Source organism: Yersinia pekkanenii (assembly GCF_001152565.1).
Taxonomy (GTDB): Bacteria; Pseudomonadota; Gammaproteobacteria; order Enterobacterales; family Enterobacteriaceae; genus Yersinia; species Yersinia pekkanenii.
On the sequence record NZ_CQAZ01000015.1, the window covers coordinates 1 to 57,671 of the forward strand.

Below are 57,671 nucleotides of genomic sequence, written 5' to 3' on the forward strand. Positions count from 1 at the left end.
ACTCGAAAGGGTTTACCGCTTCAATTGAGAGTGGCTATACCTTTAAAGTGGGTGAAAGTGCTAATAATGGCTACTTTATTCAGCCAAAAGCTCAGATGGTATGGATGGGCGTCAAAGCTGATTCTCATACAGAAACCAATGGTACGGTTGTCTCTGGTGAAGGCGATAACAATATTCAAACTCGTCTGGGAGCGAAAGCCTTTATCAGCCCAATCCAAACAGCCGATAAAGCTCAAGGGCCAGTATTTAAACCTTATATTGAAACCAACTGGATCCATAACACCAAAGATTTCGGCACCACATTAGATGGCATCACGGTAAAACAAGCGGGTGCAGCCAATGTGGCGGAAGTGAAGTTGGGTGTTGACGGCCAGATAAACAACAAACTGAACCTGTGGGGGAATGTGGGTCAGCAAGTGGGTAATAATGGCTACAGTGACAGCAGTATCACACTGGGTGTTAAATATAATTTCTAACTATGCCTGCCTTCCTACAACTCGAATTATTTAGGGTGTAAAGTAAGGCATTATAAGTCATTAACGGTACATATCATTGGGTATGTACCGTTTTTCATGGTTAATCCAGCGGCTCTTCCTGCACTTCGAGCACATGGTATGCCGTTGAGCAGAACAGTGAATTTAAGCGTTTCATATCACCTAATAGCCCCATATGCAGGCTGCTGGTCTCAATACTCTGGACGTTATGCTGATGTAGACGTTCAACGTGTGAGTGAGAATAACGACGGTTCAGTAAGCGAAAACGGTGTTTGGCACGACGTAGCCGCTTGGCGTTATTGATATCACGGGATAAAAATACCGACATCCCTAAATCCAGATTAGCCACTAAGCGGGTATGCAGGGTATTTAACTCCTCGAACCCTTTGGCAGAAAATGGCTTGCGTGCATTGAGCGACTTGGCGGCCACATCGGCGGTCATACGGCCAATGATATCGCCAGCTTGCTGGAGGTTGACTGCCGTATCAATAATTTCAGCCCAACGGCGCGAATCAATTTCACCCAATTCATCTTGCTGGATCTGTGCTAAATACAATTTAATCGCGCTGTACAGCATGTCGACCTCGTCTTCCAGCAGGCTCACTTCATGTTTTTGCTGTTTATTTCCTTCCAGCACTTCTTTAAAGCGGAATAGCATTTGCTCCAGTACATCGCCCATCCGCAGGGTTTCCCGCACGGCGTTGGCTAATGCCAGTGACGGCGTATCGATGGCGGTGATATCAAGATAGCGTGGGGCCGAGGGCTGCACGATATTCTGGTCATCGCTGACCAATCGGCTACAGATTCGAGCCATTACTCCAACAAATGGTAGCATCAGCAAGCAGCGCAGCAGGTTATAGAATACGTGGAAGTAAATGACGACTTCAGCGGCGGGTAAGTTACGCGCGAACAGCCATTGGCCTAGCATATTGACCCAAGGAACCACCAAGATGCAGCCGGTAACTTTAAACAACAAGCTGCCTAACACGACCTGGCGGGAGATAGCATTCTGTCCACGGCTGCTGATCAGCGCCAGCAAACCACTGCCCAGATTTGAGCCAATCACAATACACAGCGCAATGTTCAGTGGCACCAAACCGGTAGCGGCCAATGTGGCGGTCAGTAAGACGGCGGCCAAACTGGAATAACTGATCATGGCGAACAGTGCGCCAATCAGTAAGGCCAGAATAGTATCGCCGGTCAGGGATGAGAAAATGGCCTGAACGGCGGTTGCCTGGGTAATCGGCCCGGCGGCGGTGACAATCAGTTGCAGCGCCAGAATAATCAGCCCGAGGCCAATGCACACTCGGCCCATCTGACCAATACGGGTTTTGCGTTGGCCGAGGAAGACAATCACCCCGACTAAGATAAGCAAGGGTGACAGCCAGGAGAGTGGGAAGGTCAGCACCCGTGCCATCAGCGCCGTCCCAACATCGGCACCTAACATAATCACCAATGCGGGTGACAGTGAAATCAGCCCCTGCGAGACAAACGAAATAACCAGCAACGCGGTCGCATTACTGCTTTGTACCAGCGCAGTGACCCCAATCCCGGCGATAAACGCAGTCGGTTTTTTCTGGATACTGGCACTGAGAACTCGGCGCAAATCCGCACCGTAAACACGCATGATACCGGTGCGAACAATGTGTGTTCCCCACACCAGCAGGGCGACAGAAGAAAGCAGATGAAGCAGAGTTAGCATAGTCAATCTCAGTGGTGGCGAGGTGGCTCCAATCCGGTTAGGTAAAATTGCTCAGGGATTGATAAATTCGATCCAAGAGTTTTTTATTATCAACTGTTTGCAGTATTTTTACCGGTTTGCCCTGTGGGGCCGGGATACCGACATCTAAACGTAAATTATTCGGACTGAAACGCAACGTCATTCCACGGGTCAGCACGCCTTCCAGAGCCACATCGACATAGTCGCGGGTGGTGGTCACCAAGGTCTTATCCAGTAACCAAGCCACCACCAGCGCATCATGAACCCAACAGCCCGGCAGTTGGCGTGTTTGCATCGAATAGCTTACCCACGGGCGCATAGTTTCGACCAAATAACGGCTGAGTGGCGAGTCGATTTGCGCAATCTTGTCCAAATCCTGATGCACCAGTTGGGTCTGAGTCGTGACATCCAAAGGGGCGAGCGTCATGTTGGCACCGCTGGTCAGCACCACATGTGCCGCTTCGGGATCGATACCAAAATTAGTGTCTTTAAGGTAACCATCAACATTAAACACGCCACCCATTATAGCAATTTCTGCTACAGATGACGCCAGTTGTGGGTAAAGCTGCATGGCATGGGCGATATTAGTCAGCGGGCCGATGGCCACTAAGGTTATCTCACCGGGGTTATTACAGATTAGTTCGCCAATAGCGTGGGCCGCCAATGGCGCACCGGAGATCACGATGGGCGGTTGATGAGTCTGTTGCCAAAGTGCCGTTAATCCATTTTTGACTGCGCCATTATCCAGCTTATCGCGCCAGCGTGCCATGGGTTCGACCAGTGCCTGTGAGGCACCGCGTATGATGGGGATATTCAGCCCCAGACGGGTAATCAAATCATGAGCAACAGAAAACCCCACTTCGCTTGAGGTATTACCTGCCACGATAGTGATCAGTTCTAGTGCTATTTCCGGGGCCGCGATGGCCAGCGCCAGAGCTAAACCATCATCTACATTGGCGCCGGGTACGCCATTTCCTGGGTCACAATCAATAATTAAACGCATGTTTTTATCTTTTTATAATGGAAGATCAATGAGTTTGGGGATAAAACAGCCGCAGGACTCACCGATTTGCAGCGAAAAGTCGAATTCACGAAGGGTCGGTACTCCATCCCAGTTTTTTAGCATCTCAATCGCGGTTTTTGCCATCGCATCCACCGGTTGGCGCACCGTCGTTAATGACGGCACGTTATATTCCGATTCAACGGTGCCGTTAAAACAGACCAGCGCCAGATCTCTGGGAGCCGTCAGGTTGTGCTCGGCCATTGCTCGCAGGCAGCCGAGCGCCTGTAATTCATTGGTAGCAAACAGTGCCTGTGGTAACGGCCCTTTCAACATCTGCTGTGCCGCCTGATAACCACCGGGACGGGTATAATCGGCTGAAAAAGTCCACTCATGGCGCACGCTCAACCCTGCTTGTTGCAACGCATCTTGCCAGCCATTAACCCTATCTTGAGTATTAAGCATATCCAGTGGACCGCAAATAATGGCGATTTCACGATGACCATGTTCAATCAGATGTTGGGTCGCTTGAAAGGCCGCAGCACGCTCATCCACACGGATGGCACAAGTTTGTTGCGCAGCATCGACTCTGTCCAGCATCACAAACGGTGTGCCGGTAGCCTGAATTAATTCGATGTAGGGATGGCGATCGACACTGGTATACAGCAAACCATCCACCTGACGATGCAGCAGATTATTGATAAGTTCAAGTTCACGCTGACGAGAGTCACCGGCGTCGCCCAGTAACAACACTTGCCCGTTAGCAAAGGCTTCCCGTTGTAGGGCATGGGCCATTGAGGAGATAAATGGGTTGGAAATATTGGGCACTACCAACCCATAAGTTTTGGTGGTTCCACAGGCTAAGGCTCTGGCAATCTCATTAGGGCGGTAACCGGTTTTTTTAATGGCATCAAGTACACGCTGTTTGGTGGCTGGCGCGACCGGACGCGGCCCATTATTGATGACATAACTCACTACCGCCACAGAAGTGCCTGCTTCACGTGCGACATCAGAACGTGTAATACGATGAAACTGAGGGTTTACCAACGTGACCTACTTAATCTGAATACAGATGCCATATAACCCCTTTATTTACTTCACATAATATCGGGGATTAGGCTACTGACAAAGTAAAATGAAGGGGAAACGTGCATTGGCTGTTTAACCCCTTCACTCGCCGAGTTATCAATAGGTTTGTCAGTAACCTCGAAACCTGTCTTGCGATATTAAATGGCATCTTCTGGCAAATTGAGGTCACGTCCGCGCGTCTCAGGAGCAAAGAAGGTGGTGACAAATCCAATCCCTGCCATGACGGCAAAGTACAGGGCGATTGGCCACCAGTGGCCGGTTAAAGTCAACATGGCGGCAGCAATCAGTGGCGCAGTCCCCCCCGACAGGATGGAACCTAACTCTTTTGCCACTGCCATCTTAGTATAGCGGTTAGTCACGCCAAATAGCTCGACACCCCATGCCGCCTGTACCCCGAAGATACCCAGTGATGCCAGGCCCATACCCACAATGATAGTCCCCATCACAATAATCGGTTCGCGAGTTTCCAGCAGCATAAACGCGGGGAAAGCATAAATAATCAGCAGTAAGCAGAACCAGCGATAGGTAATACGGCGACCAAATCGGTCTGACAGATAACCTGCCAGAGGAACAATCAGGAAGCCCAGACAGGAGGCGATAAACACCGCCATGGTCGGTACCGATTTATCCACCATAAGCACTTTGGCGACATAACCAATCATAAAGCCTTGAGCCAGATAAGACGGGCCGTTCTCGCCGATACGCAAGCCAACCATGATCCAGAATGATTTGCTGCGCTGCCAGAAGCTGCGGTTATCTACTTCAGCTAGGTGTTCGCGACCCTGAGCCTGAGCTTGTTGGCGTTGTTGTTCCAGCAGCAGTTTTTGGCGTTCAAAGACCGGCGTTTCACGCATGTGACGGCGAATAAACAATGCAGCACCGGCAATTAAGATGCTGGAGAGGAACGGAATACGCCAGCCCCAATCAAGTAGGCTCTGCTTGTCCATCTGCAACACTAATAACCAAACCAATGCAGCCAGTAGTGTGCCGCTATTCGAACCTAATGCAATAATTGAAGACACCAGACCGCGTTTTTTAGCCGGGGCATATTCCCCTAGCATCACCGCGCCGCCAGAGAGTTCAGCACCCGCCCCTAACCCTTGCATAAAGCGTAAGAATGCCAGACTGGCCGGTGCCCACAAGCCGATAGAGGCATAGCTTGGGATCAGGCCAATCAGGGTGGTGGAAACACCCATTAAGGTGATGGTGGTAATCATGACCACTTTCCGGCCCTTGCGGTCACCTAATCTGCCAAACAACAGCGCGCCAATAGGGCGGGCAATAAAACCGACAGAGTAGGTCGCAAAGCTGGATAACAAAGCGATCGCAGGTGTTGCTTCAGGGAAGAAAACATCACCAAATATTATGCCAGCGGCTAAACCATAGAGTGCAAAATCTGCATACTCCATAGCGGTGCCAAGCCAGCATGAAAAGGCCGCCCGCCAAAAATCTTTACGACCTTCGGGCGTAGCCAGACGCTCTTCCGCAGCCATGCTCTCTGATGGAGCATTGTCTGCTGCTGGGCTATTGAGTGAAGTCATTAAAAAGGTTCCCCTGGTGTTGAAGCATTATGTTCACGCATCAATGTTTGTTTGTTTATTGATCGTTTACTCCGTGGTTGGGATAAATCGGCCACGCGCTGTCGGACAAGTAAACATTAGAAAGCATTAATGTTGTTCCGTATTTTAAGTGTATCTACCCGCGTAGATTGGTCAATTTAATTATTATACCTTTAGATATTGTTCACAAAATTGTCATATAACCGCTCAATATTTACACGAAAATTGTGGGCGAGCGCGCAGTAAAATCCGTTATGTATGTGCTATTGGCGGGGTAGGCATCATTCTATTTTCGAATATGGGGGGCAACTACAGGCGGTATTTCTTTTAAGTCCCTATTTCACAGATGAGCTTTTCTCTTCTGTTCATCACTCGTATATATCGGTATTATCTAGCCATTAGTAATGCAAATCATTAGCGTTAGCACTCAAGGATATTTACATCCCCACTTTTCAGGAGAGAAAATGCGATTACGTTTAGCTTTATTTTCGTCATTGTTGGCAGCGACGGTGGCAATTACCGGGTGTGATGATTCATCTGCCGCACCGGAAGAGTCAGCAAAAATCAGCATCGAACATGCGCAAGGAACCACTCAAGTTCCACTGAACCCGCAAAAGGTCATCATACTGAACCCCTCAGTGCTGGATATGGCCGATGCCTTAGACATTAAAGTGGCCGGTGTGCCTCAGACCAGTACCCATCTACCCGCATTTTTATCCAAGTACAGTGGCACTGAGTATCTCAATGCCGGTACCTTGTTTGAACCCGACTATGAGGTATTGAGTCAGGCTAAACCTGACCTGATCATCGCGGGGGGACGTGCTCATGATGCCTATGACAAACTTAGCGCCATCGCACCGACTATCGCCCTGGATATCGACCCTAAGCACTTTACCCAGAGTCTGACTCAGCGCACGGAACAATTGGCATCAATCTTCGGTAAAGAGGCAGAGGCGAAAACGCTGCTGAGCAAATTTACCTCTCAGATCAATACCATCAAACAGAAATCAGCTCATGCAGGGTCTGCCATGGTGGTGATGGTCAGTGGCGGCAAAATGTCGGCTTACACGCCGGGTTCGCGTTTCGGCTTTATTTTTGACGAGTTAGGTTTCAGCTCTGCGGCCAACTTCACTGAGGCCGGTAATCATGGCAACGTGGTGACTTCTGAATTCATTCTTAATGCCAACCCTGAGTGGCTGTTTGTCCTTGATAGAGACAATGCAATCGGGCGTACTGAAGGCCAGTCGGCACAACAGATCCTTGATAACCCATTGATTAATAAAACCAAGGCATGGCAGAACAATCACATTATCTATATCGACTCGGCCTCGCTTTACATCGCGGGTGGCATCCAGAGTTATACCCAGTTGATGGATAAAATTAGTGCGGTACTGGATAAACAAGCGGCAGCACAGTAATTCCTAACGATGAAAAATCTTAGCTTTATAGCAGGCTTGGTTATCTTACTGGGCCTGATGACGTGTAGCCTGTTTATCGGTGCCGGTCATGTCACCTTCGCAGAGGTCTGGTCTGATCCGGACATGCGCGACATATTTTTACTCAGCCGAGTACCGCGAACGCTGGCCCTGGTCCTTGCGGGCAGCGCCATGAGTGTTGCTGGTCTCATCATGCAGATGCTAACGCAAAACCGGTTTGTTGAACCTTCGATTGCGGGTACCACTCAATCTGCCAGCCTTGGCTTGTTATTGGTCATGGTTTTCAGCCCATCGGCTCCAGTGATAGTAAAAATGTTGGTGGCAACGGTATTCGCCATGGGGGGCACCGCGCTGTTCATGATGCTACTGGCGCGCATGAGGATGAAATCGGCGCTGATGGTACCGCTGACTGGCATTATGCTGGGTGCTGTATTTAGTGCGGTGACAACCTTTCTGGCAATGGAGTTCGATCTCCTGCAATCGTTAGGCAGTTGGGAATCCGGTGATTTCTCTGGTGTATTGCAGGGCCGCTATGAACTGCTGTGGATAGTTGGCGCATTAACACTGATCGCCTGCCTGATCGCTGACCGCTTTACCGTCGCAGGAATGGGGCGAGATTTTTCGGTTAATGTTGGTCTGAATTATCAACGCGTTATGCTAATGGGGATGTCTATTATTGCCATCATCAGTGGTGTGGTGGTGGTGGTGATTGGCGTGCTGCCTTTCCTTGGTTTGATTGTACCTAATATTGTCAGTATGGCGATGGGCGACAATTTGCGCCGAACCATACCGTGGGTCAGTCTATGTGGCGGTGGTCTGGTGGTTTTCTGCGACATTATTGGTCGATTAATCAGCTACCCCTTTGAAATTCCTGCCAGCGTTATTTTGGGGGCGATTGGTGCACTCGTTTTCCTGTTATTAATTGTTAGGACAAAACGTCATGCAGGCTGATGAGTTTTCTGCAAAAGCAAATCCCCTTCTGAGAATAGGCAATAGGCTAAGCTTACCGGCAAAGCGCTTGCTGTTATTAAGCATCATTGCTGTTGGCGCAATGGTCATATTTATGACCATTAATCTGAGGGGCAATATTCAGTATGTTCTGGTGCATCGCGGCCTTATTTTAGCCACCATGGTATTGGTCGCCTTCGCTGCCGGTATTGCCACCGTTTTATTCCAGACCGTCACCAATAATCGCATTTTAACGCCGTCAGTTATGGGATTAGAAGCGCTGTTTATTCTCATCCAGACCATGCTGATATTTTTTGTCGATGCCAATGGTTTCAGAGTATTAGGCATTACCGGTAAATTTCTCTGTGAATCAGCATTATTACTGTTGTTCTCGGTGTTTCTATACCGCTGGTTATTGACCGGAGTGGGGATCAATCTGCACAAAGTGCTGCTGGTTGGCTTGGTTTGTGGCACGCTCTTTCGCAGTTTATCCAGTCTGATGCAGCGTCTTCTCTCGCCGGGGGAGTTTGCCGTATTGCAGGGGCGAGTCTTCGCGACATTTACCCGAGCTGCGCCGGAAATTATTGCCCTATCCAGCGGAATAATTGTTATCGTGGCTATTCTTGTTTGGCGCATGCGCCATTGCCTCGATATTATCGCGCTGGGTAGAAATACCGCGATTAATCTGGGGGTCGCGTACCAGAAAAAAATAACCGCCATCCTCCTCCTTGTCTCGCTGTTGGTGGCCATATCCACCGCACTTGTGGGGCCATTGACATTTTTAGGTTTGCTTATTGCTAATCTGGCTTATCCGATTGTTGGCTCGTTCCGTCATCAATATTTGCTGCCCGGTGTTTTCCTGCTGGGGACCATTACCTTGGTTGGCGGGCAATTGATCCTTGAACGTTTGCTGAACATGTCGGGAACCCTGTCGGTGGTTATTGAGTTTGTCGGAGGCGCGCTGTTTATTTATTTATTAATTAAAAAGGCTCCGGTGTGATTGAAATTAATGACATTAATAAAAAATACCAGGACACATCGGTCCTCAATAATATAAATGAGAGCATACCTTCGGGCGGGGTGACTTCAATTATTGGACCAAACGGTGCCGGTAAATCCACCTTATTGTCGATTATGAGCCGCTTGCTGACACCCGATGTTGGGAGCGTACTGTTTAATGGGCTGGATGTGGCGAAAACGTCCGGGGATAAACTGGCAACCATCCTGTCTGTTTTACGTCAGGAGAATCATTTTACCAGCCGCCTGACGGTCGCGGATTTAGTTGGCTTTGGGCGTTATCCTTATTCGAAAGGCAGGCTCAATGCAGACGACCGTCAGTATATTGATGCCGCGATGGAGTTCCTTAATCTGATGCCGTTCAAAGATCGTTATCTTGACGAACTTTCGGGCGGGCAACGGCAACGCGCTTATGTTGCCATGGTGCTTTGCCAAGATACAGAATATATCTTGCTGGATGAGCCATTGAATAACTTAGATATGAAACATTGCGTTGCGATGATGAAGCAATTGCGGCGTGCGGCAGATGAACTGCACAAAACGATCATCCTGGTTATTCATGATATCAATTTCGCCTCCGCTTATTCTGACCATATTATTGCTATGAAAAATGGCGAAGTTATCTATCGAGGGGCACCTGAAGAGATTATGCAACCCGATATTCTGGAGGAAATCTTCGATATCAAAGTCAGTATTGAAAAGGTACAAGATCAGCATATCGCGGTTTATTATCGCTGAATGGGCCTAATTGACGAAAAATAGCCGGGCGCAACCGCAAAGTTACGCCCGGAGTTATCAAGTTAATTCTTTCTTTATCAGAACCCAATTTGTCAGAACCGTCGTTGTCAGAACAATACCGAGTAGTTCACACCAAAGGTACGGCCACGGCCCTTGTAGGTATACAGATCCGGTGAGCCGTAGGTTGGGCTATACAGAATCGGTGCGCGTTGGCCCCAAACCGTGGTGTAGTCTTTGTCCAGCAGGTTTTCAATACTGAAGCTGATTTTACCCACCGGTAAGGCGTAGCTGCTGAGGAAATCGATAGTGTTATAACCGTCGATCTTACGGCCCTTACTGTCGGAAACATCGAAGGTCTGTTGGGACTGTACCCGCAGATCCCAGTCGCCCGGTGCCCAGCCAACATAGGCAGTGGCTTTTGAGGGGCTGGCGGTATCGACCGTCAATTTCTGCCACTTGCCATCAGTTTTGGTTTCAGACTTGATCAAGTTAAAGGTTGCCCCAGTGCTACATTCACTCTCTTCGAAGACGTAATCCACCGCACCCTCAACCCCGTAGATCCGGCGTTTGTCCGGCAATACATTGATGGTCATGTCTGTTTTGTTAATTGAAATAGTCTGGTCAGATAGTGAGTAATAACCGGCGATTTGTGTGCGCAGGTTATCACCGGTATAGCGCCAGCCCAGTTCATAGGCGTCAACCTTGATGCCTTCCAGTTTAGAGTCATTGACGTTGACGCTGTTTTGCAGTTGATAGTGGCCGTTGACCAACTTATAGCTACCAGAACCGTAATATTTCGCCAGATCCGGGATCTCAAATCCTTGTGAGAAGTTTACCCAAGTCTGTTGGCGTTCGGCCAGATGAGCCAGTAAACCGGCATTAAACAGGAAGTTGTTGTAATCGGTTTTTCCCCCTGGTATCGCCTCTGCCGAGGTTGCAGTGCCGTTGGCAATGGCTTGCTGCTGCGCATAACCCACGAAATCATCTACCTTGTTCTCAGTATATTGATAACGCACTCCACCACTCAGGGTGAAGATTGGGTCGATGTCGTAGCTCGTTTGCAGGAACGGCGCAAGACTGGTGGTGGTGTAACTTGGATAACGGCCAACGTTGTAGGCATTTTGCAATGTCATACCGCCAGTCTGCTGCGCTAGTGCCAGATTGAAAAACTGCTGATTGGCATTGAAACTTTCATGTTCCGCATCGACACCGTAAGTCAGTGTCAGGCTGTCGATAGGTTTACTGTTTAGCGTCAGTTTACCGCCATAAAAATCGGTTTTCTGTTGCGATGCGCCAATACTGGTCACCGCTGTGCCGTCTTTGTTCAGGGTCGGGAACGGATAAAAGGTCAGAGATTCATCACGATAAAACACCTGAGCCACTAAATCCTGCCCCCAGAAATCGGTATTGGAGTATTGCAGGTTGATAAGATGGCGTTCAGTCCCCGGAATACGATCGGAGTGCAAATTTGAGCTGTTAGACGCCTGTCCGCTACCGGTCACTGCTGAGAAGTGCCGTGTTTGCCATCGGATTCACTGTTGAAATACTGGGCGGTCAATTGCAATTGCTGGTGGTCATCGATGTTGAAAGTGCCGCTGCCCATCACGTCCAAACGGCCAGAATATTGTAAACCCGTCTGGGTGTTATCGATTAATACTTCGTCGCCTTTACCGTCATACCAGCCGCCATAACGCTGATAAGAAAAAGAAAACCGCCCGAATGCTTGTTCGGTACCGCCACTCACGGCGGCGGCGATATTCTCATCGCGATCATTACGGCTGTTGAAGCCCGTTTTGCCGCCGATCTGTAGCTCAACCTGTTTTTCTTGCTGGCCTTTTTTGGTCACGATATTGATCAGACCGCCGGTACTGCCCCCGCCGTAAAGCGAGGTGGCACCGGAGATCACTTCAATGTGTCCAATGTTGAATGGATCAATCGAGTCGAGCTGGCGGCTATCGCTGCGTGAAGAGTTCAGGCGAACGCCGTCGATCATCACCATCATTGAACGGCCACGCAGGTTCATACCGTAATTGGTCCGGCCCTGACTGCTGACGTCCATGCCTGGGATCAGTTGTGCCAGGATATCTTTGATCTCCTTGCCCGCTTGAACCTGTTGTTCGAGTTCCTGGCCTTCAATCACCCAGGTGGTTTGTGCCATTTCTGCCACACTACGGTGTGAACGGCTGGCGGAAACCACCATTTGATCTTCTGCCCATGCTGCGGGTGCGAGCATGGCTAGCAGGCACGGATTTACTGCCCAGAGGTATTTGCGTTTCATTAAGATTCCCTGTTTTCCCTGATTGGATGAAGGTTAAAAGTTAATATTCGGTATAATTAAGGACTGCGGATTCAGCGCGGGATGTAACTCCCGGTTGCTGACTACGCCATTGGATCACCGCCGGGGTGGAGGTTAAATCGAACTGATCACGTCCTAATGCCCGGTTGAGAATACGCGCCGATCGCCAGGCCATCAGGCTAAGCTGGGGTTCGGCGATACCGTGGCTGTGCATGCCCACATTCACCGCAAACAAGCAGTTATCGTGCGGGCCTCGCCAGTCGAGGGTGAAATCGGGTGCCACCCGGTATTGATTATCGGCAACCGTTATCAAGCGGTTGGCCAGCGGTTCAAGGAATGCGGGGCGGCCCTGCTGATAGCCGGTCGCAAAGATAACCACGTCGGTATCAAAGGTTTCTTTACCCTGATCGAGATGGTGATGGGTGACTAATTGATAACGGTTGCCCTGCGCATGTATCGATGTCAGTGAGCGACTGGGTAATAAACTCGCCCAAGGCTTCTCACGTAATACTTCAAATTGGTGATACATCGCCCGGTAGATAGCCAGTAGTGACTCACTGGTAATGCCGTCAGAGGTCATTTTCTGCTCGGCTAACATGCGTTGCTTGACGTTATCGTTCAGGGTGTAAAAACTCTCAACGTATTCCGGCGTGAAGTACTCATTAGCAAAAGCGGCTTCATCCAGCGCGTTATAGTTGTTACGACGTGAAATCCAGTTCAGTTGCTGCGGTTGACCCCATTCGGCCCGGAAGATGTTGAGGAACAAATCTGCCCCACTTTGGCCACCGCCAACAATGGTGACACGTTTGCCGGTTAGATCCGGATTACGCAGTGCCATCTCACTGGCGTGGAAACAGCGGTCATTTTGTTCGGTCACACATTCTGGCAGTTTGATGCGCTTACCGATCCCCAAACAAACATGGCGCGCATGGTAGACATTACGTGGTGTGGTGACGACAAAGTGGCGCTGTTGGTCGTCAAAATCCACACTCTGAATATCTTGACTGAATTCTAATGAACTCAGGCCATTGGCGGCCCAACTGAGATAGTCCGCAAATTCTTCGCGTGAAACCGTGCGGTGCTCAGTGGTTAAAAATCGGTAGAATTTTTTCCGCTGGACTAAATAGTTAAGAAAGCTGTACGGGTTAGTCGGCGATACCGCGCTGACTAAATCCTTCAGGAAGCTGGTCTGCATGTGGCAGTCAGGCACCATCATGCCGGGGTGCCAGGAAAAGCGCGGCTTGCGCTCAAAGAATTTGCAGTTAAAGCCAGGGACTTCACTGCCGAGTGCGGCAATGCTGAGGTTGAATGGACCGATGCCAATGCCGATGAAATCCAAAGTCTGATTCATTGGGCTAGCTCCTTGGTGACCAAATAAAGAGGGTTATCCAGATCCTGCAAGTAATTCGGCAGCATGCGATTGCCGCCGTCTTGCTCTGAATAGGTGAGTTTCACCGGGTTGAGAACCACACGAATAATGCGTGGCTTGAATAAACTGAATAAAGTAAAGCGGTCTGCCATGTCTGGATGCTGCGCCATATAGCGCTCCAGCACCTGCGCCAGCAATTGATAGAATCTATGTTCACTGACGCCGTAAGCCTGCATCAGCGGCGAAATAAAGCGCAGCACGGTGACGAAATGCCCGGTCTGTAGGTCGTGAATGAGATAGTCGGCAGGCAAGCGAGCGGTCACATCTTTCACTATGTCGGGCAGGGTGGCCGCTTGCGGAAACTCTTCATCTACCAGACGCATATCACCTTGGAAGTCTTTCAATAAGATGCGCTGTGGCATATGGTCTTTCATTACCAATGTGATGTTTTGGCCGTGAGCAATCAGCGCCACGCCGTAACAACACATTAGGTGATACATCGGCACCACCACCACGCGGAACATCTGTTCCAGCCAGGCTTCAGCACTTAGCCCTGAGCGTGCGATATAGGCGGCGATCAGCGGATGGCCCTGATTATCGGTTTCCATCAGCGTCGCCATCAAAATGGCTTGTTCACCTGCGTGTAAATAGCAGGACGGATTCTCACGCCAGATAACACCGAGCATTTCCTGATAGCGATAGGGTGCTTTACCCAGCGTGGCGTAGGTTTGGTGTGTCATGTAACCGGCAGCCGGCTCACCGAGGATCTCGGCACCGCTTTCACGCAGCGTACTGTCTTGTGCAAATACCTGCTGCAACCAACGTGATGCCGCCGGACCTGCGCTGATGTATTTACCGGGGATGCCTCGATAGCAAGAGGTGTTGTAGATGGTGAGAGGCAGTTTGATATCAAATGACACACGGCGGCTGACATTGGTCAAGGTGCGCAGTGACTGTTGCGCCAAGTAATAATCGCCAAACTCACCCAGTTCGACCAGTTCACCCTCAGCAAGCTGCGGCAGGAAGTGCAGGGCAATTTTTTGCTGCCATTGCCATGGGTGCAACGGCACGGGGATCCAGTCATGGTTCAACTGTTGTTCGCGCCAGCGGCACTCAAAGCGTTGACGCTCAGCGCTCGCCATCGCACTATCGAGTAGCGTATCCAGTGCGAGTTCAGCATCGGCGCACCAAACAAAACTGCCACGTTTAGCTGCCACCCAGTGCAGGCGGAATTGGCCCTGATATTCGGGTGCATATTGGTGTAGGGCGGTCAGGCCCCAACCACGGCGGCCTTTATTAAAGATAAATTTCGGGTGACCGGAGAGTAGGCATTGCAGCGCATCAGCATCGAGGGCTATTAGATCGTCTGCGCGCATGCCATGGCGAGCGGAAAGCAGTTGCATGTCGCCGCGTAGCGTGGCGTACAAGTCCTCCAAATGCTCAGCAATCTGAGCGTCGTCCATCGCCAGAACCTGAGCAAGTTGGCGCAGCAGATGGTCGGCGGTCAACGGCACACCATCGCAGTGCAATGAGGTGGCATCAATATGCAACCAGCCCCAAATACCCCGCTCAGCGTTAAAAGTATAAACCGCGTCGGGTAAGCTGATGCGCCATGCTCCTTCCTGTGGTTCGGCCTGGAGGGTGCGCTCGTATTCCAACTCGGCAAGGATCTTGGCTACCATCTGGTGATTAACACGTTGCCAGTGGCTGTAATCGTTGATGGTCATACCGCTCCCTCCCGGAAGAAATCAACACGCTGATTCACTATCAAACGCGAGCGTTTATGTGGGAAATCAAACTCTTTCAGGGTGTAGTAGCCTGCGGCGGGCAGGTGACGGAACAAGCGTTGGTTATCGGCGCGCTGCTCAGCTACTACTCGTGCCGTGCGCGGCTCGTCCAGATACAAATAATGCGTTAGGCCACGTAACCAACTGCGAATGTATTGCGCCCCACGCCAGTTCTCTTCGCCAACCAACATATGTAGCCCACGATCAAAAGGCTGCCAGCGGTAATGGCGGCCAATCCTATCTTCCGCAGCCCAATACACTTCGAAATAGCCGAAGGGTTGGTGATCGAAACAGCCCAGTAACGGGTAGCAATAGCTGGAATCCAACTGGCGTTGTAGATAAGCCGTCTGTACTTCAAGCGGGCCGCTCATTTCCCAAAAGGCATCCACGCGCGGTGAGTTCATCCAACGGGTGAACAGCTCGGCATCGCGGTCAATCTGCGGTAAGCGAAAACTCAGAGTGCGTTTAATTTGTGGGTCAAAACGACGATAAACTTCCCCGTTAGGGCGTGTTGGTCGTTGCGGGAACCAGATATCCCGCTCGGCGTCATACTGCATCTGACCAGAAGCTCGGTTACGCTCCGTGCCCAACCACAACGGCAACTGATAAAACAGTTCTCGAGCCAGATAGTCGCCGCTTACCAGTGCAAACAGTGCCAGTGCTTGCGGCTCTGCACGCCACTCGGCATACGGCAACGTAATGCCAGTTAATTGTGGTGCGGCAACGAATAATTGATCCAACGCGGCGACCAACCAGCCCTGTGGTAATACCCCTGGCAGGTGGAGTACCGCGCTGCTGTCTAGCCCTAAACCGAGGGGTAGATTCTTTGCCAGATGTTCACAGCGAAAACTGCTACCGGAATGCATTAACTTGGCGTGCGGCATCATTGGGTAACCTCTTGGTGCTGTGGGTTAGCGACATAAAGAGGATCAGTAAAATTAAACGGGTTAGCGAAATCAAAGTAGATAACGGCCGGATCAACGATGGTGTTTTCGTTGTGATCGTGCAGATAACAGAAGAAATTACCCTTGCAATTCCAGTGTGAACTGTCGAGCACGTAATCCAGACATCGGGTATTTTTGGCAGTAGCCCGCAGACCACGGAGTGCGTCGCGTACTCGGACCATCAGGTTTTCTTCGCTGTCGAAACCGGCCGCAGCCAGTGCAGCGGTTACTGCCAGGCTGGAGTTCACCAGCAGGTAATACGGGAAATAACGCAGTAATTGCTGTTCGCTGAAGCAATTTTCCGCATCGGCTTCGTCAATCTCTTCCAGCCACGGTGCCGCATCACGGGTAAAACCGCTGCCCTGGCAATCGCGATATAACATGCCTACTGGCAGGTCTTGCTGCATTTCCACCAGAATGTTTTGCTGGTGCGCCAGTAACACCAGCCCGTAGTCGGCCTCGGTACTGAACAGCGGTAACAAGACGTGCTGGCAATAGGCATCCAGCCAGCAGTGGGCCGCTTGTGGTAATGGTAGGTTCAACCGGGTAGCCAAACGGTTTACAGCACAAGCCAGCAGGCTATCGCCACCATCTGGAGCGGCCTGTGTCAGCGTCACCAACACATTGGTTTGGTCGTCGGGTTGGCTGAACAGCAGGTTGTCGCGTAACACCATCAGGCTTTCTTCCTGCACCGTGCCGTCTGCCGAACGTAAACCAGCCCAGCCATCTTCCTGCATCACGCGGAAGGTCGGGTAGCGTGCTTGTAGCTCTTGCCAGCGCGGGGTTTGCGCCAACCGTGCCAGACGAATACCGCGTTGGGCTTCTTTCACTGACAGGGTGCGCACCGAGTTGGTCAGACGTACGCTGAGTGAGAACTTGATCATATCGCGGTTCGATGGGGTGTAGAGCGAGCGTGAAGAGCTGGTGGGTAACCAGCGCTCGCCGGCTTCGCCCAGATCCTGTAATGCGTTTTGTTGCACTAATTGTTGGCACCAATCCTGTGCTAATAGGTGGTCGGCTTGCCATGGGTGCATTGGTAACAGCCAAACGTCATCGGTAAAGTACGGCAGCAATTGTGGGGCGCTCTCGCAGGCAAAGCGTTGCAGGCGCTGTTGCAGTGTCAGTTTAAGGCTATCACCGCACAGCGAATGTTTATCTACGGCAAACCAGCGCAATGGGAAGCGGGCGGCAAAATCGGGGAGGTAACGGCGTGCCTGTTGTTCATCGAAGGGTTCATGAGACTTTGGTGCCGGGTGAAAGGCGTGGCCGACCAGCAATCCTTGTTCTGCTTCGGCAAAATTGAGCGGTTTATCGCGCAGTGACGGCCAATCCAAACGAATATTGATGGCTTGCTGGGTATTGTAATGGCTTTCCAGCACCCGCTGACGGAAACGTGCCACTACCTCTTCAGATAGCTCACCTTTCACCGCCGGCTTCGCCAGCAATAAGGCGACAAGCTGTTCCACGCTGATTGCCACACCTGCGTGGTCATCCTGCTGATGCAGATAGGCCGGAAATAGATAGTGATGATGTTGTGTCGGGGAAACATGCCGTAAGGCAATACGGATAGCTTGTGAAGACGAAAGAGGAATGTGAAGTTGTGGATACTGTAAGTTGCCGGCTACCGGAACTATCTGCCAATCCCAGGTTTCACGCATCAGTGCGTTGAGGAAACATTGAGCAGCTACATCGGTTGTCGCGGTTTCTAACTGGATAGTCATGATCCCATATCACTTTTAATTAAATTGAGAATGATTCTTATATCAATAATGTTTATCGTTATCAATCAGCTTATGATACAGTTTTTCAACCAAACTCACTTAAATCGTCATTGTTATTAATGATTAATTCACTTTTGATGCGCATCTCCCGCCAGTTTGGCACCCGTTTCAACGGGAATATGTCTTCTTCCAATTGGCCGTTAGCCCTTTGCGCTGGGCTATTGGGTATTGGGCAAAACGGTTTATTGGTGGTGCTACCGGTATTGGTGAGTAAGACTCATCTCTCACTGTCGGTATGGGCTGGCTTGTTGACTCTAGGTTCAATGCTGTTTTTAGTGGGATCGCCGTGGTGGGGCCGCCAATCAGAAATTCGCGGTTGTAAGTTTGTGGTCATCATGGCGTTGGCGGGTTATTTACTCAGTTTTGCCCTGTTAGCGTTAGTGGTCTGAGGGCTGGCGGCAGGGTGGTTAGCGCCGCTCGCCGGGCTGGGCGGGCTTATCGTCGCGCGTATTATTTATGGCCTGACGGTGTCTGGCATGGTACCGGCCTGTCAGACTTGGGCTTTGCAGCGCGCTGGGTATGAACAGCGCATGGCCGCGTTGGCGACCATCAGTTCAGGTTTGAGTTGTGGCCGTTTGCTGGGGCCGTTATGTGCCGCACTGGCGCTCTCACTGCACCCGATGGCCCCTCTTTGGCTGATGGCGATAGCCCCTTTGATTGCACTGCTGGTGGTGTGTTTCCAATACAATGATCCACCTTTACCGTCGGTAGCACATCAACAAAATCGTTTACGCTTCAGTATGTTGCCTTATTTACTCTGTGCGCTACTGCTGGCGGCCACCGTCAGCCTGATGCAACTTGGACTGGCACCGCATTTGAGCCAATTATTCAATGATTCGGCGACGTCAGTGAGCCACCATGTGGCCATTTTACTGAGTATGGCTGCCGGTTGTACTTTGTTAGCTCAATTTTTGGTGGTGCGTCGACAACGTTTTACCCCCTCTCAGTTGCTGCTGGTGGCGGCCTTATTCATGGTGTTTGGCTTAGGGTTGATGTGTGCTCAATCTTTGGCATTATTCTATGCAGGTTGTGCGCTGGCCTCTTTCGGTGCCGCCATGGCGACACCAGGTTACCAATTGATGTTGAACGACAAGTTATCCACCGGTAAAGGCTCTGGCGTGATAGCGACCAGTCATACCTTGGGCTATGGCATGAGCGCGTTAATGGTGCCAGTAGTGGCAAAGTTTTACGGTGAGTCACAGTTAATTGCTGCGGCTCTGATGATGGCCGTTTTGTTGGGCGGTATAAGTGGCTGGCTGTGGTGTCAGCATCGAGAAGCAGCACATTCTGCGGGAGAGTAACTGACATGTCTGGCGTATCAAGCTACCGAATTTTTGATATCAAATTGAAAGCAAAAGAGAATATATCACCTTCACTATTGCGTTGCGTATTTGAAGGGGCCGAAATCAATCGCATGAAACTTGAAGCACCGGATCAGCGCATCAAATTGCTGTTCCCGGCAGAAGACGGTCAGATCCCACAGTTGGAAAAAGGTGATGATTGGTATCGCCGCTACATGGCTATGCCAAAACAACAGCGTCCGGTAATGCGCACCTATACCCTGCGCGCGTTACGTGCGGATGATAACGAGATGGACGTGGAGTTTGTTTTGCATGGTGTGACGGGCCCGGCATCTGCCTGGGCAACCTATGCCAAACCGGGTGATGCTATTCAGGTGGTGGCACCGAATGCGGAGTATCCGCTCGACAGTGGCGGGTATGAGTGGGCTCCTCCAACACAGATGACACAGGCGTTACTGATTGCTGATGAAACCGCGTTACCGGCAGCGGTGGCTATCTTGGAACAATTGCTATTACAGACTAACCCACCACCGGTGCAGGCTTTTTTTGAGGTGCCGGTCGCAGGTGATTGCATCAATCTTGAGCGATACCCGTTTGCGCAAGTGCACTGGTTACCACGTGATGCGAAACATCAACCGGCCCATGGCAGTTTGTTAATTGATGCAGTACGCCGGTGGGTACAGATCCCGGCCGCGGCGCGGGTAGAAGCGCAGTCATTAGGCGAAGAGAGTCTGGGCGGTGAGGTGTTGTGGGAGCGGGCCGAAGGCGCGAATGCTTTCTACGCTTGGGTAGCGGCTGGATCCTCAACGGTAAAAGCCTTACGTCGCCATCTGATAGGGGAGTGCTGCCTGGCGAGGTCCACCGTGAACTTTATGGCGTACTGGTGTTAGTGGCTTGGTTGTCACCGATCTTGCTAGATACACTTGAAGAGCTAGGGGGCTATCATCAACCTGAGTATCCGATGCCCCGGTCTCCTCTGGGAAATTTAAATTATATCAATTGGTTGAGTTAACTTAACTGCGTAAACATGGGGAGTAATAAAGACAGTTTTATCACCACCGCATTGGCGATATCCAGGAAGAAAGCGCCAACCATTGGCACGATGAGAAATGCCACGTGGGAGGGGCCGAAACGCTCGGTAATCGCTTGCATATTAGCAATTGCCGTTGGTGTGGCCCCTAAACCTAAACCACAATGCCCGGCCGCAAGAACCGCCGCATCATAATTTTTCCCCATCACTCGATAAGTGACAAATATGGCGTACAACGCCATGACCAGTGTCTGCACCAGCAAAATAGCCAACATCGGTAATGCCAGAGATGCCAACTCCCACAATTTTAAGCTCATCAACGCCATCGCCAGGAAAAGAGAGAGACTCACGTTACCGACAACAGAGACTGCACGGTCAAAAACCTGATAGAACCCGGTGTAAGTCAGTAGATTACTGAGGATAACCCCGACAAACAGGACATAAACAAAGATCGGCAATTCAAATAGTGAACCCGCCAGTAATCCCATGATATAGCGGCCAGCCATCAAACAAATGGCAATCATGGCGATGGTTTCTACCAAGACCAGAGCGGTGATCATTCGCCCTGACTGAGGTTTCTCGAATGTCGTCGGTTGTAACGCATCTTCCGGTCTTCCCTCAGGAGTGGCTGAATGCTTAATCAGATAAAGTGCAACAGGACCGGCGATCAATCCCCCTAATACCAGACCGAAGGTTGCGCAGGCCATGGCTATTTCAGTGGCATTGCTTAAACCATAATTTTCAACAAATACACTGCTCCATGCGGCCCCGGTACCATGTCCGCCAGACAGTGTGATAGTCCCGACAAGTAACCCCATCAGCGGCTCTAGCCCCAGCATTTTGGCCATGCCAATACCCACTAAATTCTGTAGCAACAACAAACCAATCACGACCACAATAAATTTTATCAGTACCCTACCGCCGGCCCTTAAACTCGCCAGATTAGCGTTAAGACCAATTGAGGCAAAAAACGTCAGCATTAGTGGATCACGTAATGATGTATCAAAGCTGGCTTCCCAACCGGTTGTCTGATGGATAAGCAGCAGCATCAATGCCACCAGCAGACCGCCAGCAATGGGTTCAGGGATAGCATATTTTTGCAGGAAGGGAATGCTTTTGACGCATTGTCTGCCGAGTAATAGGACCAGCGTTGCCGCAACGAGCGTACCATAACTATCAAATTGGGACATATTGGGAACCCCACACAGGTAAGAGCAACGATCTGTTATCTACGTTATTCTTTAAGTACGCTCAACGAACTTATATAGGAGGATGCATCGTAACGCTCCTGTTCACTGTGGGGACGTGCAACTTATTAAGTTAGTGATTCTACGATGGGTGGTTGTATGATCGTAAACAGTCGCTATTGCACCGTAATCACTTAATCAAAGCGTAGCACGACTTTCTCTTGTACAACTCTCTTCGCAATAATTTTTTCTGTATAACATGTTGTTTACATCACGAAAAATGAAACTAACTGGTTTACTTCATCAGGCTTTGGGATTTGACCATTGGTCATTGTTTTGGTCGTGACCATCAGTGTGGCGGAAAAATACCCAGAATAGATATCACATTTCTGAAAAAATATTCGTAGGCATATTCCTACATTAATTTTCCATGATTCTTAGTTTAATTTTTATAATGGTTATTAATCCCTTTGGTTGTATAGGGTTATATTTTTATGTAAGAAAAATCTTATGTATCAGTGGGATGAAATGCTACTTTTAGATTTCAATGAGTTACACATTGTTACATTTAACCCGTTGGTGTTAGATGGCTAATGTTTCTACACTGCGCCCGCTGGTTTTTAATTGATATGCTAATACGTGTGAAAAATACCTGTCCGATACTGTTTCGTGCCATCGGATGAATGGATAGGGTTATCTACCGAGAATGTTTTTTACTTTAATACACGCTGAGCTAATCAGTGGGCACTTGCCTTACGGCTCTGACACCAATCTGCCGCTCCACCTGTACGATTTGGGTACCGGTAATCAGGTGAAAATCCGGTCAGAAGTGATGATCCCGGAAACCCGCGAGTTTGAGTTTGCCAATCTGGGCTTTATCCCGCTGTCGTACTATAAAAACCGTGATTATTCGTGCTTCTTCTCGGCCAACTCGGCGCAGAAACCGGCGCTATATGGCACCTCTGATACCACCGCCAACAGCCGTATCAATGCTCGTCTGCCGTATATCTTCCTGCTGTCGCGCATTGCCCATTACCTAGAACTGATCCAGCGCGAGAATATTGGAACCACCAAAGATCGTCGTCTGCTGATGTGCAAAGCTGTGAAGGCAGTATTAAGATCGTGGCACAGGATCATAACCTGTACATCCCAACCGATAACAATACCGACAAGCTGACTGGCATTCGTATGCACACCCCGTTTGTTGTCACCAAAGAAATCGATGTAAACATTGGTTATATTAAACAACAGGAACATCTATGACTGTCCCGATGCCTTCAGGGCGTACCGTCAATACCGGGGGCGATCCTCGCCATTTTGCTGAATTCAGTGCCTTACGTGACGAAATCGGCAAATTACATCATCCCGCTCGTCCTGATGTTGACTGGGAGCGGGTTGAACAGCTTTGTTTGGCGCTGTTTCGCCAGAATGGCGTTGAATTGCAGACCACGGTTGATTTTACCTTGGCGCGTACGCACATTGCCGGGCTAGCGGGCCTATGTGAGGGGCTGGAGCTGCTGGCGGGATTGCTGTCTCATCAATGGAGTGCGTTGTGGCCACCGCAAACCCATGCTCGGGTGGCATTATTGGCTTGGTTGAGTGACCGGTTGCAACAAGTCTGGCGAACCATGACGTTATGCTACGGCGACCTGGCGCTGGTGTACCGCGCAGAACGCGCGTTGGAACCATTATGTACGCAGTTGCAAACGTTGGAACTCAAACATCTGAGTAAATTGGATGGTGTTCGCCTGATGTTGCATAACGCGGCACTGCGGCTGGAAAGTGCCGAGACAGCCGCTGATACGCCAGAGCGCTTAACGGTTCCGGTGCGACACCCTGCTGTCTCTGAGCCGCAAGTGCCACCCGTATTCTCGTCAGCCGCGGTCAGAGAGCCACTGGTGTATATTGTCAGTGAACCCAGTCCACCGAAGATTCAGCTGGCGTTGCCACCACCGCCCCCTCCGCTTCCACGTTGGAAGGCCGCACACGGTTTTGTCGCCGGTTTATCGCTGATGGCGGTGCTAATGGGCGGCAGTTTCGTTATCTGGCAGTCGGTGTCAACCTATCCGTTACAGGAAGTATTACTGACCAGTGTCGCGTCCTTACCCGCCCCGCTGGCCGCCAAGTCAATAGATAAACTGAAAACACAGGTTTCGGACGCCGAGTGGTCGCGCCTGGCTGAACCGATATTGCAAGCCAGTGCCACCCAGTTAGAACAACTGGCCGCGTTGCCGCCGTTATGGGCGCAAGATCAAGGGGATGCACTATTAGCTCAGGCACAACAACTGTGGCCAGCCAGTCAAGAGGTCAAGGGATTGAGTGCCTTGTGGCAACAACAGCGGGAGGCTGGTGCCGCACCCTTGATGGAACTGGAACACTATGCGCTGGCACAAGCGCGTTTGCAAAAATTGGCTGAGCGCCTAAATAGTTTGGATGAGAAGAGAGGGCGTTATATGACGGTCTCTGAACTGAAATCTGAGGTTTTTGCTATCCAGCAACCACTGGCAGAGAGATTACCGCTGGAAGAACTGCTGCGGCAGTATCAGGTACAGTCGACGTCAGGGCAAACAGCACCATCAGCCCTACGCCAGCAGATAGACAGCCGGTTTGCCCAACTGCTGAACCGATATGCGTTGCTGGTCTCATCCTCTGATGTCGGGCTGGTAACCCACTGAATCCGCCTTATCATGTCAGGATAAGAGCTTCATCACTCTTTTGGGTTAGCTTTTGTCATAAAAATAAGCTGTTACAAGAAAATTTGTTCTATGATCGAGAGCGTGGCCCTCTGATTACTGATTGAGGGATAGCCCATAATGGAGAGTTCTATGTCTCATATGCCATTAATTCAGCTCCCTCATACTCACGGTGAAAGCTGCCGCTGTAATAGCCCCGCGTTTGTACGCATCAATACCGTATTTTCCCAGAAAGCGGCCCAGTCAGCCTCCATTACTGCGGCTACCGTTGCCGCGGCAGTACCGGGAGCAAAACCACAAAAAAGAGATATTGCCGCTAATGCTGTGCGCGTGATGGCTTTTATTAATGTTCGTATCTTTGATGGTGTTTCAGACCACTTGCGAGATGGATTACGGGTATTAGTCGAAGGCAACAAAATAAAATCGGTAGAGCCTGCGGATACCCCGTTGTCGCCGGATGTAGAGCTGATTGACGGTGGTGGTGGCATATTGATGCCGGGGCTGATTGATGCACACTGGCACGCCATTATGGCTCGTCCGTCGATGATGACCGCAATGACGGCAGATTTTAACTATATCCAGGCATTGGCCATCGCTGAGGCAGATGCAACATTGATGCGTGGTTTCACCACCGTGCGTGATATGGGGGGGCCGGTTTTTGGCTTGAAACGTGCCATTGACGAACAAGTAGCCATTGGCCCACGTATCTTCCCTTCGGGTGCCTTCATTACCCAGACCGGTGGGCACGGTGATTTTCGCTTAATCGGTGAATTACCTCATACCCCATCAGATCCCCTTAGCTACGCCGAGCGCGTGGGTATGACGGCGATTGCCGATGGTGCTGATCAGGTGCTATTGCGGGCCAGAGAGCAATTGATGCGGGGAGCATCACAACTCAAATATATGGCGGGCGGTGGTGTGGCGTCTATGTACGACTCAATCAGTGTCACTGAAGGGTCTGTTCCAGAGATTCAGGCGGCGGTTACGGCGGCTGAAAATTGGGGCACTTATGTCACGGTTCACGCCTACACTGCCCGAGCGGTCACGATGGCCATCAAAGGGGGGGTTAAATGTATTGAACACGGCCAATTAGTGGATGAAGAAACCGTCCAGTTAATGGCAGAAAAAGGAGTTTGGTGGAGCTTGCAACCCTTCCTTGATGACGAAGATGCCGTGCCTATGGCCAGCCCCGCGTCACGCGCCAAGCAGCTCGAAATGGTCGCTGGTACTGATAACGCCTACATGCTGGCGAAAAAATACCACATCAAAACGGCATGGGGTACCGATACGCTGTTTGATGCCCGGTTGGCAACTCGGCAGGGGGCGCAATTAGCCAAGCTGATACGTTGGTATTCACCTCTTGAGATCCTCACGATGGCGACCCGTATTAACGCTGAACTTTGCGCCTTTTCTGGCCCAAGAAATCCCTATCCCGGTAAGTTGGGTGTGGTAGAGAATGATGCGCTGGCTGACTTGATTCTGGTTGATGGTAATCCGCTGGATGATATCCAACTTATTGCTCAGCCTGAGAAAGCCTTCCGGTTAATCATGAAAGATGGGCAAATCTTCAAAAACACCTTGGGAAACGATCAGTAGCGGTAGTTTATGAGAGGGAACCTGATTTCTGGAGGGGTGAACCCTGTTAATTGAGGCCATTTAATGAATAAAATGACTTCCTTTAGGAAGCCGCAGTGGATGCTTTTCAAGTGCTTAGGCTCTGGGAAATTGAACTTATGGCGTGAGTCATGGCTTTTGTTTTCGGTTATCGCCCTGAGTGGTTGTACACGAGTCGCGGCTCCCTCTTTTGCACTATTGGGTTCCTATTTTCCCTCCTGGCTGGCTTGCGCTTTTATCGGGGTTATCGCGGCGGTGATGGCGCGAGTCCTGTTTATTCGCGTAGGTATTGATGAGGTGCTGCCGTGGCGGCTGTTGGTGTATGTCTGCCTGGCGCTGGCGGTGGCATTTATCTGTTCCCTATTACTGTTTGCGCGATGAATGATAAATATGAATAAACAAACGGAGAGTGGGCGTAAGCGGCAACTGGCGCTGATTATCGCAGGGCTTATCGTGGTCGCCGCGGCGATATCGGGGTGGCTTTCAGTGCGGCAAACCACATTGAATCCGTTGTCTGAGGATGCAGAGTTGGGGGCCAGCGTGGTGCATGTCGCCAGTTCGGTACCGGGCCGTATTATTTCGATTAATGTCGAGGAGAACAGCAAAGTCCGGCGTGGCGACCTGCTGTTGACTCTCGAGCCGGATCTTTATCGTCTGCGGGTCGAGCAGGCGCAGGCTGAGTTGAAAATGGCGCAGGCCGCGCAGGATACCCAGCAAAGAACGGTGGTCGCTGAACAATCCAATGCGGAGATCACTAATGAGCAGATTGTACGGGCACAAGCCAATCTTAAATTAGCCACTCAGACACTGGCACGGCTGCAACCGCTGCTACCTAAAGGCTATGTCACAGCCCAGCAGGTTGACGATGCGGCGACAGCAAAACACGATGCCGAGGTCAGCCTGAAACAAGCACTGAAACAGTCTTTTGCCGCTGAAGCCTTGGTCAGCAGTACCGCCGCGTCTGAAGCGCTGGTGGTCGCGCGGCGTGCGGCGTTGGCTATTGCTGAACGTGAACTGGCGAATACGCAAGTCCGTGCACCTCATGATGGTCGGGTGGTGGGGCTGACGGTTTCTGCCGGGGAGTTTATCGTGCCGGATCAGGCTATTTTCACCCTCATCAATACTGAACATTGGCATGCTTCGGCGTTTTTCCGCGAAACGGAGTTGAAGAACATCAAGGTGGGTGATTGCGCCACCGTATATGTCATGGCGGACAGACAGCGCGCAATTCAGGGGCGGGTTGAGGGGATTGGTTGGGGCGTTAGCTCTGAGGATATGTTGAATATCCCCCGTGGCCTGCCTTATGTGCCGAAGTCGCTGAATTGGGTGCGGGTTGTTCAGCGCTTCCCGGTGAGGATCAGTCTGGAGAGTCCACCGGAGGAGCTGATGCGTATCGGTGCCACTGCGGTGGTGGTAGTGCGAAATGACGACGGTTGCTGACGGTACTCTTGGCGGTATGATCCGTCAGGCAAAAGCTGATTTAGCCTTTTTCCCTGGGCGGTTTGCTATGGCCTGGCGTGTGGCGGCGCTGTGTGCATTAATGGCCATGGTCGCCATGGTGTATGGCATCCCGGAATCGGCTCTTAGTTGCTATCTTATTATCTTCGTTATGAAGCCAGATGCTGTTGAAAGCATGGTGATGGCCATCGCTATCACGGTGTTGGTGTCGTTGGTGGTTGGGCTGGTATTTCTACTTATCCATTTCACTCTGGAGGCCGCGCCACTGCGTATGGCCGCTTTGATCGTCAGTTCGTTTTTATTTCTCTATCTTGGCTCGGCGAGCAAACTTGGCCCGGTAGGCAGTATTATCGCACTGGTTATCGCTTTTGTGATGACGTTACTCAGCAATATTCCCATGGGCGAAGTGGCAACAAGAGGGCTGTTGTATGCCTGGTTAATGGCTGTTTCCCCGATGTTACTGATTATCGGCTTTAATCTTTTTCTTGGTCGGATGCCACAAGGGTTATTGCGGGCCAGTTTATCCGAACGATTATTCGCTGTTGCCGAGGCATTGCGGCAACCTGATGCCGCCACTATGGCTGGTGTTGAGACGCTGCTAGCAGAAGGGCAAAATGAACATCAGCAACGGGCACTTTTTGTCCGTATTTTTCATCTGCGGCCTGCTACTGAGGCTATCTGGCTTGAAAGTGCGGTAAAAAGCAGTTACCGGTTACTGTTGGCCACCTCGGCGTTACCTGCGACCTCAGCAGAGAGTGTGCGCCTTGAGCTGGCGGCCTACTGTAACGATGCTGCGCAGGCGATTGCCGCGGGTGATCTTGCGGCTCCCCCCCGGTTTGCTATTGAAAATGCAGGTGATGAACTCGATGAAATCAGCAACGCGCTGATAGCACTGGCGAATGCTGATAATGGGCAAGATTTGGCTGCGCCGAAATCCTCATTTTTTGCAGCGGACGCGTTCACTAATCCTGTTCATCAGCGTTTTGCATTGAAAACGACGGCAGCGGCGCTGATTTGCTATCTGATCTACACCGCCTTGGACTGGCAGGACATTCATACCGCCATGATCACCTGCTATGTTGCGGCACTGGGTACCACGGGGGAGACTGTTCATAAATTAGTGCTACGGATTATCGGTTGCCTGATCGGGGCGCTGATGGGAGTGCTGGCGATCATTTTCATCATTCCCTACCTGAGTGATATTGGCGAGTTAATGGCTTTGGTATTTGGCGGCGTTATATTGGCCGCGTGGGTGTCATGTGGCAATGAACGTATTGCGTATGCCGGTGTGCAGATAGGGTTGGCTTTCCTGCTTACCGTATTGCAAGGCTTTGGGCCGAGCACCGATATGGGAGTGGCTCTCGACCGGGTGATTGGTATTCTGCTGGGTAATTTGGTGGTGTATGTGATCTTTACTCGGGTGTGGCCAGTGGCCATTGTCGATGCTGTGCGCGTACATATTAATAACGCGTTGAAGGGGCTGACCCATTTGGCCGCACTGTCGCCCGATGCTCGGCCTGCGGCGCTAAGAGAAGCCACAATCGTTGAAGCAGAGATTGCCCGCGCACAAGAAGAGCTGGCGCTGATCCCCTTTGAGCCAGCCCAGTTACGCCCCTCGCGAGAAGAGTGCGCACGTCTGCACGCTATATTGGTCGAGATGGGCAGATTGTGCCCAGCGCTATCTCTGGCAACTAAAAAATCATTGTCTGATGTTAAACAACTGCGCCGTCTCTCGGGCAGTGGTGACCTGATGACATTATCGGATGGACAACGGCAGAATAGCGGAGCTTTACGGCAAGAATTATCGCCGGTTGAGTTGACTATTCAACAACGTATAAAGCGACTTGAGGAACTTCTGGGGACATGATGACGCATGCTGTACTGACGGCCCGGATAGCCAAAACAGGTCTTACTTGCACGGTAATTGGCTTGAGTATGTTGATTGCCAGTTGCGCCACCGATCGATTGGATCTCGCGCCAGCATTGTATTCCGAACCTTGGGTTTCTGATGTGAATAGCGGGGTTGCCACGGGGCCCGCTAATTTTTCCGTACCGCCGAATTCGCGGGTGGCGGAACTGGCGCAGCCTGCGACAATAAAGAGCGGCCATATTTACTCGTTACCAGAGCTGATCGATATTGCCCAAACTCAGGATCCTGATACCCGTATTGCCTGGCAGCAGGCGCGGCAGGCAGCGTTGGCGGTAGGAATGGGGGAGGCGGTATTTTTACCGATCATTTCCGCGAGTGTGATTGGCGGCTACCAAAGTACCAGCACGCCGTTACCTTATGCCATTGGCGGTGATAAGGATGTTAATACCTCTGGAAGCGCGGTGGTTCCTGCTTTAGCATTACAGTGGCTTATTTTTGATTTTGGGCAGCGCAGCGCGTTGCTTAATGCGGCTAAACAGACCTCTTATGCTGCCAATGTGAGCTTTAATGGCATGCACCAGAAGCTCATTTATGATGTCACTCGCACTTACTTCCAATATGGCGCAGCACAAACCCAGAGGCAGATAGCAGAACAAACGCTGAAAAATAGCCTAAAGATCCAGGATGCGGCGCAGCAACGGCGGAAAAATGGTATTGCGACCACCGTAGAAGTGGCGCTGGCACAACAGCAGGTTGCGCAGTCTGAGCTACGCCGCGTAGTGGCAAAAGGCACTGAACGTGATGCTTATCAGGCATTACTGGGTGCGATGGGGGTTTCTCCGTCACTGGATATCAACGTCGCTTATGCCGAAGATCGCGCTTTGCCGGATGTTACCAACGCGCCGACCGAAAACATGATCCGGCTGGCCCTTTCCCAGCGGCCAGACGTGTTAGCCAGCTATGCGGCGGTCGAAGCCGCCAAGGCGGGTATCAAAGCCACGGAGGCCGATTTCTTACCAAAAGTCTATCTTGCCGGGGCTGTCGCGGGCGGTGATGGGCGCTTTGATATTCAGGGTCTACCGGGTATCAGCCAGCAAACCTCTTCTTCCAGTATTTTGGTTGGTGTCAGTGTTCCTCTTTACGATGGCGGGATACGTGCGGCGCGAGTTAAAGAGGCAGGATCCCGCGCGGCAGTTGCTGCTGAAGGGTTTAAGAAGATGCAAGATCTGGCTGTGCGTGAAATTGTGGTGGCGGCCGATACCTTGCGCTCCGCGCTTGAATCCAATCAGGCGGCCTTAAATCTGGTGAAAACATCATTTATCACCTATGACGCTGCGCTGGAGTCTTATCGTAATGGTGTCGGCACAATCACGGTCGCCAATGAGGCAGCAAATAGTTTGTTGAATGCACAACAAATGAGCACCGATGCTCATGCGGCCTCTTTGGTTGCTGCGGCTAACCTGGCTTTCGTCATGGGTAAAATGACTAATGCCTCAGAGCCTTTGGCACTGCTTCAATAACGGTTAATAAGCTTTCCCCTTGATAAAAAACAGATGACTCCGGTAAGATTTTACCCGAGTCATCTGATGTCATTGCGGGAAGCCGACTTTAACTGATTTTACCTGGCTTCTTTAATCTATTAAGACAGGCTCTCTTTATTTACCTACCGAAGGGTGAAATCTCCCTTGTTTCAGTTCTTCTCGAATGATCGCGTGCTTATCTTCAGTAAATTTATATTTTCTCATAATCAGAATACGGACTACTGCACCTAATGCGGGCAGCAGAGAAATACAGAAGAATAAACCGTTTAATGTCCACTCTGACTGAGCCACGTTAGGTATATAGCCCAATATTGACAGGATCAAACCTGAGGCACCACCAGCGACGGCAACCGATAGTTTTCCGACAAAAGTCTGCCCAGAGAAGGTGATGGCGGCACAACGTTTACCGGTATGATAGTAAGAATATTCTACAGTATCAGCAATCATCGCTGAAATAAGCGGATTGGTCATCATAAAAATTGCAGTGATTATGGTCAGCCACACCATGACTGCTACCACATTATTATAACCCGTAAACCAGAAACCAATGCGGGCGATTATTTCCAGCACGCAGAGTGCAATAAACAAGTCTCTCTTTTTAAAGTGACGGGTTAAAAAAGGTGTTCCCAGACAAGCCAAAGCACAGACGAAAGTAATTAAACCTATAACAGAAACCAGTTCAGCATCTTTCATATTATAAGTGAAAAAGAAAATATAAAATGCATTAACGATATTAGAAAAAACGTTCATAAAAAAGGCACTAAGTATAAAGAATAGCGGCTTATTTTGCCAAACGACAATAAATGTCTGCTTTAAAGTGACTTTTTCAATAACCGTGACTTTTACGCGTTCTTTCGTATTAAAGAATCCATTCAACATCAGTATCACCCCCAAAACCATGAGGATGATAACCCCAGCCAGATAGCCACGATCGGCGCTGTTCTCCGCAAATAACCCACTGATATACGGGAATAAAACCATTGTGGCACCAATGCCTGCATTCACACCCAACATTGCACAAGTCGCGGTCTTAGCACGCTCTTGCGGTTCATCCGTCATTACTGTACTCATCGACCAAAACGGAATATCAGAAAGAGCATATAACGTCCCCCACAAGACATAGGTGACACCCGCATAGATTGTTTTGGTCATCAGGCTGGCTTCGATATTATAAAAAGCAGCCACGGTGACGATGAAAATCAAAAATGGTGTAAACAACAAGTATGGGCGGAATTTTCCACGCCGCATGTTAATCGTATCCATCACCCCTGCAATTAGTGGGTCATGTACTGCATCCCATACTCTGGCGATCAAGAAAATCATACTTGCTGCTACTGGTGAGATCCCCATAATGTCGGTATAGAAAAAGAGAATAAAACTGCCAACCAGCCCGAAACTGAAGCACTGGCCCATTCCATAGCCAAAATAAGACGCGAGTTCTTTCATTGGTATTTTTGCACTTGAATGATTCATGTCCATTCTTAGCCTTTTATATTATGTAGGATACAGGTAACTTTTTAATTTCCGCTATGGCAATACATAAGATTTAGCTGACATAACGGAACAGGCTATATTTATTTTTCTTGTTGAGTTAGCATTTTTAGAAGTTCTATTTCCGAGGGGTCGTAAGCAACACCATCCTCATTAAAGACATCATGGAACCAACGAGCTTCATCGTCTTTATCAATACGCTTAATTTCAGGCCACGGAATGTAAGTTTGGGTTTTTCCTTTGACTAACCCCCATTGGTAACAACCAATGCCTTCAGCTTTAAATAAAGGTAACTGTTCATGTATTTTCGATTCGGCATGACGTGCCAGCCATTCAGTACACAGCATTGGACGTTTATATTCTTTTAGGATACCGATCGTTTTATTCATTAAATCCAATGGCACGTAAGCATGGAAAGAGATGATATCTGATAATTCCAATGCCCGTTGATCGGTCGGATGCTGATAAATAGGCGCACTGAGATCCAAAATATTAGCGATATGCCAGGCTGCGACCGTTAATGGCTGTAGCGGGCTGATTTCCCGAGCCCATACAAAGGCTTTTTCCATTAGCTGGTGGCTGTATTCTTCCATTGCTGAATCAAAGGCATATTCACCGGTCAGAGTGAAAATCATACGATTGGTGGGTTCGTTGTAAAGATCCCAGATAACGATCCGTTCATCCTGAGCGAAATGACCGATAATATCTTTGATATAGTGCTCAACTTGCCCCCATAAATAAGGCTGCATAACGATATTGCGACCAGGGCTGGCAGCGGCCTGACTATTATGTAAACCGGTAACCGGTTGTTTTTGTTGCCCGATAAATGGATGGTCACCTGAAAATCCACAATCATCCATCAGGGTTAACATCACCTTGATGCCTGCTCGCTGACAAATATCGAGAAAATCTTCAATTCGAGCCATCAACCCATCACGATCATGCTGCCAGACAACAAAAGGCAAATTGGTTCGCAGCGTGTTGTACCCAGCCTCGGCAGCCCATTGCAGCTCTTGAGCAATACACGTCGGATCGAAAGTATCCTGTTGCCACATTTCAGTCCAGTTGACAGCACTACGCGGTAAGTAGTTAAAGCCACGCAACCATCCCTGCTGTTTATGCCATTCCCATGATTTTTCTTCAGACCATTTGTTCATCATTATTTTTCACCTAATACATAATTAGTTCATTAGCTAATATATTAGCTAATGAACTAATCTCAAATGTTTATTGCATTAAAAGCGACATACATCACGAAAATATTTTTGATGAAAAAGGATAAATAATTATATATCAGTGTATTAATTGGTATTTATCCTGAAGTTAAGGCTTGAATAGCGAGAATGAAACACCTCGGTGAGTCATTGGTCAGGTAGGAGCCAAGCTCCCATTCTGCGAGACTAAAATCTGTTAGTATAAAAAGAGATGAAGCATAGCCAGTATGAGTAAAATATTATGAGTGAAAAGACTAAAGTGACCATGAGCCACATAGCCGCCAAAGCAGGTGTCTCACAATCGACGGTTTCATTGGTGTTAAATGGGTCTTACAGCATCAAATTAGCCGATGACACCAGAGAAAAAGTGCTACGCATTGCTCAGGAAATGGGCTACGTGCATAAAGCGGTAGAACGTTTGGTTGTTAGGGATAAAATTGCATTAATTATCAATGGACTAATAAATCACGATCCCTTTATTGAAGCGATTAGCGCTGTTCAGCAGGCGGCCTGGCAACATAATAAATTATTGGCAATTTTTGATCAGGAAAATGAACCAGAACATTGCGCCGCCCTTGAAGAGGAAATCAGTGGGGGAGGTTATCAGGGGGTGATTTATGCCTCTTGCATGACCAGCCAACTGACCCCGATGTTCCAGAATCTATCTATTCCGATGGTGATGCTCAATGGTTACTGCCCTGAGTTACCCGAGGTTCCCTGTATTTTACCGGCCGATAAAATCGGCGCTTATAAGGCCACCAGCCATTTATTGCAGCAGGGATATCAACGGATTGCTATTCTGGCTGGTGAACTGTGGATGGATGCTGCCAATGATCGTATTAGTGGTTACCGGCAGGCATTAATAAACCATGATATTTGCCCGGATGAATGCTATATCCAGGTGACAAATTGGTCATTGAAAGAAGCCTATAAGAAGACACTGGAATTACTGGCATTACCTTCCAGACCAGAAGCGATTTTTTGTAGCAGTGATTATATTGCATTGGGATGTTATCAGGCAATTTTGTCACAAGGGTTGCATATTCCTGATGATATAGCGGTTATCGGCTATGATAATCAAAGTATTTCCTCCGAACTCTCACCAGAATTAAGCTCAGTAGATTTACCTTATGGGGAAATGGGAGAAATGGCTTTGCACACCCTACTAAAAATAACGCAACGACAACCATTACTGTCATTGAAAATGAAAGTGGAGGGTGAATTGGTCATCCGGCAGTCTTCTATCAGGCCAGCGAAATAATCTATCCCCGTTCAGCACCAACAAAAATAGAGAACTCGATCGCTCAACATATTGATATTCCTGCGGCGGCCTAACAGAACCTTTATGAGGCGTGCCTGCTAAAACATAAACTGGCAACTTATGCTGCCAGTTTATGTTCGGCTTACTGCGCCTTTATCTTTCTTCCAATGGATAACTTTGGAAACTCCACAGCCCAAGCGCTTTCAGGCCATCCCGATAGATGCCTTGTAAATCATTACGAGTCATTTCCTGAAGGTCTTTCAGCGGTTTATCTGGTGATGCGACCGCCATAAAGTTGATATTACTTGGACCAGTTTCCCAACTGGCGATAGTAAACACCGCTACTGCACGGCGGACATGACTGCCAGAACTAATAATGATGGCATTTTTAATCCGGTGTTTTGCCAGCACATAACGGCTGAATAAAGCGTTTTCAACGGTAGAACGGGCATAATTATCCTGATAAATACGTTCAGGTTTAACCCCTTTACTCACGAGCCAGTCAGTCATTAATTTACCTTCAGTTTTCCCATTCTGCGGGACGCCGCCGGTGACAATAATTAATGCCTCTGGTAACTGTTTGGCAATATCTAATGTTTTCTCCAACCGCTGAATAAGAACCTCATTCATGGTCCCATCAGGATTTAATGCATAACCTAATGTTACAATCGCATTTTGTTCTGGTGTCGATTGTAACTGTGAAAGTTCTGCTGCCGAGAGCTTGTCAGTAATGGGGATTTTTGACACGGTATTAATAACGGTAAAAAAGCGATCCAGATCGCGTGATTTTAAGGGGTTAATTCGCTTTAGTTGATCTTGATAAGCTTGACTTTCGGCATCTTGGCCCATGAACCGGGTCCATACAGAAAGATAAATCAGGGCACTAATATCTTCAGGGGCATCGGCTAAGATATTTTTATAAATACCAATGGCCTTTTCAATGTTGTTGTTATAAACATAGGCGCTAGCTGCGCTAAACAACAGGTCGGCACGATAGGGTTCTAGCTGGTGTGCTTGCAGCAGTTTCTGTGCCACCACCTCCATATTGGATGGTAATTTTCCGGTAAACCCGGCACCAGATATACGTGTGGGGCTTTTAAATGCCTGCAATGCTTCGCTAACCAGCAAATCAACGGTTTGTCGCTGTGTCACATAGTTCTGGTAATTAGCCTGTGGCTGAACCACGTCAGTCGATGCTACGCTTTGTGCTGAAAGCGCAATGCTAATTGCTAGCATTAATAACTTACCGCGACGGTAAGCGTTTGAAAATATCTTTTCCATCATAAAATTCCTTCTAAAGTGTCACATTTATTTTGATAAAGTTTTATCTTTTTGTTATTTCGGTGCCACCCGATGTTTAAAATAGATATGGCTGGCCTGGTGCTCAATTTTTGATAGGTTATCACACCGTAAATGATGGGCAAGGGTGAAGACACTCAAATTTGATACCCAACCCTTTTTTAGCCAGTTATGTTGTGGCGTTGTGACGAAAAACAGAACACCTAGTGAAGATACTTTAAAAAGGAGTTCAGTTATGAAAAAACGCAATCTTCGAACATTAGTTAAAAATTAAAGCATTTAGGCGTGCCGGTTCCGGATATATAACAGATCTTCAGGCTGATCTGCGTACCCTATTAAAACCCGGTCGTCATATGGTCACCAAATCGTTTTTTTAATTTTTCATGTTCATCCTTATTGGTATAATTTTTAGAGCCAATTAACGTCCTTACTTCTGTAATTAAAGGTAGGTCTTTCACATCGTCTTCTTTTAATAATCCTAATTTTTTCTTCATTAACCAATCGTATTGAAATGTTTTTATTGTCTCGTGTATATTAATTAATTTAAGCCCGGCCTTATGTTTTCCTTCAGCGAACTCAATGTTTATTGGAAAAGGATTTTTGTTTTCCGTTAAAAAGTTTAATAATTGGAAAACGAGATTGAGATATTTTCTTGTTCCCTTTAAATTTTCATTTTCATACATTTTCTGTTGAATTTCTTGTTGTTTAAGAGACTCTTCACTCAATTCTTCTTCTCCAAAAAGAATATCGTGAGCCTGCTTGACATAGGTTTCTTCATTGCTTAATGCTTTAAGCATTTTTGTGTAAAACTTGCTGTCATCTTTTTTATCATGTCTGGATTCTTTTACTAACTCATCAATATTTTTTTCTAAATCTTTAATATTAATATCTTTAGGAAACATATGTTTTTTTGTTATTTCATCTTCATGTAATACACAGGTTATTTTCTCTTGCTCATTATGACCTTCAATGGGAAGACTCAGAAGATTGGATTCTGCACCGGCGTTTTTATGCAGATAAACAAATTCACCGCTGGTACCTGCTCCTGAGGTTGTAATACCATGGGCATCAATTAAATACGCCAAATGCATGGCATTGTAACCTGGAATGGCATTGTTACCACAGAAAATAAAGACTTTATCATTATAACCGTCATGTTCATTATCTATTCTGTCTTTAATGATACCTAAGATTTTATTTGTTTTTTTATGAGCATATATGTATATGACTGAATCAATTTTTTCGTGATCAGTTACCTCTTTGCCTTTTATAACGCCAGAGAAGTTGTCTATATTATTCTCAGGTTTATTATTATCTAATTTATTTTTATTTGCTTCATTAAATATTTTTTTATATATATCTTCTCTAATGCCTTCCATAAGGGGATTGTTTTCTTTATAGAGTTTTTCTAAGGTTGTATGTGCTTCTTTTAATGTGTTTTTACCCCCGAGGCTGATATGAGATATCTTCTCACCTCGGCCCCCTAAGACCTTAGCCAAAACTGCATTTTTCATATTTAGATTATTTTTATCATGAGGATCTTTCAAATCTAAGAGTATTGCATGATTTTGTTGATCTAATCGATTGCTTGGGTTTATGTTATTGTTTCTAGCTGCTTTTTGTAATGCGGGATCCATATCAGAAAGAATTTTAATATTATCTTTTCCATAATCATTAACCAACTCAGTCATAAGTGTATTGGCTTGCATACGTTGGAGGTTATCGATTTTTTTACCTTTATATTTGTTTTTTTCTTCATATTCTATTTCTGATATTTTTTTTGTTAGCTTTATGGGTTCACCAAAATATTTTACTAGAAAATTATTTTTTTGTAAAAGTTTGATTTTTTCTTCATAAGTAAGTTCTTCGTCATAAAATATATTATTTAATTTGTTACGTAATGGCTGTAACGCTATGCGTTCAAGAATTTTAGCGTCATCTGAACCTCCTGTTTCTGGATTAAGATACCCGTAAACAGGTTTTTCTGATTCAATTACTTTCACCTTAATACTCTTATCTAATAGTTTTTCTATAAGTGTTTTCAGTATTTCTGGGCGTTCTTTTTTATCCCAAAGTGGCGGGACATAAAGTATGACTAAATAGTTTTTATCTATAGTGCCATGTTCAATTGCGTGCCTCACGATATCCAGCGTACGGCCAGTATGCCCACCACCAGTAGGCGAATACCCTACCACTAATATGTTCTTCTCCGGACTAGCTTCAGTTGTGCTACGACTTGATCCATCATCAGTTTTTGGTTTTTTTTTGGGTTTTTCACATATTTTTAGCATCTATATATCCTAGGTATTTTAGAAATGCTGGGTTAGGTAATCGTGATGTTTTTCATCTGTTAGTAATAAGTAAACGTAAATATTGTTTTATCTGATCTATATGGAATCTCTCTATATTAGATAGCCATGGATACAATTTTAATTATCTGTTGTGAAATTAAAAATATAATTAATTAAGATGATTTTTTACTGATTATTTACTTTATTAAAATATAGTTATAAAACTAGCCTCTATCATTTTGCCCATTAAGGGGGCTTAATTTCATGCCTATTGGTGCTCCGATTTTAGACAAGCCAGCCGGATATACTCCTGTAGCCCCGTTATTTGCTGGTCGGCGATGGCGATCCGGTACCGGAGATCGAAATAATGCCGTTTAGCGGCGTCAGTAAATCGGGGTTGGGCAGCATCAACCACGCAGGAGGTTCGGGTGGCCCCATTTCTAACGGGCACGGAACCGATTGAGTTGAGCTGCAAGCGCTGAGAGCCAGTGGCAACAGCATTGCGCAAATCATCAATGGTCGTTTTTGCATGGGCGAGTTCCTCTGTATGTTGTTTATCCAGTGCGGCAACGTATTGTTGTTGCTGTTTTTGTACGGCAAGGACGACGTTAGCTGCTGTCAGAGCTTGCTGATTTTGTCGAGCTGAGTTCTTCCAATCAGTGGCAAGTCGATGGTAATGGCGCGTGCTCAGTACTGAACCGAACAGTGCCAGTAGTAACAATAAGCCGATAAATAAGAGGGTTCGATTCGGCATGGCTTGATCTCCGGTTGATCCTGGTAACGAGTTGTATACATATCTATGTCCTACATGAGAACTATGATTTAAATAAATTAGTTGAAAATAGGTCTGTCTTTTCGGCGGTCAGTGTTATGTGGGTCCTGAGTATTTAAAATAAATAATTTTTATGGATAATGCTGCCGAGATAACTCAAAATGTGGCCCATCCTTTAGTGATATCCAATCACCTCCCCAGATAATAGGAATATTAAGATGTTGTGCGGCTTGCTTGGCGGTATTAGCTAGCTCAGCAAAAGCTGACCAGTTATCCCATGGGGTCATGCCATTGATTAACGGTACCAGGTCAACAGCATGACCGGTTAAATGCCGGCTATTTAACGTTTGACTGTGCCCATCATTAACCATTTTTTTTTGCTTTTCTGCCGTTCTAATGCCTTCAATAACGATGAAATCTGTGTGAGTCAGGTATAAAGTTAAGTGCACCACTTTCACCAAATCAGGATGCACGCCATTTAAGTTTTTTTCGCTTCTTTCACTGAATTTAAATAGATTATTTGTACTCATTTTTACCTCCATGGTTAAAGAACTTTCTCCATAGATAATGTATTCCTGAACCACCCATGGTTCCGAACAAACCTGATATAGCAAACGTGATATACAAGCTGACACCGCTCTCAAAACTGAGGAACCCACCAAGGAATCCAGCAAAATTGGAAACAATTATCTGACTTAATACTTTTTTATTGTCCCATCTGTCATTATTTTCTTTTATATCAATAATATACCTAACAAGCCCCCCCCAGGCGGATAATGCTCCGATAATTAGCCATATAATAATGACCTCAAGGCTTGGGGTGTCTAATTCCATATGTTCTCCCTTTGGTTGTAGTGGCTCTTTTGTTTCATTGTGTTATCTATGCTTTTATTGATTTTCCCCCACCCTGTTTATAGCGATGTCAGTTATGGCGGATGAGAAATGAACAATAACTTAATTAGGCGGGTCGTGCGTGTTTATAACCTTATTTTGCGCAATAGACAACGTGTATGAAATATAAATTGCATAAAAGGCAATTTGCATTGTTAGCAATGTACTTTCTTTTGATTTTTTTGCACTGTTAATATCGATGTGTGAGTGTATATCAATATTTTAATAGAATGTGTCCTTTGACGTTTTGTGGCGGTAGCGTTGTTTTTATATATGCTCATCAGATCAATGACAGTTTGATTCTTGATTTTTCACTATGTATTTTATTATTAATCAATGAGGTTATTATGTCTACAAATGCATCGCAGATTGCTGTTGAATACCCGATTCCTACTTATCGTTTTATTGTATCCATTGGTGATGAACAAATCCCATTTAATAGTGTGTCAGGCTTGGATATAACCTATGACACGATTGAATATCGGGATGGTGTGGGCAACTGGTTTAAAATGCCAGGGCAGCGTCAGTTGATTAATATCACCTTGCGAAAAGGTGTTTTCCCAGGGAAAACAGAGTTATTTGACTGGATTAATTCAATTCAACTTAATCAGGTAGAGAAAAAAGATATTACGATTAGCCTGACCAATGATGCAGGTACCGAGTTACTCATGACCTGGAGCGTTTCTAATGCTTTCCCTACCTCACTGACCTCGCCTTCATTTGATGCCACCAGCAATGATGTTGCTGTTCAAGAAGTGACACTGGCGGCAGATCGAGTAACGATTCAAGCTGTTTGATTTTTTGATACTTATTTTGTTTTGATAAAGGAATTATTATGACGACTAATACCAGCTACCCCGGTGTTTATATCGAAGAGCTGAACAGCCTTGCCCTCTCTGTTTCAAACAGTGCTACTGCAGTACCCGCTTTTGCTACAGTAAAAGATAATGATTTTGTTAAAAGCGGTGTGGCAACCCGAATTAACTCATGGATGGATTATCTTAATCTTGCTGGCAATTTTAATAATAGTGACAGATTGAGTATTTCTTTACGTGCCTATTTTACCAATGGCGGCGGCTATTGTTATCTCATCAAAACCAGTGATCTAGAGGCAGTCATTCCAACCTTGGATGATGTCACATTATTAGTTGCTGCAGGTGAAGATATTAAAACGGCAGTGGACACGTTATGTCAGCCTGGCAAGGGGTTATTTGCCATTCTTGATGGCCCAGAAACGGCGTTGACAATGGATGGAGCCGAGGCTGCTCAGAATAAGTATACCGCGACTCCATTTGCGGCAGTTTATTACCCTTGGCTAACCGCTGACTGGGCCGATGCCGATATTCCGCCAAGTGCTGTGATGGCAGGGGTGTATGCCGCAGTGGATCTGTCCCGAGGCGTGTGGAAAGCACCGGCTAATATCGCGTTGAAAGGTGGTTTGGAACCGAAGTTTTTGGTTACTGATGACTTGCAAGGGGTCTATAACTCGAATCGGGCTTTCAATATGATCCGAAGTTTTACCAATACGGGTACCACAGTTTGGGGGGCAAGAACGCTGGAGGATAAAGATAACTGGCGCTATATCCCGGTGCGCCGTTTGTTTAATACCGCAGAGAGAGATATCAAGCGGGCCATGAGCTTTGCCGTCTTTGAGCCAAATAGCCAGCCTACCTGGGAGCGGGTACGTGCGGCGATCAGCAATTATCTCTATGCTCTGTGGCGTCAAGGGGCCTTAGCCGGTAACAGTGAAGAAGAGGCGTATTTTGTGCAAATTGGTCTAGGTGTCACCATGACCGCTGATCAAATTAATGAAGGAAAGATGATCATTAAAATCGGCATGGCGGCCGTTCGGCCAGCGGAATTTATTATTCTTCAGTTTACCCAAGATATTGAACAGCGTTAATTCACTGATTATGAGGAATTACCATGCCTGATATTTCAAGAACAACACCGGGTGTTTATATTGAAGAAGATGCGTCATTGGCATTCTCTGTTAATAATAGCGCCACGGCTGTACCTGTTTTTATTGGTGACTTTACGCCGAAATCGGTAGGTACCACCAGGGCCTGTACCCGTATTAATAATTGGCTTGAGTTTACCTCGGCTTATTCTCTGGCTCCTGCAACTGAAGTTGTAATTATATCCACTGAATCAGTTATCCCGCCAACAGATTCTGAAACAGTCCCTAAGTCTAGAGCCAAATCGAAAAGTAAAGTAGCCGACGTCACTGAAAATAAGTGGGAGCACCGTATTGAAGACGTCAAGTTTTCTCCCGCAGTTGAAGCATTGCAGCTCTATTTTCAAAATGGCGGTGGAGCCTGTTATATCTACCCAATAAAAAATGCTGATGATGTTCTGGCAATGGCGGCTATCCCTGATGTTATTGAGCAAAAAGGAGATATTACCTTATTAGTCTGTCCGGAAAGTGATCTTGCTTATAAAACAGCGGTTTATCGTGCGGTAAATCCACTGTTAAGTCAGAAGGTCGGCTACTTCCTGATCGCGGATAGTAATGATGGTGGTTCGGTGGCGAATGTGGGTCAAATTCCTCAGGCTGCCGTTTACTATCCTCAACTGGAAACTAACCTGAGACCCTCGGTATTACCTGATGATGAAAATATTATTGTCAGTGGTTATGAGAATGAAAAGGGTAAGGATCAGTTTAAGACCCTGGCAGTGCTGCGGGAGGAAAACCCAACACTGGCTGGACTTATTGATGACCAGATGCAGCTAGAACAGCAACGTATGGTTATCATTGCTCCGAGTGCGGTTATCGCCGGTGTTTATTGCCAGACTGATAGTAGCCGAGGTGTGTGGAAGGCTCCGGCCAATGTCGCGCTCAATGGCATTGGGCGCCTGCTCGATAAGGTTGATGATCAACGTCAGGGCGAGATGAACGCCAGAGGGGTTAACGTTATTCGTTCCTTTAGCGGCCGGGGCTTCGTTGTTTGGGGGGCACGTACCTCTGTTGGCGACTCGGGAGATATTAACTGGCGTTATATTCCGGTTCGTCGGTTATTCAGCTCGGTTGAACGGGATATTCGTCAGGCACTGCGCAGTGCACTGTTTGAAACCAATAATCAGCCTACCTGGATACGAGCCAAAGCGGCTGTTGATAACTATCTTTATACCCTTTGGCAGCGAGGGGCATTGATGGGCGATCGCCCTGAAGAGGCTTATTTTGTCCAAATTGGTCAGGGTATCACCATGTCTGATGATGATATCAAACAGGGCAAAATGATCATGACGATCGGGTTGGCAGCAGTACGACCCGCTGAGTTTATTATTCTGCAATTTACGCAAGATATTGCTCAATAACCTCCATGAGAAAAATATCAGGCACCGTAATTTTATGGTGCCTATCTAACCACTGATGGAGGACATGATGATGGAGAGAATACAGCCAGGTGTCACCTTGACCGACAGTATAATATCCACCCGTCAGGGCGTGATAGCCACCGCTGTTCCGGTATTTATTGGTTATACCGACTATATCGCAAAAGAAAAAACTGCAACGGTCGCGATTCGTGTTGATAGTTTGGCGGATTATATCCAGACATTTGGCAGCCAAAGTCTTATGGCGTTTGCTGTCAGGCACTATTTTGATAATGGCGGCGAGCAGGCTTTTATTTTGCCGCTAGCAGGGAATATGCCATCCGATGTCATGACCGAATCTGAAGCGGGTAATCTTATTTCAGCATTACAGGACGTTTCCGTTAGCGCAACTATTGCTGGTGAGCCGCGGATTACGTTGATTTTGGCACCGGATATAGCCCGCCTTAATGACAGCCTTATTCCGAGTAACTCAACGCGTCAAAATTTGTGGTCTACCGGTTGGGCCGCATTGCTGGAACTCAGTCAGGCCAAGCCTAACTTATTTGCACTGTTGGATGCACCTGATGATGTTGCTCTCGCCCGGCACTGTTTACAGACATTGTCGCCAGAGTATCGTCAATGGGGGGCGGCATATTGGCCACGATTGGAAACAACTTACCGCGATACTTCTGTTGAAGGGGCTGACGCGCCACGGATTGTGTTGTCACCCACGGCGGCTATTGCGGCAGTCATACAGTGTACTGATAACAATGTCGGGGTGTGGAAAGCGCCCGCGAATGTGGCATTGGCTCAGGTGATTAGACCGGTTAAGTCCCACTTGCAAGGTGATGAGTTGTTTAACGCCAGCGAAAGCTCTCTCAACCTGGTGCGTAGTTTCCCAGGGAAAGGTATTCGTATTTGGGGATGCCGTACTCTGGAAAGCAGTGACAATACACCATGGCGTTACTTGCAGACTCGCCGTCTGGTTTCTTATGTCGCCACTAATTTAGCTCAATTGACCCGCATGTATACCTTCGAGCCGAATAATGAGCTGACCTGGATGAAATGCAAAGGACAAAGCTGCAACTGGCTACGGCAATTATGGTTACAGGGGGGACTTTATGGCACACAGGAAGATGAGGCGTTTAATGTTCTGTTGGGGTTAAACGAAACGATGACGGCGGAGGATGTTCGTGCTGGGAAAATGATCATGAAAATAGAGTTGGCGGTGCTATTCCCGGCTGAGTTTATTGAGATCAATTTGGTATTTGATACCCGCACGGGTGCGCTTTTATCTTAAAAGAGGAGAGATCACGATGAGCGATTACGACACACCGGCAGTATCTCACCGTTTTATGGCCAGTTTTGTCTTTAACGGTATTCCCAATCCACTGGATATTCGCTTCCAGCGTATATCCGGCCTTAGCCGGGAGTTAGAGGTTATTCAGTACAGTGAGGGGGGCGAAAATGCCCGCAACACCTATTTCGCTGAAAAGATCCAGCATGGCACCCTCAGACTTGAACGTGGCGTGATGACGGTATCTCCCCTGACCATGATGTTCGATCGGGTTTTGCGCGGGGAAAATGTTATCTATGCCGATGTGGTGATTATGTTGCTGAATGAGAATTTACTGCCGCTGTCTACTTGGACGCTAAGTAATGCGCTGCCGATAAGTTGGCAAACCAGCGATTTTGACGCCAGCAGTAATGCCATATTAGTGAACACACTTGAATTGCGCTATCAGGATATGCGCTGGCTGGGAGTCAAGGTATGACAGTGGAAATCAGAGAGTTAGTTATTCAGGCCCGAGTCGTGCCTGCCACCCCTAATAACCCTGCGGAACAGCAAACACGTTCTTTGGTGCAGGAAAGTCTGGATGAGGCCGCTTGGGTGGATAGGATTAAGCGTGAAGTGCTGGCGGCACTGCGCGATGGGGAAGGGTGGCGTCCATGAGTCTGATTGAACGTGGTTTGGCGAAACTGACCATCGATGCTTATCAGGATCGGGAAGGGAAAAAATGGGCGGGGACATTGCAGGCTATGTATAACCCGACAACCTTGGAGTTGAACTATCTAACGGACTATTTGCAATCTCAAGCCATTAATAACGAGAAACAGAGCAGTACTTATATACAAGCAAAACCTGCGGGGCTATCACTTGAGCTAATTTTTGATGCAACCATGCCGGGTAATAAAACGCCAATAGAAACACAACTCACGCAGTTAAAACAGCTCTGTTGCGTGGATGCCACCAGTAAAGAAACCCAATTTCTACACATTAAATGGGGAAAAATGCGCTGGGAAAATCGGGGTTACTTTGCTGGGCGAACCAAAACGCTGTCGGTGAGCTATACCCTGTTTGATCGCGATGCCACACCATTACGGGCGAAGGTTCTCCTGACATTAGTCGCTGATGAAAGTTTGATATTGCAGGAAACTGAACAAAATCTGAAATCACCGGCAAAAATTGCAGTACGGGTTCAGGATGGAACCTCTTTGGCACTGATTGCCGCCAGCGTGCCATCAACCTTGGCAGGTGGTGCCGATTATCTGATGCTCGCCCAGCAAAACGGGTTGGATAACCTCAATGGTTTCATCCCCGGCGACATTTTGCAGGCCACCAGAGGGGAGGATTTATGAGCTATAAACTCAACATCATCGCCGATGGTAAGGTGCTGGCCTTACTGGCCACCGTCGATGTCGATATCTATCATCGGGTTAATAGCATTGCCTCTACGACTATCAAGCTAAGCGTACCGGCCCGATCATTATCCTCTTTCCATCAGGCTGATGTTCAGGGGGAATTGGCCCATTGTCAGGTAGGGAAAAACCTGACAATGGAGCTGTGCGAAGGGAGCCAAAAATCGGTACTGTTTAACGGCGTTATTACCCGCCAATCTCTACGGGTCAGAAATAAACAATTGTTGCTGACTCTGGTTATCAAACATCGGCTACAACTGATGGTGGATACTCAACACTCACAGTGCTTCAGTGACAAAAGTGAAAAAGCCATCTTAAGTAGCCTGTTGAATCAGGCGGGCGTGAAAGCCCGTTTTGGTCACATCCCTGCGCTGGATCAACAGCATGAACAGATGGTGCAGTTTCGCTGTTCTGATTGGTACTTTCTGTTGTGCCGCCTTTCAGCAATGGGGATATGGTTATTGCCAACGACGGAAGGCGTCAGCTTGGTACAAACTGAAACACTGAATACGAGACCGGTGCATACCTTAAAAAACCGGGGCGATGGGAACCAAGACATCGTAGTTAAAGATGCTTATTGGCAGTTTGACAATCAGCGAAACCCAGCCTCATTAGAAATCAGTGGTTGGGATATCAGTAAGCAACAGCCACAATCAGGTGGTCGCTACGGTAGCATCGCGACAGGTAAAGGTGCACTTTCTGTTGACCGTTTAGCCTCGCTGAATAAAGAAAGTTGGGATATTCGCTACAGTAGTCCACTCACAACTCTGGAGAGTGGTTATTTGGCTCAGGGGTTATTACTCAATCAGCGCATTTCTGGGGTAACCGGGGAATTCTTACTTAACGGAAGTGGGCGTTATCAATTGGGGGACAGTATTCAATTATTGGGTTTTGGTTCTCAAATTGATGGCTCCGCAACCATTACCGGCGTTCGTCAGCGTTTTAACCGACAAATTGATTGGGAAACAACGCTGGAAATAGGATTGCAGCCAGAAAGTTTACCGATGGTGCCTGAAGCGTCGGGGCTACATATTGCGACTGTGGGCAAATATCAGCAGGACAGAGCGGGGTTAAATCGTATCCCAATTATTTTATCAATATTAAATCGTCCAAATGAATATTTGTGGGCCAGACTCGGGAAACCCTATGCCAGTCATGAAAGTGGTTTTTGTTTTTATCCAGAGCCAGGTGATGAAGTCATCATTGGATTTTTTGAAAATGATCCGCGCTATCCCGTTATTTTAGGCGCGATGCATAATCCTAAAAATAGAGCGCCTTTTGAGCCAACGCAAGATAATAGAGAAAAAACACTGATTGTTAAAAAGGGTGATATAGAACAACAGTTACTTATTGATAGCAAAAGTAAAACTATCACAATAAATGCAGGAAGCAACAAAATGACCCTGCAACAGGATAAAGATATTTCGCTGGTAGCCAGGCAGTCAATTAATGCTACTGCGGATAAGTCTCTGGCCATGTCTGGAAAAAATAGCGTGGAAATTAAAGGCGCTAAAATTAATCTTACCCAGTAAAGGTGATAAATGGAAAACCAAATACTGACACAACTCTATGGTCGAGGTTGGGCTTTTCCACCGCTGTTTTCCTTGGAAAAGGGCGCAGTGATGGCTGAAGGTGCGGAGGATGTCCGGCAAAGTTTGCAAATTCTCTTCAGCACCGAGCCAGGAGAGCGCCTGATGCGAGCAGATTACGGTTGTGGATTGAATGATTTTATGTTTGAAAATATCCGTAACGAATTGATAGCTGAAATTGAGTCACGTATACAAGACGGCATTTTACGTTACGAAACCAGGGCTGATATTACGGATATTCAGGTCAGTCAGTCTCTCAATAGCAGTAATACGTTACAGATGCGGGTTGCTTATCGTTTACGCGGTAGTGAAATTAACCAGCAAATTCAAGGCTCACTTGCTTTGGCTGAGGGGCAAGCTGCGGAGGTAGCATGAGTGAAGCTATTGTGATTGACGGGGATTTATTGATGTTTGAACCTATGTTTGGCGCTCGTACGGTACAGGTTATCAGCCCAGGGATAATAAGGGGTACTGGTCATGCGCAGATTAATGGAAAAAAGCTATGTATCCTGGGTGATGAGGCGCAAGTTAATGTTCCGGCGGTTTATTATAGTTCCCAATTTCCTACTCAGGGAACAGGAACCATCACAATCAGTTTATTGGACAGCAGCCAGCAGGCGCTTCACCGCACCAGCGGTGCGCCCTTGATTGTCAAAGGGCAACAATTTACCGCAACATTTTTAGTGGAGGTTCCAGCAATGGCTCCTAATATGGCGCCTGATAATCTCTCCCCTTCGTCAGGAAAAGGGCGTTTTATTACTCAACAAAATTTTGCCACTGTTAATTAAATTAGCAGCCTAAATAAATAGCATTAAAAATGGAGTGAATAGTAGTTTATTCGCTGAGGGTGCTCTGTGCTCTAAAAACACAGGTGATATTATGGAATTAATTGAACTAAATCATAAATTGTTAGGGTTAGTGCCAGATTCAGATTTTAAATTGGATAATATAAATAGTTTTAAATTGCTTGAAAATATTAAAAAATATACTCATAACATCCCTTTTAATAATGATGGTGAGTTTTGGGATGATTTTTTATTTATGTGTGAAAATGATCCGGAAAAACTGGCTAAATTATATCTGGCGGAAAATGAGAGTAATGGGGAATTACTGCCCCACCAAGCTTTTATACTGGCTATTTTGCAAGTGTTGGAAACGCCCAGAGCATTATTGAATACCTTACCAGCGGCCCACCGCAATCTGTATTATCGGGATCTATTAGGTTTATCTTCCCGGCAGGCACAACCCGATCAGGTCGCCCTGTCTATTGCATTAAATCCAACAGTGACTGAGAAACTGCTGGTGAAAGAGACCTTATTTGAGGCGGGTCAAGATGCACTAGGCAATCCATTGCACTATGCACTGGATGCCAGCTTGCTGGCCAACCGCGGGTATATCAGTGATCTACGTTGGTTACGGCAAGGTGAATCTGATCAATGGCTCATCGCAGCCCCGCTGGATGTTCAAAATCAGGTTGAATTACCGGCTACGGGGATCCGACTATTCAGTGAAACTGTCGGAGATCGGCCTGTAGTTAATGGTTGTTTGATTCAGGCTGCACTGCTGGCAATGGCTGAAGGCGAAAGAGCCATCACTCTAACCTTTGCGCAACCCGTTACAGACTCGCAGTTTACATCGGTAGAAATCAGTAGCGGCGATCGGTGGCTGGCATTAACGCCAGTGGTGACGTCGCCCAAGGTAACATTCACGCTTTCCGATCAGGAACCGGCAATCAGTGCTCCTGATAATCTTGATGGTCTCATTTTTGAGCAACCGGTTCTGCGGTTACAAGTAGCGCAGGGCCTGCAATTGCCAACGGTGGTCACTGTCAGTGTTGAGCAGCGCCCGGTAGAGGAGCTTGATAGCCTACCCGAAGTAAAAACCGCGACAGCGACGAATATCCTGTTTGACTTGTATTATTTAACGCCTTTTGGTTACAGCCTGAGCGCCGAACCGGCGCAGGAAGATCCCTCTCTTTATTTAGGTTTCTCTGATATAGAACCCGGCCAGACACTCTCGTTGTATTGGAAGTTAAAAAGCCCAATACAACCTAAGGTTGACTGGTATTACCTAAATCAAGCTAACCAGTGGGCCGCTTTAAATGCCTGGGTAGACGATGGTACTCAAAATCTGTATCAGGATGGTGGCTGGAGTCTGCTTCTACCTGCAGATGCGGCTAATCAGGCGAGCCAAATGCCAACTGATCGTTATTGGCTAAAAGGGGTGGTTAATGTACTCGCTCAAGAAGGCAGTTGGAGAAACTACCCTTTATTACAAGGTGTTATCTATAACGCGATGACGGCAACGCTGATCAATGCCACTACCATTAGCGATAGCCATTTCTTACCCGCTTTATCTGCCGAGTCTATCCAACGATCTGTTGAACCTATTTCGGTGGTGTCCTCGGTGGTTCAGCCATGGGCATCATGGGGCGGTCGGAGGGCGGAATCTCATGGCGAGTTCTTTGAACGTGAGGCCCTACGCCTCTCGCACCGTAACCGAGCGCTGACCTGGGGCAATATGGCTACGCTGTTAAAAGCGCGTTATACCAGTATTTTTGACGTTAAATACCCCACTCATGATGAATTAACCCAGGTGTCAGCGTTAGAGCAACAACAACTGACGGTGATCCCGGCTAACCGCTATAACGATAGCGATGACGCCTTACGCCCGGTGCTTAACCCCGCTCGGCTGGCAGAAATGGCCGATTGGTTGGAACAGCGGGACTCGCTTTGGGCTTCTATTACCGTTACTAATCCGAATTACATCGATGTGTATATCGATTATCAGGTGATTTTCACCTCGGGCGTTAATCCAGATTTTGGCTATCGCCAGCTACGGCAAAGCCTGAGTCAAGCATATATGCCCTGGAGTAGTGACGAGCAGCGAGCGGTGATTATGAACAATAGCATTGGCTACTTTCAACTGCTGGCAACGATCCAGCAACATCCATTGGTTGAGCGAGTCACTTATCTGACCTTACAGCGGGAAGATGTGATGGTTAGCCCCAGTGAGACGGCATCGGTGAATGCAGAAAATAACGAGGTGCTGGTTCTGGTCTGGCAAGACGATGACGCAGCGCAACGCCGAGGAAAAAACCATGAGTAATCAGGATCCACTGTTTCACCTCGTGAAAGAGGATATTCATTTCGACACATTGTTAAGTCAGGCTCATCAGGTGGTTGAAGAGCATGCCGGGAAGTTGTGGACGGATACCACAGAGCACGATCCTGGTGTGACAATGCTTGAGGGGTTTAGTTACGGGGCCTCTGATTTAGCCTACCGCCATACACTGCCGCTACAAGATTTACTCACCCCAGAATCTGCCGAGCAGCAAGGTGAGGGGGTTTTCCCCACAGAGTTTGGCCCGCACCGTGCGCTAACCTGTGGCCCGATCACTGCTGATGATTACCGAAGATCATTGCTGGATTTACACAGCAGCGATTGGCCGGCAGAAACGGCCCATGATGATGACGATTTTTTATTCCGGAATGTGCAATTAGTGCGTGAACCGGAAGATCAGCGCTACACCTATTGGTATGACACGGAGAAAAGAGAATACAGCTTTGCCAGTGGTGACGATGCGAAAAAACTCACCTTACGGGGTAACTACTGGTTGTATCTGGAGCCGACTCGTCAAACTCAACTTAATCTTGCTACAGCGAAAGAGCAACTCAGCGATTTTTTGGCGGACAACCGTAATATTGGTGAGTCGGTCAGTCATATTATCTGGCTGAAGCCGGTTGATTTTCCACTGTTACTGGATATTGAACTGGATGATGATATTCAGAATATCCCCAGTGTATTCGCTAATGTATACACTAGGGTAGAACAGTATCTGATGCCCAGAGCATTGCGTTACAGCACGCAATCGCTGCAACAACAGGGTATGAGCAACGAGGATATTTTTGAAGGGCCGCAGTTGAAACACGGCTGGATCCCTGAATTACCGGCACGTAGGGATTATACCAAAGGTGTAACCCTTAATCTGAGCCGGCTAGTTAATAGCTTGCTAGACATTGACGGAGTCAAAAATGTTAGCCGCATGATACTGGATAGCCGTGGCGATAACGCTCAAATCACGCCTGTTGCGAATGAAGCCTGGTCATGGCAAATAAGCGCTGGGTATTATCCCCAACTGTGGGGCGTGGATCCGATTAATCAATTGGTACAGTCAGTGCGGATGATGGCTAAAGGGGGAATCAACGTTACTGCCGATGTACAGGATATTATCGACAGTCTGCCCCATGCATCCCTCATCCAAAATCTACCGGTTATCTTAGGCTATGGTCAACATCGCGATGTGGGTAGCTATCATCCGGTCAGTGATACCTTGCCGCCGTGCTACGGTTTACAACAGTCATTGTCAACGCAGCCTGAGTCAGAACGCATACGGGCACTGCATCAGTTTATGCTGCCGTTTGAGCAATTACTGGCGAATGGCTGCCAACAATTAGCTATGTTGCCACAACTACTGGCTTTTCAACGTACAGGTACTCAGGTATGGGGGGAGCAGTGGCCCTTTAAATCGGGTTCCGTGAACGACGAAGCTCACCAAGCTTATGCCGCAGGCTTAAAACTCTGGTTGAAGGGAATTGCGCAAGATACTGAACAGGAACTGAATATTATCAATTACCTGTTGGGTTATTTTGCTACGCAACGAGCTCCATGCCTCCTTACCCTCGATCCTGGCGATTTCCTTGCTGTGCAACAAGGCTACCTGGCGCAGCAGACGGTATTAACCTACCATCGCGATAATATTCGCATTGACCAGGTGTCGCCGTTACAAAAACGTATTGCTGCCCGCATGGGATTGGGTGGAGAATTGTTTCATTCACAGCCCGATTTAAGCCAGTTGCCTTTCTATCTGATCGAACACCGCGCATTGTTACCCATCAAACCCAACGCGGAGTTTGATGCTGAACAACAGCCAGATTCGGTGCGGATTGACGATGGAGATAACGGTCAACACTCTCTGGTGATAACCCAAACAGGTATTAGTGATAAGTTGACGCAAGGGCAAGTCGTCAATCTGGTGTTGTATGAGGGTGATGCGAACGCAAATAAGTTTATTTTACGCGGGCAAATGATTGTTAAGAGCCAAGGTGATAGTTTTTGGCTGGATACCAATAACAGTACACAATTGCAAAACAACTTAGAGCGAGTGCTGGCGGCGGCGAAGGCTGACAAGTTGGTCTGGCAAAATAGCCCGGTATGGTTGGAGGATATGAATTACCGCCTGGCCTATGCCGGTGATCAGAAGCAGGATGACGTACCACTGCCGGATAATCAACGGCGGTTAACCCGAACTCCGCAAACCCCCTTTCCGAGCCTGATTAGGGTAGGAAGTGAAATAACGTTAACCAATAACTCTGGGCTGATGCGTGCGGTGGGGGGAGCCACGCCGCAGCTTTACGCTAAGGTAATCAGCTTTGATCGTATTCAAGGTACGCTGGTGATTGAACGCCAGGATAATTCCACTTTAGTTTTCCCCAGCCTTGAAGATGATTGGCGTTACCATTGGCATTTCTCTGGCGATGAATATGAGCGTACTGACCGTTTCTCATTTGTCATTAGTGCGGTGATGAGTAAGAAGTTAATTAAATCAGAACTACTCAGCGTGGACCCGTATAAATTAGAGGAGTGGGTTAAAGATACGATCATCACTGAACTCCCTGCCCATATTTCTATTATCATCCATTGGATGGATCACGAACAGTTTTTAAACTTCGGCAGGACTTATCGACGCTGGCAGGATAATGGTACCCCATTGGGTGATGCATCTTATTCTATTCTGGAAAATCTAACATTAGGGAAATTGCCCTCTGGTGCGACGGGTATTGGCACTATGCGTATTGCTAGCCAGACTCAGCGCACCGAAGTTGTTGGCAGCGATGAGACAGAGTGGAACACAAATATGATAATTCAGAATGAATTGTACTATATACCGAAAGAACGTGATAAATAATTCATCTAACTAATTAAATTTTATTAATCCTATTTATGGAGTTAACCATGAACGATACTTATTCTTTAATCACAGACCAAGAAAACCCAATATCAAATAGCCGGGCAGCGGTAGGGACAGACACTAATAATTTAAAAGAAAGGTTTAAAGAGGGCAGTATTCCCCTGCAAACAGATTTTAATCAATTAATTGATATTGCGGATGTAGGGCGTAAGGCTATGGGCCAAAGTACAGGGCAAAGCGGTGCTCCCGGTGCAGGATTACAGCTGGATATCGCAGGGCTTCTGTCCGTAAAGCTAAAGACTAGCAGTGGGTTAACGGTGGGCAATGATGGCTTATCGGTTACACCAAAACCTAGCTTTGGATTAGCGACTGATGCGAGTGGATTATATATTGCTTTGAATTCTGTCGGGGGACTGAATGTGAGTTCAACTGGCGTGGCGATTAAACCAAAGCCCAGTGGCGGTTTAGCTGTATCAGCGGATGGAGCGTCGGTGACACTCAGACCTTCCGCCGGGCTTGCGGTTGATAACAACGGAATATCTGTCTCTTTAAATTCGGCTGGGGGTTTGAATGTTGCGGCTGCGGGTGTGGGCATTAAGGCGAAGCCGATTGGGGGCTTAATGTCGGATACGACAGGGGCATCTGTTATGTTAAAACCTAATGGTGGAGTAATAGTAGATTCAAGCGGTATTTCTGTGAAGCCAGGTAGAGGAATGGAAGTCACCGCTGATGGCGTTAGTATAAAAGATGAATTCGCTTTCCAGAAAGGAATGATTCTGATGTTTTCGGGTAGTGTGGCTCCAACAGGTTGGGCTCTTTGTGATGGACAAAATAATACTCCCAATTTGATTGATAGATTTATAATGGGGGGAACGTTTGGTGATCAAAACGGTAAATCATCGACGGCATTTTCAGGGGGTAAAAATGCAAAATTAACCTCTATAACAACTAAAAAATCTACAGTAGCGGTAAACGGTTCGACTGACGGTACCGCAATTACATTAACTCAAATGCCAACACATAATCACATTGGGGGATTAATTGGAAACAGTGACAGATTTGGGAAATATGGCAGTGAGTATATCTCTTTCGACAAAGGTATCGGGTATCCTGAGCATTCAACCGGTAGTTATGGACAACGGACAAGTTCTTCTGGTAACGGGGAGGCTCATAAACATAATATTAATTTTACTACTGTAGAACACGGGCATGATATATCGCTCACCGTACCTTATTATATTCTTGCGTTTATTATAAAGTTATAAGATCCAGAGTGTTATGTATAGGGCTTGTGTCTACATAATAAAATACAATCTGAGGTTGTAAATTATATTGATGTATGGCAATAAGTATGGATACATGCTTATTGCTATGTTACTTATAAATAATAATGTATGATTGAGGTTATTCAATGAATCAATATAAACCTCCAATGAAATCTCTAGTACATAAAAGTAAAATAGCCATTGAAACTTGTGGATTTAGTAGTGATAAGTTAATTTCACAAGTTTCTCATTTATTTCATGAGAAACTAAGTGAGATTATTAAAGGGCAAGTCCACAAGCTTACATTAAATAGGAAAGCTGATTTATTCCTCGGTTGTATTACTCTGGACCTCGGGGAAGTCAAAAGTAACGTATTTGAAACCCAGCTGGCGGATAAATTAGCCATAGCATTAGAAAAAGAATTATCAGCCTATTATGACGCTACACCTACATTTTCACCCGATAAAGCCCGCCCGCAACCGGCGGGGTTATTCGGGAGCCATAATGTAAAAAATAGAGTATCCGTTCAATCTGAACAGCTATTGCCGCCGCAGTCCTTAGCGGCTCCCTTCTTTGGGCCAGTGCGAGGGCCGGCATTGATAGCTGCGGTTGATCACTATTTACAACAAGGTGACTGGCCAGCGGCATTAAATCCGCACTCCCCCATGGATACCGGCAACAGCCGGTTGATGGAGCAAGATCTCTGGCACCACATCCATCGCCAACCTCAGCAATGGTTACCGATGCTGGCAAAGCACGGCTTAAAGCCGTTGGGACAGCGGCGTTTGGCGATGATCCTTCCACCGGCGGCACAGCAGGCGCTATGCCGCTTACTGGCTGAAGGTCGCCCGGAGCCAATCACCATGGTGACGCAACTCAATCATGAATCAATAGCCACGCCAGCACCATTCACTACCGCGGCAGAGCGCTATTTTGGCAACCAAAGTGTAGTGGCAAAAGATAACCATGAGGCTATATCGACTCAGCCAAAATGGTTACCACAAAAAACGTCATCAACCGTATCAGGTTTAACCCACGGAGTAGAAATAGATATCTCAGATTCTAACCTTGTCACGACGCTCAAGGGAAATAAACCACCAACATGGTCAGAGGCAAAACCGGTAGCTCAACCTGTGGGAGTCGATATGACGCCAAGATCAGGAGAGGTTTTGGCGGTCAGTAATGCGGGCAGTTTGATTTTTTGGCCACTGCTATCAACATTTTTTAGCGTTTTTGGTTTGTTAGAAAAGCAGGTGTTTATTAATCAACAAGCACAGGTGGACGCGGTATGTTTACTTGATTGGCTAATCTGGGGGGATGACGAAATATCTCACGGGCGGCTACCCTTGAATAAGATGATTTGTGGCTTACCGATTCATTTTGATACGGCATGGTGTACACCGACAGCGGAACAAAAAGTCTTGATCAGCGAATGGTTAGAAAAAATTCGACAACAACTTCCCGCCTGGAAACGAATGGGGGCCAACGATATTCGGACACTATTTCTCCAGCGCCCAGGCCAAATCATTTGGCTTGATGGTGCGGTGACGATTGGAGTTCACCCAGAAGCTTATGATGCGTTGATCAATACCTGGCCGTGGCCGATGAATATGGCCTGTTTTAACTGGCTGCAACAACCATTGAGTATTCAATGGCTATAACGTATTCCACTTAATATTCCTAGCCGAGTAAAAATATGACTCTCTCATCAGACTTTCAGCCTGTCTTTAATCAGCATAACGACTGCCAATTATCGCTGCTATTTCGTGAACTGGAACGTATAGATCTTGTCTTGCAGGATTATTACTATCGCCTCGGCAACCCGCAGCACGATTCGTTTAATAAGTTTTTGTTAAGCGAAGAAGAGGTAAAAGTGCGAATTAATCAACCTATTGGCAGACCTCATTGGGTGGCCGTCACGCAGGCACTAAAGTTCTCACTGGGAAATAAACATTCAGCGGTGGCCGAAGGTTTAACTGACCTCATTAGCCGCTTTGAACTCACTGATTTTGAGCGAGATACCTTGTTATTGGGTTTATTACCCCATTTTGACAAGCGTTATTATGGGCTGTTTTCTTTGATTCAAGAGGAACAACAAAGCCAGCTACCCAGTTTTTCATTGGCATTAGACTTATTTTGTTATTCAGAAATGGAGAGGCGGGCGCAGCAAGCCAGTTTCTTACACCGGGCACCCTTGATCGGTTGTCAGTTAATATCGATTGATAACAATAAAAAAAACCTGGCATGGAGCCAAACCACTTTTATTGCCGACAGTGGTGTTTATCATTTTTTACTTGGGCATCATTATCTGGCTCCGGCATTAACACCATGTGCTGAATGGTCAGCACCATCGGCACTGCCCTTTTATCCTGCAAGCTTAAAACAATCGCTAAACACGGTGTTATTAACTGGGGATATTGAGCCTCGTCCGGTTGTATTACTGCGAGGAATGATGGGGAGTGCCAGGGCCTATACTGTTGCTAATATCTTCGCATCAGAAAATCGACCGACGCTGTTGGTTGATATAGGTAAATATACTGAGAACGATGACGATGCAATATTAGTACGGTTAAAACACCTGTTGCGGGAAGCTCGGATGTGGGGAGCGGGTATGGTAATACGCAACTTGGGCGCATTGATGGAGACGAATACCTCACTACTTGAATCCTTATCTGAATTATTGAACCAACCGGGATTAAGGGTAGTTTGCTTAGTTGAACCGTATTCTCCACCATTATGG

44 protein-coding genes and 5 pseudogenes (1 of these 49 running past the window's edge) are annotated in these 57,671 nt (G+C 47.5%); 31 read left to right on the top strand and 18 right to left on the bottom strand.

Annotation, left to right across the window (positions count from 1 at the left end; all coding sequences use genetic code 11):
- On the top strand, positions 1-476 hold a 476-nt coding region (locus tag AEP37_RS09365; protein ID WP_049612663.1), incomplete at its 5' end, for an autotransporter outer membrane beta-barrel domain-containing protein.
- 100 nt (positions 477-576) lie between these two features.
- On the opposite strand, the gene AEP37_RS09370 is transcribed toward AEP37_RS09365, so the two are convergent.
- From AEP37_RS09370 to AEP37_RS09385, 4 genes are all read right to left on the bottom strand, one after another.
- Positions 577-2,196 (bottom strand): Na/Pi cotransporter family protein, encoded by a 1,620-nt coding sequence (locus AEP37_RS09370; protein WP_049612664.1) that lies wholly within the window; start codon positions 2,194-2,196, stop codon positions 577-579.
- A gap of 37 nt (positions 2,197-2,233) precedes the next feature.
- Complete coding sequence (locus AEP37_RS09375; RefSeq protein ID WP_049612666.1) at positions 2,234-3,217, bottom strand: nucleoside hydrolase; 984 nt, start codon at positions 3,215-3,217, stop codon at positions 2,234-2,236.
- Between the two features lie 12 nt (positions 3,218-3,229).
- Positions 3,230-4,237: a LacI family DNA-binding transcriptional regulator gene (locus AEP37_RS09380; RefSeq protein ID WP_072086274.1), complete on the bottom strand. Its 1,008-nt coding sequence runs from the start codon at positions 4,235-4,237 to the stop codon at positions 3,230-3,232.
- A 203-nt stretch (positions 4,238-4,440) separates the two neighbouring features.
- Positions 4,441-5,844 (bottom strand): MFS transporter, encoded by a 1,404-nt coding sequence (locus tag AEP37_RS09385; RefSeq protein WP_049612670.1) that lies wholly within the window; start codon positions 5,842-5,844, stop codon positions 4,441-4,443.
- Between the two features lie 482 nt (positions 5,845-6,326).
- Between AEP37_RS09385 and AEP37_RS09390 the strand changes: the two genes are divergently transcribed.
- From AEP37_RS09390 to AEP37_RS09405, 4 genes are read left to right on the top strand one after another with little or no spacing between them, the layout of a single operon-like run.
- A complete protein-coding gene (locus tag AEP37_RS09390; RefSeq protein ID WP_049612671.1) occupies positions 6,327-7,280 on the top strand; it encodes a siderophore ABC transporter substrate-binding protein in 954 nt (317 codons plus the stop codon).
- A gap of 9 nt (positions 7,281-7,289) precedes the next feature.
- The gene (locus tag AEP37_RS09395; RefSeq protein ID WP_049612673.1) at positions 7,290-8,249 is read left to right on the top strand and encodes an ABC transporter permease; all 960 of its coding nucleotides are present in this window, start codon (positions 7,290-7,292) and stop codon (positions 8,247-8,249) included.
- Entirely contained in the window at positions 8,239-9,246 is a 1,008-nt protein-coding gene (locus AEP37_RS09400; protein WP_049612675.1) for an iron chelate uptake ABC transporter family permease subunit, read from the top strand. The genes AEP37_RS09395 and AEP37_RS09400 overlap by 11 nt, the downstream gene beginning before the upstream one ends.
- On the top strand, positions 9,243-10,001 hold the full coding sequence (locus AEP37_RS09405) for an iron ABC transporter ATP-binding protein (protein ID WP_049612677.1): 759 nt from the start codon (positions 9,243-9,245) through the stop codon (positions 9,999-10,001). Before AEP37_RS09400 ends, AEP37_RS09405 begins: the two co-directional genes overlap by 4 nt.
- Positions 10,002-10,108: 107 nt before the next feature.
- On the opposite strand, the pseudogene AEP37_RS09410 reads toward AEP37_RS09405, so the two are convergent.
- The 5 genes and pseudogenes from AEP37_RS09410 to AEP37_RS09430 form a co-directional block, all read right to left on the bottom strand.
- Positions 10,109-12,279: pseudogene (locus AEP37_RS09410) on the bottom strand (TonB-dependent siderophore receptor).
- A gap of 40 nt (positions 12,280-12,319) precedes the next feature.
- Entirely contained in the window at positions 12,320-13,648 is a 1,329-nt protein-coding gene (locus tag AEP37_RS09415; RefSeq protein ID WP_049612679.1) for a lysine N(6)-hydroxylase/L-ornithine N(5)-oxygenase family protein, read from the bottom strand.
- Positions 13,645-15,393 (bottom strand): IucA/IucC family protein, encoded by a 1,749-nt coding sequence (iucC, locus tag AEP37_RS09420; RefSeq protein WP_049612681.1) that lies wholly within the window; start codon positions 15,391-15,393, stop codon positions 13,645-13,647. Before iucC ends, AEP37_RS09415 begins: the two co-directional genes overlap by 4 nt.
- Complete coding sequence (locus tag AEP37_RS09425) at positions 15,390-16,340, bottom strand: GNAT family N-acetyltransferase (RefSeq protein ID WP_049612683.1); 951 nt, start codon at positions 16,338-16,340, stop codon at positions 15,390-15,392. The genes iucC and AEP37_RS09425 overlap by 4 nt, the downstream gene beginning before the upstream one ends.
- The gene (locus tag AEP37_RS09430) at positions 16,337-18,118 is read right to left on the bottom strand and encodes an IucA/IucC family protein (RefSeq protein ID WP_049612685.1); all 1,782 of its coding nucleotides are present in this window, start codon (positions 18,116-18,118) and stop codon (positions 16,337-16,339) included. The genes AEP37_RS09425 and AEP37_RS09430 overlap by 4 nt, the downstream gene beginning before the upstream one ends.
- Positions 18,119-18,255: 137 nt before the next feature.
- Between AEP37_RS09430 and AEP37_RS09435 the strand changes: the two are divergent.
- Positions 18,256-19,479: pseudogene (locus AEP37_RS09435) on the top strand (MFS transporter).
- A gap of 5 nt (positions 19,480-19,484) precedes the next feature.
- Positions 19,485-20,369, top strand: a complete 885-nt coding sequence (locus AEP37_RS09440) for a siderophore-interacting protein (RefSeq protein WP_049612687.1) — start codon at positions 19,485-19,487, stop codon at positions 20,367-20,369.
- A 118-nt stretch (positions 20,370-20,487) separates the two neighbouring features.
- Here the strand turns inward: AEP37_RS09440 and gltS are convergent, their stop codons facing one another.
- Positions 20,488-21,699 carry a sodium/glutamate symporter gene (gltS, locus tag AEP37_RS09445; protein ID WP_049612688.1) on the bottom strand — a complete coding sequence of 404 codons (1,212 nt, stop codon included), beginning with the start codon at positions 21,697-21,699 and terminating at the stop codon, positions 20,488-20,490.
- A 733-nt stretch (positions 21,700-22,432) separates the two neighbouring features.
- Here gltS and AEP37_RS09450 point away from each other — a divergent pair.
- The 8 genes and pseudogenes from AEP37_RS09450 to AEP37_RS09480 all read left to right on the top strand — a co-directional run.
- Positions 22,433-22,786 (top strand): annotated as a pseudogene (locus AEP37_RS09450) (type VI secretion system contractile sheath domain-containing protein); the annotation flags it as partial.
- Positions 22,780-22,938, top strand: a pseudogene (locus AEP37_RS27225) (type VI secretion system tube protein Hcp); the annotation flags it as partial. The pseudogenes AEP37_RS09450 and AEP37_RS27225, both read left to right, overlap by 7 nt.
- A 17-nt stretch (positions 22,939-22,955) precedes the next feature.
- Complete coding sequence (locus tag AEP37_RS09455) at positions 22,956-24,371, top strand: VasL domain-containing protein (protein ID WP_156168564.1); 1,416 nt, start codon at positions 22,956-22,958, stop codon at positions 24,369-24,371.
- Positions 24,372-24,521: 150 nt separating this feature from the next.
- Complete coding sequence (locus AEP37_RS09460; protein ID WP_049612692.1) at positions 24,522-25,985, top strand: metal-dependent hydrolase family protein; 1,464 nt, start codon at positions 24,522-24,524, stop codon at positions 25,983-25,985.
- 63 nt (positions 25,986-26,048) lie between these two features.
- On the top strand, positions 26,049-26,384 hold the full coding sequence (locus AEP37_RS09465) for a YtcA family lipoprotein (protein WP_202905488.1): 336 nt from the start codon (positions 26,049-26,051) through the stop codon (positions 26,382-26,384).
- A gap of 9 nt (positions 26,385-26,393) precedes the next feature.
- Positions 26,394-27,443 (top strand): multidrug transporter subunit MdtN, encoded by a 1,050-nt coding sequence (mdtN, locus tag AEP37_RS09470; protein ID WP_049612694.1) that lies wholly within the window; start codon positions 26,394-26,396, stop codon positions 27,441-27,443.
- Complete coding sequence (locus AEP37_RS09475; protein ID WP_049612696.1) at positions 27,427-29,328, top strand: FUSC family protein; 1,902 nt, start codon at positions 27,427-27,429, stop codon at positions 29,326-29,328. The genes mdtN and AEP37_RS09475 overlap by 17 nt, the downstream gene beginning before the upstream one ends.
- Entirely contained in the window at positions 29,325-30,851 is a 1,527-nt protein-coding gene (locus tag AEP37_RS09480) for a TolC family protein (RefSeq protein ID WP_049612699.1), read from the top strand. Before AEP37_RS09475 ends, AEP37_RS09480 begins: the two co-directional genes overlap by 4 nt.
- A 135-nt stretch (positions 30,852-30,986) precedes the next feature.
- On the opposite strand, the gene AEP37_RS09485 is transcribed toward AEP37_RS09480, so the two are convergent.
- Together AEP37_RS09485 and AEP37_RS09490 are read right to left on the bottom strand one after the other, a co-directional pair.
- Positions 30,987-32,351, bottom strand: a complete 1,365-nt coding sequence (locus AEP37_RS09485; RefSeq protein ID WP_049612702.1) for an MFS transporter — start codon at positions 32,349-32,351, stop codon at positions 30,987-30,989.
- 95 nt (positions 32,352-32,446) lie between these two features.
- Positions 32,447-33,520, bottom strand: a complete 1,074-nt coding sequence (locus tag AEP37_RS09490; protein WP_049612806.1) for a cellulase family glycosylhydrolase — start codon at positions 33,518-33,520, stop codon at positions 32,447-32,449.
- A gap of 298 nt (positions 33,521-33,818) precedes the next feature.
- Between AEP37_RS09490 and AEP37_RS09495 the strand changes: the two genes are divergently transcribed.
- On the top strand, positions 33,819-34,838 hold the full coding sequence (locus AEP37_RS09495; RefSeq protein WP_049612704.1) for a LacI family DNA-binding transcriptional regulator: 1,020 nt from the start codon (positions 33,819-33,821) through the stop codon (positions 34,836-34,838).
- A 153-nt stretch (positions 34,839-34,991) separates the two neighbouring features.
- Here AEP37_RS09495 and AEP37_RS09500 read toward each other — a convergent pair whose 3' ends face one another.
- The 6 genes and pseudogenes from AEP37_RS09500 to AEP37_RS09520 form a co-directional block, all read right to left on the bottom strand.
- Positions 34,992-36,119 (bottom strand): YdcF family protein, encoded by a 1,128-nt coding sequence (locus AEP37_RS09500; RefSeq protein WP_082170743.1) that lies wholly within the window; start codon positions 36,117-36,119, stop codon positions 34,992-34,994.
- A 54-nt stretch (positions 36,120-36,173) separates the two neighbouring features.
- Positions 36,174-36,306 (bottom strand): annotated as a pseudogene (locus AEP37_RS26060) (DJ-1 family protein); the annotation flags it as partial.
- 166 nt (positions 36,307-36,472) lie between these two features.
- Complete coding sequence (locus AEP37_RS09505; RefSeq protein WP_049612708.1) at positions 36,473-38,428, bottom strand: hypothetical protein; 1,956 nt, start codon at positions 38,426-38,428, stop codon at positions 36,473-36,475.
- 268 nt (positions 38,429-38,696) lie between these two features.
- Positions 38,697-39,182 carry a lysis protein gene (locus AEP37_RS26065; protein WP_050691922.1) on the bottom strand — a complete coding sequence of 162 codons (486 nt, stop codon included), beginning with the start codon at positions 39,180-39,182 and terminating at the stop codon, positions 38,697-38,699.
- 149 nt (positions 39,183-39,331) lie between these two features.
- On the bottom strand, positions 39,332-39,742 hold the full coding sequence (locus AEP37_RS09515; RefSeq protein WP_235801389.1) for a M15 family metallopeptidase: 411 nt from the start codon (positions 39,740-39,742) through the stop codon (positions 39,332-39,334).
- Positions 39,717-40,034 carry a phage holin family protein gene (locus AEP37_RS09520; protein ID WP_049612712.1) on the bottom strand — a complete coding sequence of 106 codons (318 nt, stop codon included), beginning with the start codon at positions 40,032-40,034 and terminating at the stop codon, positions 39,717-39,719. Before AEP37_RS09520 ends, AEP37_RS09515 begins: the two co-directional genes overlap by 26 nt.
- 404 nt (positions 40,035-40,438) lie before the next feature.
- Between AEP37_RS09520 and AEP37_RS09525 the strand changes: the two genes are divergently transcribed.
- The 15 genes from AEP37_RS09525 to AEP37_RS09595 all read left to right on the top strand — a co-directional run.
- Entirely contained in the window at positions 40,439-40,888 is a 450-nt protein-coding gene (locus AEP37_RS09525) for a phage tail protein (RefSeq protein ID WP_049612714.1), read from the top strand.
- A gap of 38 nt (positions 40,889-40,926) precedes the next feature.
- Positions 40,927-41,994: a phage tail sheath family protein gene (locus tag AEP37_RS09530; RefSeq protein ID WP_049612715.1), complete on the top strand. Its 1,068-nt coding sequence runs from the start codon at positions 40,927-40,929 to the stop codon at positions 41,992-41,994.
- A gap of 23 nt (positions 41,995-42,017) precedes the next feature.
- Positions 42,018-43,409: a phage tail sheath family protein gene (locus AEP37_RS09535; protein ID WP_049612717.1), complete on the top strand. Its 1,392-nt coding sequence runs from the start codon at positions 42,018-42,020 to the stop codon at positions 43,407-43,409.
- Between the two features lie 67 nt (positions 43,410-43,476).
- Positions 43,477-44,706, top strand: a complete 1,230-nt coding sequence (locus AEP37_RS09540) for a phage tail sheath C-terminal domain-containing protein (protein WP_082170744.1) — start codon at positions 43,477-43,479, stop codon at positions 44,704-44,706.
- 16 nt (positions 44,707-44,722) lie between these two features.
- On the top strand, positions 44,723-45,181 hold the full coding sequence (locus tag AEP37_RS09545) for a phage tail protein (protein WP_049612720.1): 459 nt from the start codon (positions 44,723-44,725) through the stop codon (positions 45,179-45,181).
- Complete coding sequence (locus tag AEP37_RS09550) at positions 45,178-45,360, top strand: DUF5908 family protein (RefSeq protein WP_049612722.1); 183 nt, start codon at positions 45,178-45,180, stop codon at positions 45,358-45,360. Before AEP37_RS09545 ends, AEP37_RS09550 begins: the two co-directional genes overlap by 4 nt.
- Positions 45,357-46,046 carry a CIS tube protein gene (locus AEP37_RS09555; protein WP_049612724.1) on the top strand — a complete coding sequence of 230 codons (690 nt, stop codon included), beginning with the start codon at positions 45,357-45,359 and terminating at the stop codon, positions 46,044-46,046. Before AEP37_RS09550 ends, AEP37_RS09555 begins: the two co-directional genes overlap by 4 nt.
- Complete coding sequence (locus AEP37_RS09560; protein ID WP_049612725.1) at positions 46,043-47,638, top strand: phage baseplate assembly protein V; 1,596 nt, start codon at positions 46,043-46,045, stop codon at positions 47,636-47,638. Before AEP37_RS09555 ends, AEP37_RS09560 begins: the two co-directional genes overlap by 4 nt.
- A gap of 9 nt (positions 47,639-47,647) precedes the next feature.
- Entirely contained in the window at positions 47,648-48,070 is a 423-nt protein-coding gene (locus AEP37_RS09565) for a GPW/gp25 family protein (RefSeq protein WP_049612727.1), read from the top strand.
- On the top strand, positions 48,067-48,483 hold the full coding sequence (locus AEP37_RS09570) for a hypothetical protein (protein WP_049612729.1): 417 nt from the start codon (positions 48,067-48,069) through the stop codon (positions 48,481-48,483). The genes AEP37_RS09565 and AEP37_RS09570 overlap by 4 nt, the downstream gene beginning before the upstream one ends.
- 91 nt (positions 48,484-48,574) lie before the next feature.
- Positions 48,575-50,803: a baseplate J/gp47 family protein gene (locus tag AEP37_RS09575; RefSeq protein WP_049612731.1), complete on the top strand. Its 2,229-nt coding sequence runs from the start codon at positions 48,575-48,577 to the stop codon at positions 50,801-50,803.
- Positions 50,766-53,663, top strand: coding sequence for a hypothetical protein (locus AEP37_RS09580; protein WP_328286896.1), 2,898 nt, complete (start codon positions 50,766-50,768; stop codon positions 53,661-53,663). The genes AEP37_RS09575 and AEP37_RS09580 overlap by 38 nt, the downstream gene beginning before the upstream one ends.
- A 47-nt stretch (positions 53,664-53,710) precedes the next feature.
- Positions 53,711-54,931, top strand: coding sequence for a tail fiber protein (locus tag AEP37_RS26950; protein ID WP_049612735.1), 1,221 nt, complete (start codon positions 53,711-53,713; stop codon positions 54,929-54,931).
- Between the two features lie 146 nt (positions 54,932-55,077).
- Positions 55,078-56,592, top strand: coding sequence for a contractile injection system tape measure protein (locus tag AEP37_RS09590; protein ID WP_049612737.1), 1,515 nt, complete (start codon positions 55,078-55,080; stop codon positions 56,590-56,592).
- A gap of 35 nt (positions 56,593-56,627) precedes the next feature.
- Positions 56,628-57,671: the 5' end (the start) of an ATP-binding protein gene (locus AEP37_RS09595; RefSeq protein WP_049612739.1), read on the top strand. It continues 1,053 nt past the right edge of the window; the window shows 1,044 of its 2,097 coding nt (coding positions 1-1,044); its start codon is at positions 56,628-56,630; its stop codon lies beyond the right edge, outside the window.

Excerpts from the sequence above, each read along its gene's own strand:
- AEP37_RS09370 (WP_049612664.1), bottom strand. The coding sequence starts at position 2,196 with ATGCTAACTCTGCTTCATCTGCTTTCTTCTGTCGCCCTGCTGGTGTGG.
- AEP37_RS09375 (WP_049612666.1), bottom strand. The coding sequence starts at position 3,217 with ATGCGTTTAATTATTGATTGTGACCCAGGAAATGGCGTACCCGGCGCC.
- AEP37_RS09385 (WP_049612670.1), bottom strand. The coding sequence starts at position 5,844 with ATGACTTCACTCAATAGCCCAGCAGCAGACAATGCTCCATCAGAGAGC.
- AEP37_RS09390 (WP_049612671.1), top strand. The coding sequence starts at position 6,327 with ATGCGATTACGTTTAGCTTTATTTTCGTCATTGTTGGCAGCGACGGTG.
- AEP37_RS09395 (WP_049612673.1), top strand. The coding sequence starts at position 7,290 with ATGAAAAATCTTAGCTTTATAGCAGGCTTGGTTATCTTACTGGGCCTG.
- AEP37_RS09400 (WP_049612675.1), top strand. The coding sequence starts at position 8,239 with ATGCAGGCTGATGAGTTTTCTGCAAAAGCAAATCCCCTTCTGAGAATA.
- AEP37_RS09415 (WP_049612679.1), bottom strand. The coding sequence starts at position 13,648 with ATGAATCAGACTTTGGATTTCATCGGCATTGGCATCGGTCCATTCAAC.
- iucC (WP_049612681.1), bottom strand. The coding sequence starts at position 15,393 with ATGACCATCAACGATTACAGCCACTGGCAACGTGTTAATCACCAGATG.
- AEP37_RS09425 (WP_049612683.1), bottom strand. The coding sequence starts at position 16,340 with ATGATGCCGCACGCCAAGTTAATGCATTCCGGTAGCAGTTTTCGCTGT.
- AEP37_RS09430 (WP_049612685.1), bottom strand. The coding sequence starts at position 18,118 with ATGACTATCCAGTTAGAAACCGCGACAACCGATGTAGCTGCTCAATGT.
- AEP37_RS09440 (WP_049612687.1), top strand. The coding sequence starts at position 19,485 with ATGTCTGGCGTATCAAGCTACCGAATTTTTGATATCAAATTGAAAGCA.
- gltS (WP_049612688.1), bottom strand. The coding sequence starts at position 21,699 with ATGTCCCAATTTGATAGTTATGGTACGCTCGTTGCGGCAACGCTGGTC.
- AEP37_RS09455 (WP_156168564.1), top strand. The coding sequence starts at position 22,956 with ATGACTGTCCCGATGCCTTCAGGGCGTACCGTCAATACCGGGGGCGAT.
- AEP37_RS09460 (WP_049612692.1), top strand. The coding sequence starts at position 24,522 with ATGTCTCATATGCCATTAATTCAGCTCCCTCATACTCACGGTGAAAGC.
- AEP37_RS09465 (WP_202905488.1), top strand. The coding sequence starts at position 26,049 with ATGAATAAAATGACTTCCTTTAGGAAGCCGCAGTGGATGCTTTTCAAG.
- mdtN (WP_049612694.1), top strand. The coding sequence starts at position 26,394 with ATGAATAAACAAACGGAGAGTGGGCGTAAGCGGCAACTGGCGCTGATT.
- AEP37_RS09475 (WP_049612696.1), top strand. The coding sequence starts at position 27,427 with ATGACGACGGTTGCTGACGGTACTCTTGGCGGTATGATCCGTCAGGCA.
- AEP37_RS09480 (WP_049612699.1), top strand. The coding sequence starts at position 29,325 with ATGATGACGCATGCTGTACTGACGGCCCGGATAGCCAAAACAGGTCTT.
- AEP37_RS09485 (WP_049612702.1), bottom strand. The coding sequence starts at position 32,351 with ATGGACATGAATCATTCAAGTGCAAAAATACCAATGAAAGAACTCGCG.
- AEP37_RS09490 (WP_049612806.1), bottom strand. The coding sequence starts at position 33,520 with ATGAACAAATGGTCTGAAGAAAAATCATGGGAATGGCATAAACAGCAG.
- AEP37_RS09495 (WP_049612704.1), top strand. The coding sequence starts at position 33,819 with ATGAGTGAAAAGACTAAAGTGACCATGAGCCACATAGCCGCCAAAGCA.
- AEP37_RS09500 (WP_082170743.1), bottom strand. The coding sequence starts at position 36,119 with ATGGAAAAGATATTTTCAAACGCTTACCGTCGCGGTAAGTTATTAATG.
- AEP37_RS09505 (WP_049612708.1), bottom strand. The coding sequence starts at position 38,428 with ATGCTAAAAATATGTGAAAAACCCAAAAAAAAACCAAAAACTGATGAT.
- AEP37_RS26065 (WP_050691922.1), bottom strand. The coding sequence starts at position 39,182 with ATGCCGAATCGAACCCTCTTATTTATCGGCTTATTGTTACTACTGGCA.
- AEP37_RS09515 (WP_235801389.1), bottom strand. The coding sequence starts at position 39,742 with ATGGAGGTAAAAATGAGTACAAATAATCTATTTAAATTCAGTGAAAGA.
- AEP37_RS09520 (WP_049612712.1), bottom strand. The coding sequence starts at position 40,034 with ATGGAATTAGACACCCCAAGCCTTGAGGTCATTATTATATGGCTAATT.
- AEP37_RS09525 (WP_049612714.1), top strand. The coding sequence starts at position 40,439 with ATGTCTACAAATGCATCGCAGATTGCTGTTGAATACCCGATTCCTACT.
- AEP37_RS09530 (WP_049612715.1), top strand. The coding sequence starts at position 40,927 with ATGACGACTAATACCAGCTACCCCGGTGTTTATATCGAAGAGCTGAAC.
- AEP37_RS09535 (WP_049612717.1), top strand. The coding sequence starts at position 42,018 with ATGCCTGATATTTCAAGAACAACACCGGGTGTTTATATTGAAGAAGAT.
- AEP37_RS09540 (WP_082170744.1), top strand. The coding sequence starts at position 43,477 with ATGATGGAGAGAATACAGCCAGGTGTCACCTTGACCGACAGTATAATA.
- AEP37_RS09545 (WP_049612720.1), top strand. The coding sequence starts at position 44,723 with ATGAGCGATTACGACACACCGGCAGTATCTCACCGTTTTATGGCCAGT.
- AEP37_RS09550 (WP_049612722.1), top strand. The coding sequence starts at position 45,178 with ATGACAGTGGAAATCAGAGAGTTAGTTATTCAGGCCCGAGTCGTGCCT.
- AEP37_RS09555 (WP_049612724.1), top strand. The coding sequence starts at position 45,357 with ATGAGTCTGATTGAACGTGGTTTGGCGAAACTGACCATCGATGCTTAT.
- AEP37_RS09560 (WP_049612725.1), top strand. The coding sequence starts at position 46,043 with ATGAGCTATAAACTCAACATCATCGCCGATGGTAAGGTGCTGGCCTTA.
- AEP37_RS09565 (WP_049612727.1), top strand. The coding sequence starts at position 47,648 with ATGGAAAACCAAATACTGACACAACTCTATGGTCGAGGTTGGGCTTTT.
- AEP37_RS09570 (WP_049612729.1), top strand. The coding sequence starts at position 48,067 with ATGAGTGAAGCTATTGTGATTGACGGGGATTTATTGATGTTTGAACCT.
- AEP37_RS09575 (WP_049612731.1), top strand. The coding sequence starts at position 48,575 with ATGGAATTAATTGAACTAAATCATAAATTGTTAGGGTTAGTGCCAGAT.
- AEP37_RS09580 (WP_328286896.1), top strand. The coding sequence starts at position 50,766 with ATGACGCAGCGCAACGCCGAGGAAAAAACCATGAGTAATCAGGATCCA.
- AEP37_RS26950 (WP_049612735.1), top strand. The coding sequence starts at position 53,711 with ATGAACGATACTTATTCTTTAATCACAGACCAAGAAAACCCAATATCA.
- AEP37_RS09590 (WP_049612737.1), top strand. The coding sequence starts at position 55,078 with ATGAATCAATATAAACCTCCAATGAAATCTCTAGTACATAAAAGTAAA.